At 71.0% G+C, this 54,852-nt stretch carries 58 protein-coding genes (1 of these 58 only partly in view); 27 read left to right on the top strand and 31 right to left on the bottom strand.

Translation table 11 applies throughout. The annotated features are described in order from the left end of the window. Both AB0F29_RS31040 and AB0F29_RS31035 read left to right on the top strand, forming a co-directional pair. On the top strand, positions 1-154 hold the 3' end of the coding sequence (locus tag AB0F29_RS31040) for an endonuclease/exonuclease/phosphatase family protein (protein WP_361878981.1). Its footprint begins 998 nt before the window's first position; the window shows 154 of its 1,152 coding nt (coding positions 999-1,152); its start codon lies beyond the left edge, outside the window; the stop codon is at positions 152-154. Then, on the top strand, positions 111-1,121 hold the full coding sequence (locus AB0F29_RS31035; RefSeq protein ID WP_361878978.1) for an aldo/keto reductase: 1,011 nt from the start codon (positions 111-113) through the stop codon (positions 1,119-1,121). Before AB0F29_RS31040 ends, AB0F29_RS31035 begins: the two co-directional genes overlap by 44 nt. Positions 1,122-1,212: 91 nt before the next feature. Here the strand turns inward: AB0F29_RS31035 and AB0F29_RS31030 are convergent, their stop codons facing one another. Then, positions 1,213-1,977, bottom strand: coding sequence for a GntR family transcriptional regulator (locus AB0F29_RS31030; protein ID WP_274346432.1), 765 nt, complete (start codon positions 1,975-1,977; stop codon positions 1,213-1,215). Between the two features lie 279 nt (positions 1,978-2,256). On the opposite strand from AB0F29_RS31030, the gene AB0F29_RS31025 reads away from it, so the two are divergent. From AB0F29_RS31025 to AB0F29_RS31010, 4 genes are all read left to right on the top strand, one after another. After that, positions 2,257-3,555 carry a sugar ABC transporter substrate-binding protein gene (locus tag AB0F29_RS31025; protein WP_361878975.1) on the top strand — a complete coding sequence of 433 codons (1,299 nt, stop codon included), beginning with the start codon at positions 2,257-2,259 and terminating at the stop codon, positions 3,553-3,555. 115 nt (positions 3,556-3,670) lie between these two features. Next, complete coding sequence (locus AB0F29_RS31020) at positions 3,671-4,678, top strand: sugar ABC transporter permease (RefSeq protein WP_361878972.1); 1,008 nt, start codon at positions 3,671-3,673, stop codon at positions 4,676-4,678. Further along, the gene (locus AB0F29_RS31015; protein WP_361878969.1) at positions 4,675-5,538 is read left to right on the top strand and encodes a carbohydrate ABC transporter permease; all 864 of its coding nucleotides are present in this window, start codon (positions 4,675-4,677) and stop codon (positions 5,536-5,538) included. Before AB0F29_RS31020 ends, AB0F29_RS31015 begins: the two co-directional genes overlap by 4 nt. A gap of 9 nt (positions 5,539-5,547) precedes the next feature. Then, positions 5,548-7,077, top strand: coding sequence for a glycoside hydrolase family 3 protein (locus AB0F29_RS31010; RefSeq protein ID WP_361878966.1), 1,530 nt, complete (start codon positions 5,548-5,550; stop codon positions 7,075-7,077). A gap of 262 nt (positions 7,078-7,339) precedes the next feature. Here the strand turns inward: AB0F29_RS31010 and nagB are convergent, their stop codons facing one another. Then, positions 7,340-8,125: a glucosamine-6-phosphate deaminase gene (nagB, locus tag AB0F29_RS31005; RefSeq protein ID WP_361878963.1), complete on the bottom strand. Its 786-nt coding sequence runs from the start codon at positions 8,123-8,125 to the stop codon at positions 7,340-7,342. A 284-nt stretch (positions 8,126-8,409) separates the two neighbouring features. On the opposite strand from nagB, the gene AB0F29_RS31000 reads away from it, so the two are divergent. Next, positions 8,410-9,492 (top strand): SIS domain-containing protein, encoded by a 1,083-nt coding sequence (locus AB0F29_RS31000; protein ID WP_018959120.1) that lies wholly within the window; start codon positions 8,410-8,412, stop codon positions 9,490-9,492. A 418-nt stretch (positions 9,493-9,910) separates the two neighbouring features. Then, on the top strand, positions 9,911-11,377 hold the full coding sequence (locus AB0F29_RS30995) for a PAS domain-containing sensor histidine kinase (protein WP_361879186.1): 1,467 nt from the start codon (positions 9,911-9,913) through the stop codon (positions 11,375-11,377). A gap of 192 nt (positions 11,378-11,569) precedes the next feature. Here the strand turns inward: AB0F29_RS30995 and AB0F29_RS30990 are convergent, their stop codons facing one another. Then, entirely contained in the window at positions 11,570-11,827 is a 258-nt protein-coding gene (locus AB0F29_RS30990) for a WhiB family transcriptional regulator (RefSeq protein ID WP_003953983.1), read from the bottom strand. 320 nt (positions 11,828-12,147) lie between these two features. Then, entirely contained in the window at positions 12,148-13,116 is a 969-nt protein-coding gene (locus AB0F29_RS30985; protein ID WP_215105188.1) for a diacylglycerol kinase family protein, read from the bottom strand. Positions 13,117-13,282: 166 nt separating this feature from the next. Here AB0F29_RS30985 and AB0F29_RS30980 point away from each other — a divergent pair, with 166 nt between their 5' ends. Then, a complete protein-coding gene (locus AB0F29_RS30980; protein WP_361878958.1) occupies positions 13,283-13,732 on the top strand; it encodes a hypothetical protein in 450 nt (149 codons plus the stop codon). Between the two features lie 45 nt (positions 13,733-13,777). Here AB0F29_RS30980 and AB0F29_RS30975 read toward each other — a convergent pair whose 3' ends face one another. The 3 genes from AB0F29_RS30975 to AB0F29_RS30965 all read right to left on the bottom strand — a co-directional run bounded on the left by AB0F29_RS30975 (position 13,778) and on the right by AB0F29_RS30965 (position 15,637). After that, a complete protein-coding gene (locus tag AB0F29_RS30975) occupies positions 13,778-14,707 on the bottom strand; it encodes an RNA polymerase sigma factor SigF (RefSeq protein ID WP_361878955.1) in 930 nt (309 codons plus the stop codon). Positions 14,708-14,730: 23 nt separating this feature from the next. Continuing rightward, positions 14,731-15,144 (bottom strand): anti-sigma regulatory factor, encoded by a 414-nt coding sequence (locus AB0F29_RS30970; protein ID WP_003966375.1) that lies wholly within the window; start codon positions 15,142-15,144, stop codon positions 14,731-14,733. A 232-nt stretch (positions 15,145-15,376) separates the two neighbouring features. After that, positions 15,377-15,637, bottom strand: coding sequence for a UBP-type zinc finger domain-containing protein (locus tag AB0F29_RS30965; protein WP_361878952.1), 261 nt, complete (start codon positions 15,635-15,637; stop codon positions 15,377-15,379). A 35-nt stretch (positions 15,638-15,672) separates the two neighbouring features. On the opposite strand from AB0F29_RS30965, the gene AB0F29_RS30960 reads away from it, so the two are divergent. Further along, positions 15,673-17,274, top strand: coding sequence for a Na+/H+ antiporter (locus tag AB0F29_RS30960; protein ID WP_361878949.1), 1,602 nt, complete (start codon positions 15,673-15,675; stop codon positions 17,272-17,274). On the opposite strand, the gene AB0F29_RS30955 is transcribed toward AB0F29_RS30960, so the two are convergent. The 3 genes from AB0F29_RS30955 to AB0F29_RS30945 form a co-directional block, all read right to left on the bottom strand. Continuing rightward, entirely contained in the window at positions 17,250-18,179 is a 930-nt protein-coding gene (locus AB0F29_RS30955; protein WP_361878946.1) for a pyridoxal-phosphate dependent enzyme, read from the bottom strand. The genes AB0F29_RS30960 and AB0F29_RS30955 overlap by 25 nt on opposite strands. A gap of 37 nt (positions 18,180-18,216) precedes the next feature. Beyond that, positions 18,217-19,413, bottom strand: a complete 1,197-nt coding sequence (locus AB0F29_RS30950; RefSeq protein WP_361878944.1) for a globin domain-containing protein — start codon at positions 19,411-19,413, stop codon at positions 18,217-18,219. A gap of 100 nt (positions 19,414-19,513) precedes the next feature. Further along, on the bottom strand, positions 19,514-19,960 hold the full coding sequence (locus AB0F29_RS30945; protein WP_361878941.1) for an Rrf2 family transcriptional regulator: 447 nt from the start codon (positions 19,958-19,960) through the stop codon (positions 19,514-19,516). A gap of 176 nt (positions 19,961-20,136) precedes the next feature. Here AB0F29_RS30945 and AB0F29_RS30940 point away from each other — a divergent pair, with 176 nt between their 5' ends. From AB0F29_RS30940 to AB0F29_RS30915, 6 genes are all read left to right on the top strand, one after another. Further along, entirely contained in the window at positions 20,137-21,543 is a 1,407-nt protein-coding gene (locus AB0F29_RS30940) for a family 2B encapsulin nanocompartment shell protein (protein WP_026290742.1), read from the top strand. A gap of 90 nt (positions 21,544-21,633) precedes the next feature. Then, positions 21,634-22,677, top strand: a complete 1,044-nt coding sequence (locus tag AB0F29_RS30935; protein WP_361878938.1) for a family 2 encapsulin nanocompartment cargo protein polyprenyl transferase — start codon at positions 21,634-21,636, stop codon at positions 22,675-22,677. 89 nt (positions 22,678-22,766) lie between these two features. Further along, positions 22,767-23,363, top strand: coding sequence for a GNAT family N-acetyltransferase (locus AB0F29_RS30930; protein ID WP_018959110.1), 597 nt, complete (start codon positions 22,767-22,769; stop codon positions 23,361-23,363). 52 nt (positions 23,364-23,415) lie between these two features. Further along, positions 23,416-24,084 (top strand): DUF6304 family protein, encoded by a 669-nt coding sequence (locus AB0F29_RS30925; protein WP_361878935.1) that lies wholly within the window; start codon positions 23,416-23,418, stop codon positions 24,082-24,084. 343 nt (positions 24,085-24,427) lie between these two features. Further along, positions 24,428-25,396, top strand: coding sequence for a DUF1648 domain-containing protein (locus tag AB0F29_RS30920; RefSeq protein WP_361878932.1), 969 nt, complete (start codon positions 24,428-24,430; stop codon positions 25,394-25,396). Between the two features lie 2 nt (positions 25,397-25,398). Further along, positions 25,399-25,755 (top strand): GntR family transcriptional regulator, encoded by a 357-nt coding sequence (locus tag AB0F29_RS30915; RefSeq protein WP_361878929.1) that lies wholly within the window; start codon positions 25,399-25,401, stop codon positions 25,753-25,755. A 172-nt stretch (positions 25,756-25,927) separates the two neighbouring features. On the opposite strand, the gene snpA is transcribed toward AB0F29_RS30915, so the two are convergent. Continuing rightward, positions 25,928-26,581, bottom strand: coding sequence for a snapalysin (gene snpA / locus AB0F29_RS30910; RefSeq protein ID WP_361878926.1), 654 nt, complete (start codon positions 26,579-26,581; stop codon positions 25,928-25,930). A gap of 315 nt (positions 26,582-26,896) precedes the next feature. On the opposite strand from snpA, the gene AB0F29_RS30905 reads away from it, so the two are divergent. The 5 genes from AB0F29_RS30905 (at position 26,897) to AB0F29_RS30885 (ending at position 32,075) form a co-directional block, all read left to right on the top strand. Further along, positions 26,897-27,850 carry a LysR family transcriptional regulator gene (locus AB0F29_RS30905; protein ID WP_361878923.1) on the top strand — a complete coding sequence of 318 codons (954 nt, stop codon included), beginning with the start codon at positions 26,897-26,899 and terminating at the stop codon, positions 27,848-27,850. Positions 27,851-27,980: 130 nt separating this feature from the next. Next, complete coding sequence (locus AB0F29_RS30900; RefSeq protein ID WP_361878920.1) at positions 27,981-28,979, top strand: NAD-dependent epimerase/dehydratase family protein; 999 nt, start codon at positions 27,981-27,983, stop codon at positions 28,977-28,979. 115 nt (positions 28,980-29,094) lie between these two features. Further along, positions 29,095-30,813, top strand: coding sequence for a choice-of-anchor A family protein (locus AB0F29_RS30895; RefSeq protein ID WP_361878917.1), 1,719 nt, complete (start codon positions 29,095-29,097; stop codon positions 30,811-30,813). Positions 30,814-30,846: 33 nt separating this feature from the next. Beyond that, positions 30,847-31,197: a DUF952 domain-containing protein gene (locus AB0F29_RS30890; RefSeq protein ID WP_361878914.1), complete on the top strand. Its 351-nt coding sequence runs from the start codon at positions 30,847-30,849 to the stop codon at positions 31,195-31,197. Further along, positions 31,194-32,075, top strand: a complete 882-nt coding sequence (locus tag AB0F29_RS30885; RefSeq protein WP_361878911.1) for an SDR family oxidoreductase — start codon at positions 31,194-31,196, stop codon at positions 32,073-32,075. The genes AB0F29_RS30890 and AB0F29_RS30885 overlap by 4 nt, the downstream gene beginning before the upstream one ends. Positions 32,076-32,090: 15 nt before the next feature. On the opposite strand, the gene AB0F29_RS30880 is transcribed toward AB0F29_RS30885, so the two are convergent. The 14 genes from AB0F29_RS30880 to AB0F29_RS30815 all read right to left on the bottom strand — a co-directional run bounded on the left by AB0F29_RS30880 (position 32,091) and on the right by AB0F29_RS30815 (position 43,742). Next, entirely contained in the window at positions 32,091-33,278 is a 1,188-nt protein-coding gene (locus AB0F29_RS30880; RefSeq protein WP_361878908.1) for a DUF1266 domain-containing protein, read from the bottom strand. After that, complete coding sequence (locus AB0F29_RS30875; protein WP_361878905.1) at positions 33,275-34,453, bottom strand: DUF1266 domain-containing protein; 1,179 nt, start codon at positions 34,451-34,453, stop codon at positions 33,275-33,277. The genes AB0F29_RS30880 and AB0F29_RS30875 overlap by 4 nt, the downstream gene beginning before the upstream one ends. Positions 34,454-34,496: 43 nt before the next feature. Then, the gene (locus AB0F29_RS30870) at positions 34,497-35,171 is read right to left on the bottom strand and encodes a response regulator transcription factor (protein ID WP_361878902.1); all 675 of its coding nucleotides are present in this window, start codon (positions 35,169-35,171) and stop codon (positions 34,497-34,499) included. Next, on the bottom strand, positions 35,168-36,502 hold the full coding sequence (locus AB0F29_RS30865) for a sensor histidine kinase (RefSeq protein ID WP_361879183.1): 1,335 nt from the start codon (positions 36,500-36,502) through the stop codon (positions 35,168-35,170). Before AB0F29_RS30865 ends, AB0F29_RS30870 begins: the two co-directional genes overlap by 4 nt. A gap of 28 nt (positions 36,503-36,530) precedes the next feature. Beyond that, positions 36,531-37,715, bottom strand: coding sequence for an acyltransferase (locus AB0F29_RS30860; protein WP_361878899.1), 1,185 nt, complete (start codon positions 37,713-37,715; stop codon positions 36,531-36,533). Continuing rightward, positions 37,712-38,677, bottom strand: coding sequence for an alpha/beta hydrolase (locus AB0F29_RS30855; RefSeq protein WP_361878896.1), 966 nt, complete (start codon positions 38,675-38,677; stop codon positions 37,712-37,714). The genes AB0F29_RS30860 and AB0F29_RS30855 overlap by 4 nt, the downstream gene beginning before the upstream one ends. Positions 38,678-38,931: 254 nt before the next feature. Then, on the bottom strand, positions 38,932-39,804 hold the full coding sequence (locus tag AB0F29_RS30850; RefSeq protein WP_361878893.1) for an alpha/beta hydrolase: 873 nt from the start codon (positions 39,802-39,804) through the stop codon (positions 38,932-38,934). A 132-nt stretch (positions 39,805-39,936) separates the two neighbouring features. After that, positions 39,937-40,134 carry a hypothetical protein gene (locus AB0F29_RS30845; protein ID WP_361878890.1) on the bottom strand — a complete coding sequence of 66 codons (198 nt, stop codon included), beginning with the start codon at positions 40,132-40,134 and terminating at the stop codon, positions 39,937-39,939. A 51-nt stretch (positions 40,135-40,185) separates the two neighbouring features. After that, positions 40,186-40,419 (bottom strand): hypothetical protein, encoded by a 234-nt coding sequence (locus AB0F29_RS30840; protein WP_361878887.1) that lies wholly within the window; start codon positions 40,417-40,419, stop codon positions 40,186-40,188. Positions 40,420-40,494: 75 nt separating this feature from the next. After that, positions 40,495-41,001, bottom strand: coding sequence for an NUDIX domain-containing protein (locus AB0F29_RS30835; protein ID WP_361878884.1), 507 nt, complete (start codon positions 40,999-41,001; stop codon positions 40,495-40,497). Positions 41,002-41,170: 169 nt separating this feature from the next. Beyond that, positions 41,171-41,980, bottom strand: coding sequence for an aminoglycoside phosphotransferase (locus AB0F29_RS30830; protein WP_361878881.1), 810 nt, complete (start codon positions 41,978-41,980; stop codon positions 41,171-41,173). Positions 41,981-42,057: 77 nt separating this feature from the next. After that, on the bottom strand, positions 42,058-42,195 hold the full coding sequence (locus AB0F29_RS30825; RefSeq protein ID WP_361878878.1) for a hypothetical protein: 138 nt from the start codon (positions 42,193-42,195) through the stop codon (positions 42,058-42,060). Between the two features lie 3 nt (positions 42,196-42,198). Continuing rightward, a complete protein-coding gene (locus AB0F29_RS30820) occupies positions 42,199-43,311 on the bottom strand; it encodes a radical SAM protein (protein WP_361878875.1) in 1,113 nt (370 codons plus the stop codon). Further along, a complete protein-coding gene (locus AB0F29_RS30815; RefSeq protein WP_361878872.1) occupies positions 43,299-43,742 on the bottom strand; it encodes an ATP-binding protein in 444 nt (147 codons plus the stop codon). Before AB0F29_RS30815 ends, AB0F29_RS30820 begins: the two co-directional genes overlap by 13 nt. Before the next feature lie 158 nt (positions 43,743-43,900). On the opposite strand from AB0F29_RS30815, the gene AB0F29_RS30810 reads away from it, so the two are divergent. Further along, complete coding sequence (locus AB0F29_RS30810) at positions 43,901-45,211, top strand: helix-turn-helix domain-containing protein (protein ID WP_361878869.1); 1,311 nt, start codon at positions 43,901-43,903, stop codon at positions 45,209-45,211. Positions 45,212-45,215: 4 nt separating this feature from the next. Here the strand turns inward: AB0F29_RS30810 and AB0F29_RS30805 are convergent, their stop codons facing one another. Then, positions 45,216-45,758: an NUDIX hydrolase gene (locus AB0F29_RS30805; RefSeq protein ID WP_361878866.1), complete on the bottom strand. Its 543-nt coding sequence runs from the start codon at positions 45,756-45,758 to the stop codon at positions 45,216-45,218. Between the two features lie 303 nt (positions 45,759-46,061). Further along, a complete protein-coding gene (gene sodN, locus AB0F29_RS30800) occupies positions 46,062-46,457 on the bottom strand; it encodes a superoxide dismutase, Ni (protein ID WP_018959076.1) in 396 nt (131 codons plus the stop codon). Between the two features lie 188 nt (positions 46,458-46,645). Here sodN and sodX point away from each other — a divergent pair, with 188 nt between their 5' ends. After that, a complete protein-coding gene (gene sodX / locus AB0F29_RS30795; protein WP_361878863.1) occupies positions 46,646-47,074 on the top strand; it encodes a nickel-type superoxide dismutase maturation protease in 429 nt (142 codons plus the stop codon). On the opposite strand, the gene AB0F29_RS30790 is transcribed toward sodX, so the two are convergent. Continuing rightward, a complete protein-coding gene (locus AB0F29_RS30790; protein ID WP_361878860.1) occupies positions 46,987-47,607 on the bottom strand; it encodes a CGNR zinc finger domain-containing protein in 621 nt (206 codons plus the stop codon). The genes sodX and AB0F29_RS30790 overlap by 88 nt on opposite strands. An 88-nt stretch (positions 47,608-47,695) precedes the next feature. Here AB0F29_RS30790 and AB0F29_RS30785 point away from each other — a divergent pair, with 88 nt between their 5' ends. The 3 genes from AB0F29_RS30785 (at position 47,696) to AB0F29_RS30775 (ending at position 49,956) form a co-directional block, all read left to right on the top strand. Then, positions 47,696-48,457: a class I SAM-dependent methyltransferase gene (locus AB0F29_RS30785; RefSeq protein ID WP_361878857.1), complete on the top strand. Its 762-nt coding sequence runs from the start codon at positions 47,696-47,698 to the stop codon at positions 48,455-48,457. Positions 48,458-48,670: 213 nt separating this feature from the next. After that, a complete protein-coding gene (locus AB0F29_RS30780) occupies positions 48,671-49,159 on the top strand; it encodes a SigE family RNA polymerase sigma factor (RefSeq protein ID WP_361878854.1) in 489 nt (162 codons plus the stop codon). Further along, positions 49,156-49,956 (top strand): hypothetical protein, encoded by an 801-nt coding sequence (locus AB0F29_RS30775; protein ID WP_361878851.1) that lies wholly within the window; start codon positions 49,156-49,158, stop codon positions 49,954-49,956. The genes AB0F29_RS30780 and AB0F29_RS30775 overlap by 4 nt, the downstream gene beginning before the upstream one ends. Positions 49,957-50,054: 98 nt before the next feature. Here the strand turns inward: AB0F29_RS30775 and AB0F29_RS30770 are convergent, their stop codons facing one another. The 3 genes from AB0F29_RS30770 to AB0F29_RS30760 are packed head-to-tail and all read right to left on the bottom strand — an operon-like array spanning position 50,055 to position 52,775. Then, on the bottom strand, positions 50,055-50,819 hold the full coding sequence (locus AB0F29_RS30770) for an amino acid ABC transporter ATP-binding protein (protein ID WP_361878848.1): 765 nt from the start codon (positions 50,817-50,819) through the stop codon (positions 50,055-50,057). Beyond that, complete coding sequence (locus AB0F29_RS30765) at positions 50,816-51,784, bottom strand: amino acid ABC transporter permease (RefSeq protein ID WP_361878845.1); 969 nt, start codon at positions 51,782-51,784, stop codon at positions 50,816-50,818. Before AB0F29_RS30765 ends, AB0F29_RS30770 begins: the two co-directional genes overlap by 4 nt. A gap of 28 nt (positions 51,785-51,812) precedes the next feature. Further along, complete coding sequence (locus tag AB0F29_RS30760; RefSeq protein WP_361878842.1) at positions 51,813-52,775, bottom strand: ABC transporter substrate-binding protein; 963 nt, start codon at positions 52,773-52,775, stop codon at positions 51,813-51,815. Positions 52,776-53,301: 526 nt separating this feature from the next. On the opposite strand from AB0F29_RS30760, the gene AB0F29_RS30755 reads away from it, so the two are divergent. After that, complete coding sequence (locus AB0F29_RS30755; protein WP_361878839.1) at positions 53,302-54,555, top strand: NADP-dependent malic enzyme; 1,254 nt, start codon at positions 53,302-53,304, stop codon at positions 54,553-54,555. Positions 54,556-54,852 lie beyond the last annotated feature (297 nt).

The raw sequence follows: 54,852 nt of genomic DNA, 5'->3' as shown, positions 1-54,852 counted from the left end.
GCGCGGACTGTCCGACCACAGCGTCCAGGAGGTGTCCGTCTCGCTCGCCGAACCGGACCACCGGACGCGCGCCGACCACCGATCCCGCCACCACGACGAAGGAACTCACCATGCGTTACCGCTACCTGGGCAAGACCGGCCTGCGGGTCAGTGAACTCTGCCTCGGCGCCATGACGTTCGGCCGCGAGGCCGACGAGACCACCAGCCACGCCCTGCTGGACCGCTTCACCGAGGCGGGCGGTACCTTCGTGGACACCGCCGACATCTACTCCGCCGGAGCCTCCGAGGAGATCCTCGGCCGCTGGCTGAAGAGACAGCGCCGCGACGGCGTGGTGGTCGCCACCAAGGTGCGCTACGGCACGGGGGAGGGCCCCAACGACCGCGGTCTGGGCCGCAATCACCTGATCGCCGGGGTCGAGTCGAGCCTGCGCCGGCTGGGCACCGATCACATCGACCTCTACCAGGTGCACGCCTGGGACCCGGGCACCCCGCTGGAGGAGACCCTGGCCACCCTGGACGCCCTGGTCACCTCCGGGAAGGTGCGCTACATCGGGGCCAGCAACTTCTCCGGCTGGCAGCTCCAGAAGGCGATCGACCTGAGCCGGGGACACGGCTGGGCGCCCTTCACGGCCCTCCAGCCGCTCTACAACCTGCTGGACCGGTCCGCCGAGTGGGAGCTGATGGAGGTCAGCCGCAACGAGGGCCTGGGCGTCATCCCGTGGAGCCCGCTGCGCGGCGGCTGGCTGAGCGGCGCGATCCGGCGCGGTGCGCAGCGGCCGCCCGCGGGCACCCGGGTGGAGACCGCCGAGCGGCTCGGCTGGGGCGAGTCGTGGAGCGCGTACGAGGGGGACGAGCGCACCTGGCGGGTGCTGGACGCCCTGCACGAGGTCGCCGGACGCACGGGCCTCCCGGTGCCGGTGCTGGCCCTCGCCTGGCTGCTCGGCCGGCCCGGGGTCACCGCCCCCATCGTGGGCGCCCGCACCCTTGAGCAGCTGGAGACCAACCTGGGCGCGGCGGACCTGGACCTCGACCCGGCCGACGCCGCCCTGCTGACCGCCGCGAGCGACCAGACGCTCCCGTACCCGTACAGCGTCATCGAGACCGACCCCGAACTGCGCTGACACACCCCGCGTGACCGAAAACGAGCGGTGGCCCGGGGAGCTCGTCCCCGGGCCACCGCCCTGTGCGTACCGCGCCGTGCCGAGGTGGTGCTCAGTCCGTCGGCCGCTTGAGGCGGGCCACGAACTTGTAGCGGTCGCCCCGGTACACCGAGCGCACCCATTCCACCGGTTCGCCCTGGCCGTCCACCGAATGGCGGGACAGCATGAGCATCGGCAGCCCCACGTCGGTGCCCAGCAGCCCGGCCTCCCGCGGGGTGGCCAGCGAGGTCTCGATGGTCTCCTCCGCCTCGGCGAGGCGCACGTCGTACACCTCGGCGAGCGCGGTGTAGAGCGAGGTGTACTTCACCAGCGAACGGCGCAGCGCCGGGAAGCGTTTGGCCGAAAGATGCGTGGTCTCGATCGCCATCGGCTCCCCGCTGGCGAGCCGCAGCCGCTCGATGCGCAGCACCCGGCCGCCCGTCGAGATGTCCAGCAGACCGGCGAGCGTGTCGTCCGCCGTCACATAGCCGATGTCCAGCAGTTGGGACGTCGGCTCCAGTCCCTGGGCGCGCATGTCCTCGGTGTACGAGGTGAGCTGGAGGGCCTGGGAGACCTTCGGCTTGGCTACGAAGGTCCCCTTACCCTGGATGCGTTCCAGTCGGCCCTCGACGACCAGTTCCTGGAGCGCCTGGCGCACGGTGGTGCGCGAGGTGTCGAACTCGGCGGCCAGGGTGCGTTCGGGCGGCACCGGGGTGCCGGGCGGCAGGGTGTCCGTCATGTCGAGGAGATGCCGCTTGAGCCGGTAGTACTTCGGTACGCGCGCTGTGCGCGTACCTGCACCGGTCTCGCTCCCCGTACTGCCCCCGTCGGAGCCCATGGCCCGCCTTCCCGACTGCTGCGTTGCTGCCGTCACCGGCTCCTCCGTCTGTCGCGGCTCACATGGTGGCACGGTCCGGTCACGGGTCGTCGCCCTCCCTTAGGTGTCGGTCCTATAACGGACGCGAGTGCACTTCTTATACACCCTTGACACCCCTAAAGGTCTAGGCCAAGCTCCCGGTACTGGTCTAAACCATTAAAGACCAGGTCCAGCCCCAGCAGAACTCGTCGAATGTCTTCGCGGTGGGTGGGGTTGCAGCATCCCTGAGGAGGGTTTGACGTGAAGCGCAAGCTCATCGCGGCTATCGGTGTCGCGGGCATGTTGGTTTCGGTCGCGGCATGTGGTTCCGACGACAAGAAGTCGTCCGCGGACCCGAAGGACCGCAAGGAAAACCTGACCGTCTGGCTCATGGGCGAGGCCCAGTCCACCTGGCCGGAGCTGGTCAAGGACGTCAACGCCGAGTTCAACAAGAAGTACCCGGGCGTCAAGGTCAAGGTTCAGTACCAGCAGTGGGCCGACAAGGTCAAGAAGCTGGACACCTCCCTCGGTGGCGATAAATTCCCGGATGTCGTGGAGCTCGGCAATACCGAGACCATGCAGTACATCCTCAATGGTGCGCTCGGAGAAATCGACCCCAAGAAGTACGAGAACTCGGACACCTGGATCAAGGGTCTGAAGGACACGTGCTCCTTCGAGGGCAAGACGTACTGCGTTCCTTACTACGCCAGCGCCCGTCTGGCCGTGTACAACAAGGACATGCTGAAGGCCGGCACCGGCAGCGACGCCCTCCCGCAGACCGAGACCGAGTTCCTCGCCGCGATGGACAAGGTCTCCGCCGAGCTGGGCAAGAAGGACAAGCGCGCCTCCTCCCTCTACTTCCCGGGCCGTTACTGGTACGCCGCGATGTCCTACGTCGCCGCCTACGGTGGCCAGATAGCCAAGTACGACGAGGGCAGCAAGGAGTGGAAGGCCGCGCTGTCCACCCCGGAGGCCCAGAAGGGCATCCAGCACTACGTCGACCTGGTCAAGAAGTACAACAAGGCCGACGTGACGAAGGACGAGCAGGACCACGCCAACGTCATGGCCAACGAGAAGGCCGCGGTCATCTACGGCCAGCCCTGGGAGGCCGGCAGCGTCACCACGGGCGAGAACGGCAACCCGAAGCTCGAAGGCAAGATCGCCACGGCCGGTATGCCCGGCCCCGAGGGCAAGGCCCTCCCGTCCTTCATCGGCGGCTCGGACCTCGCCACGATCTCCAAGTCCAAGGTCCAGGACCTCGGCGAGGAGTGGATCTCCCTCTTCACCAACGCGAAGTCCATGGAGGTCCTCGCGTCGAAGAACATCCTCCCCAACAACGAGAAGCAGCTTGAGCCGCTGAAGGCGAATCCGGAGACCGCCGCCGTCGCCAACGCGGTGCCGGACGCCTGGTTCACGCCGATCGCGCCGGGCTGGGCCTCCGTGGAGAAGGAGGAGATCCTCCAGAACATGCTCCTGGAGATCGTCAAGGGCGCCTCCGTCGGCGACGCCACCAAGAAGGCCGACGAGAAGATCGACGCGCTGATCAACAAGGAAGCCTGACCTTCCGATTGCCAGGCGGGGGCCCGGCGTGAGCGCCGGGCCCCCGCTCCTTTCCCGCAAGTGAACGCCGTGAATTCCGGGGCCCGCCCCGGACCCGCGATGGAAGGTCAGCCACGTGTCTGCCGCTGATACCAAGGCCGCCGGGCCGCCGGTCCCCGTACCACCCGACCCGCAGGCGACCGGGAAGTCGTCCTCCCACGACGATGCGCCCCGGGTGCAGAAGAGGAAGCGGAAGAAGGGTGAACTCCTCCCCTACTTCCTGATCCTCCCGGCGATCGTGGCGATCGCCGCCGTCTACCTCTACCCGCTCAGCAAGACGGTCATCATGTCCTTCCAGGACATGGGCCGCCGTGAGCTGTGGTCCGGAGAACCGGCCCCCTGGGTCGGCTTCGAGCAGTTCACCAACATCCTCGGCGACTCCGAGTTCTGGTGGGTCACCTTCCGCACCGTCGTCTTCATGGTCATCTGCGTGACGCTGACCATGGGACTCGGGCTGCTGGTCGCCCTCCTGATGCGCAAGCTCTCCACCTGGGTCCGGCTGGTGCTCACCGCCTGCCTCGTCGCCGCCTGGTCGATGCCGCTGATGGTGGCCGCCTCGATCTTCCGCTTCATGGCGGACTCCGACTACGGCCTGATCAACACCCTGATCGCCAAGGTCGTCGGCGAGGACTGGCTCGGACACAACTGGTACCTCGACCCGGTCCAGGGCTTCGGCATCATCACCCTGCTGGTCGTCTGGGGCGCCATCCCGTTCGTCGTCGTCACCCTGTACGCCGCCCTCACCCAGGTCCCCCAGGAGCTGGAGGAGGCCGCCGCCCTCGACGGCGCCAGCGCCTACGGCATCTACAAGTTCGTCACCTGGCCGGTCATCAAGCCGGTCTTCACCATGGTCGCCACTCTCTCGGTGATCTGGGACTTCAACGTCTTCGGCCAGATCTGGCTGCTGCGCGGCAACAAGCCCGAGCCGGAGTACGAGACCCTCGGCCTCTACTCCTACTCCAAGGCGTTCGAGTCCACCTCCTTCAGCCAGGGCACCGCGATCGCCCTGATCACGGTGCTGCTGCTGTCCGGCGTGGCCGTGTACTACCTGCGCCAGCTCATGAAGACGGGAGAGGTCGAATGAGCAGCTCGACCCAGACGACACAGGCGCTGCGGCCCGACCGCAAGAAGAGCCGGCTGCACTTCGACCTGATCGGCCTCGGCATCGCCCTGGTCATGGTCTTCCCGGTCTACTGGCTGGTCATCAGCGCCCTGCGGCCCAACCGGGAGATCCGCAGCTACGACCAGACCCTGTGGCCCACGTCGATCACCTTCGACAACTTCGTCCGGGCCACGGAGCAGCCGAACTTCGCCACCGCCATCCAGTCCAGCCTGATCGTCGCGGTCACCGCGGTGGTCGGCGGCATGATCATCGCGACCCTGGCGGCGCTGGCGATCGGCCGGTTCCGGTTCTTCGGCCGCAAGGCCCTGGTCCTGATCATGATCCTGGTCCAGATGCTGCCGCCGACGGCGATGCTCATCCCGATCTACGCCCAGCTCAACGCGATGGGCGGGATCGACGAGTACTGGGGCCTGATCGTCGTCTACCTCGTCTCCACGCTGCCCTTCGCCACCATCATGATCCGCGGCTTCGTCGTGAACATCCCGGTGGAGCTGGAGGAGTCCGCGATGGTGGACGGGTGCACCCGCTTCCAGGCCTTCCGCCGGGTGATCTTCCCGCTGCTCGCCCCCGGGCTGGCCGCCGCGTCGATCTTCGCCCTGGTGAACGCGTGGAACGAGTACCTCTTCGCTTACATCCTGATCAACGACAACTCCAAGTACACGCTGAACGTATGGCTGATGACGTTCACGACCGAACGCGGAACGGACTACGGCGCCCTCATGGCGGCGTCGACCATGATCGCCATCCCCGTCGTCGTGTTCTTCATGATCATCCAGAAGAAGATGGCCGCAGGCCTCACTTCCGGCGCTGTGAAGGGATAGTGCGGGCCCATGACCACCCTCGTTTCCACCACGGACACCGTGACGCGCGACGCGCTCGCCGTGCTCCAGCCCGGGTTCACCGGCACCACCGCACCGGACTGGCTGCTGCGCCGCGTCGGTGAAGGCCTGGCCTCCGTCGGGCTGTTCGGCCGCAACATCACCTCGGCCGAACAGGTCACCGCCCTCACTGAGCGGCTGCGCTCCGAGCGGGAGGACGTCCTCGTCGCCATCGACGAGGAGGGCGGCGACGTGACCCGCCTGGAGGTCACGCACGGCTCCTCCTTCCCCGGTAACTTCGCCCTCGGTTCGGTGGACGACGTCCACCTCACCCGGGCCGTCGCCCAGGAGCTCGGCCGGCGGCTCGCCGAGTGCGGCGTCAACCTCAACTGGGCGCCGTCCGCCGACGTCAACTCCAACCCGGGCAACCCGGTCATCGGCGTGCGCTCCTTCGGCGCCGACACCCGCCTGACCGCCCGGCACACCGCCGCGTACATCGAGGGGCTCCAGGCAGCCGGCGTCGCCGCCTGCACCAAGCACTTCCCCGGGCACGGCGACACCGCGGTCGACTCCCACCTGGCGCTGCCCCGCATCGACGTGGACCTCGACACCCTGCACGCCCGTGAACTGGTGCCCTTCCGGGCGGCCATCGCCGCGGGTTCCAAATCGGTGATGAGCGCGCATATCCTGCTTCCCGCACTCGACCCGGACCGCCCGGCGACCCTGAGCCCGCAGATCCTCACCGGTCTGCTGCGCCAGGAGCTGGGCTACGACGGCCTGATCGTCACCGACGCCGTGGAGATGGACGCCATCGCCGGTACGTACGGCATCGAGCGCGGGTCCGTCCTCGCCATCGCTGCGGGCGCCGACGCCATCTGTGTGGGCGGCGGCCTGTGCGACGAGGAGACGGTGCTGCGGCTGCGCGACGCCCTCGTCGCGGGCGTGCGCAGCGGGGACCTGACCGAGGAGCGGCTCGCCGACGCGGCCGCCCGTGTACGAGCCCTGGCGTCCTGGGCGCAGAGGGTTCGGGGGGACATCCGGGCGTCGGGCGCGGTAGTGCAGGAGGGGACCGCGCCCGGCACCGGAGTCAGCTCCGACATCGGTCTGACCGCCGCCCGCCGCGCGGTCCGGGTGACCGGCTCCGGCGACCGGCTGACCGGGGCGGCGTACGTCGCCTCGTTCGGCTCGGTGGCGAACATCGCGGTCGGCCGCGAGACCCCGTGGGGCATCGCCACCGAGCTGGACAGGATCCTGCCCGGCACCGGAACGGACACCTACACCGACCGGAGCGCCGCCCCGGCGGACGCGATCCTGGCGGCGGCGGGGGAGCGGCGCATCGTCGCCGTGGTCCGCGACGAGCACCGGCACGCCTGGATGGGCGCCGCGCTCGACGCACTGCTGGCGGCCCGCCCGGACACGATCGTGGTCGAGATGGGCCTGCCCCAGTCGGACCCGCGCGGCTCGCTGCACATAGCGACCCGCGGAGCGGCCCGAGTCTGCGGCCTGGCGGCGGTGGAAGCGCTCACCGGCACGAGGGCCTGACCCACTTCAAGGCCCGGACCGGCCACATCAAGCCCGTCCGGCGTTTGAGGACAAGGCCTCACGCCGGACGGGCCCGCAGGCCGGCCACACCTATCCCGTCCGGCCCCGCAGACAGGGCCTCGGACCGGCCACATCAAGCCCGTCCGGCGATTGAGGACACCACCTCACGCCGGACGAGCGGCCGCACCAGGCACGACACACCACGGCAGAGGGCCGGGACACCGACAGGCGTCCCGGCCCTCTGCCGTGCGAGCGGCGACCCCTACAGCCCCTGCCACCCCGGCTTCGCCGCATACGTGGCGCGGAAGTAGTCCGCCAGCTTGAGCTTCGACGCGGCCGCCTCGTCCACCACCACCGTCGCATGCGGATGCAGCTGGAGCGCCGAGGCCGGCACGATCGAGGCGACGGGCCCCTCCACCGTCTGGGCGACGGCCTCCGCCTTGCCCTCACCGGTGGCCAGCAGGATCGGGTGGCGGGAATCCAGGATCGTCCCGATGCCCTGCGTGATCACGTGGTGCGGCACCTGCTCGATGTCGTCGTCGAAGAAGCGCGCGTTGTCGACCCGGGTCTGCTGCGTCAGCGTCTTGATCCGGGTACGGGAGGCGAGCGAGGAGCACGGCTCGTTGAAGCCGATGTGCCCGTCCGTGCCGATGCCCAGGAGCTGGAGGTCGACGCCGCCGGCCTCGGCCAGCGCCCGGTCGTAGGCCTCGCAGGCCGCCTGGACGTCCTCGGCCGACCCGTCGGGGCCCATGAAGGAGGCCTCGGGGAGCCCGAGCGGCTCGATGACCTCGCGCAGCACCACGGAGCGGTACGACTCCGGGTGGCCCGCGGGCAGCCCGACGTACTCGTCGAGCTGGCAGATCCGGGCGCGCGACGCGTCGACCGCACCGGAGGCGACCTTCGCCGCGAGGGCGCGGTAGATGGGCAGCGGGGTCGAGCCGGTGGCAACGCCGAGCAGGGCGTCGGGCTTGCGGGCGATCAGCGCGGCGATGGCCTCCGCGATCAGTTCGCCGCCTGCCGCGGCGTCCGGGACGATGACAACTTCCACGCTGTGCCTGCCGATCTGACTAGGGGAGGAGGTGGTATAGACCAATCAAACTCCCAATTTAGCAGAATCGGGCAGCCGTACGGTGAACAGTCCGCCCACCGGCACGCACGCACACATGCACACGCACACACGCCGGCACACGCGCCGAGCACACACGCCCGCCCCGGCCCGCTGGCGGCGCACGGCATTGCCTGGTCGACTGGGGAGGCCCGACCGGAACGGCGCGGATCGCGCACCCCCGCGCACGCGCCGTCCCGTACGCCGACAGCGCAGGAGGCCCCCACATGTCCGCCACCCCTCCGGCCGACCCGGGCGGCCAGGGCGACGAGCCCGGCCGCATCATGTCCGGCGAGATGGCCGAGCAGCCCGCGATGCTCCGCCGCATCCTCGAACAGGGCGCGCCCCGCATCCGCGAGGTCGCCGCCGAGATCGCGGCCCGGAAGCCCCGGTTCGTGCTGCTCACCGCCCGGGGTACGTCGGACAACGCGGCGCTGTACGCCAAGTACCTGCTGGAGATCCGCCTCGGGCTGCCCTGCGGACTGGCCTCCATGTCCACCACGACGGCCTACGGCGCCCGGCCGGACCTGCGGGACGTCCTGGTGGTCACCGTCAGCCAGTCGGGCGGCTCGCCGGACCTGGTGGCCTCCACGAGGGCCGCCAGGGAGGCCGGGGCCGTCACCCTCGCCGTCACCAACAACCCGGACTCCGCGCTGGCGGCGGTCTCCGAGTACCACATCGACATCCTGGCGGGCCCGGAGAAGGCGCTCCCGGCCACCAAGACGTACACCGCCTCCCTGCTCTCCCTCTACCTCTTCGTGGAGGGCCTGGGCGGCCGCGACGGCACCGAGGCCGCCGCGGGGCTGCCCGACCTCGCGGGCTCGATCCTGGGCCGCCGGTCCGAGGTCAAGGCGCTGGCCTCCCGCTACCGTTTCGCCGAACGCATGGTGATCACCTCGCGCGGCTACGGCTATCCGACGGCCAAGGAAGCGGCCCTGAAGCTGATGGAGACCAGCTACATCCCCGCTCTCTCCTACTCCGGCGCGGATCTGCTGCACGGACCGCTGGCGATGGTGGACAACATCTCCCCGGTGATCGCCGTGGTCACCGACGGCCGGGGCGGCGAGGCGCTCCAGCCGGTGCTGGACCGGCTGCGCGGACGCGGCGCGGACCTCTTCGTGGTCGGCCCCAAGGCGCAGGTGGAGGCGGCCTCGGCCGGCTTCTCCCTGCCCACGGCGGGCGTCCCGGAGGAGTTGCAGCCGATCCTGGAGATCCTGCCGCTGCAATTGCTGGCGTACGAGGTGACCATCGCCCGGGGCCAGGACCCGGACGCGCCCCGCGCCCTGGCCAAAGTAACCGAGACCCGCTGAGGCCCCGAGGCGGAAGGGCCCCGGAAACGCCAACGGCCCTGTAAACACCCGCGGGCCGCGGCGCCAGAGCGGGACCCTCAGCCCACCCGGCACCGCAGCCCGGAGCTTCAAGCCGACGGTGTGCGGTGCCGTCGGCCACTGGAGGCACCGGCGCAGTCAGGGCAGAGAGTGCCGGAGCCTCGGTCCGCTCTCCTGTGCGGGGAGAGCGGAGGTCGTGATGTATTCATTGTGGACTAGACCAATTGCCTGTGTCCATCCATGTGCACGACATTCTCGATCGGCCCCGCACCCGTCCAACCGCACCTGCCCATCGTCGTACCCAGGGCACGGCTCCATCGTCGTACCCATGGCACGGCCCGGCGGGTCGATCGGTTCGAACGCCTCCGGTAACCCCAGGTACGCTCCACACGTGCCCTCCATGAACGACCTCGTCCGCCAGCACACCGCTCTGAGCGACACCGACCTCGAGTGGCTCCATCTGCTGGTCTCGGAGTGGCAACTGCTCTCCGACCTGTCCTTCGCCGACCTCGTGCTGTGGGTCCCCACCCGCGACGGCACGCGGTACGTCTCCGTCGCCCAGATGCGTCCCAACACCGGGCCCACCTCCTACCAGGACGACATGGTCGGCCACCTGGTGCCGCGGGGCCGCCGCCCGCTGCTGGACGCGGCCCTGGACGAGGGCCGGATCGTGCGCGAGGGCGACCCGGAGTGGCGCGAGGAGGTGCCCGTACGGGTCGAGTCCATCCCCGTACGCCGCGAGGGACGGGTGCTCGGCGTCATCGCCCGCAACACCAACCTGCTCACCGTGCGCACCCCCTCCCGGCTGGAGCTCACCTACCTCCAGTCCGCCTCCGACCTGGCCCAGATGATCGCCGCCGGATCGTTTCCCTTCCCCGGCCAGCAGGTCGACATGGACGCCTCCCCGCGCGTGGGCGACGGCCTGATCCGGCTCGACGCCGACGGAATCGTCCAGTACGCCAGCCCCAACGGCCTCTCCGCCTACCACCGCCTCGGCCTCGCCTCCGACCTGGTCGGCCACCACCTCGGCACCACCACCGCCGAACTGGCCCCGTCCCGGGGGCCGGTGGACGAGGCCCTGGTCAAGGTGGCCAGCGGCTACGCGCCCCGCGAGTTCGAGGTCGAGTGCGAGGGCGGGGTGATCCAGCTGCGGGCCATCCCGCTCAAGCCCAAGGGCGTCCGCATCGGTTCCCTGGTCCTGCTCCGCGATGTCACCGAACTACGCCGCCGTGAACGCGAGTTGATCACCAAGGACGCGACCATCCGGGAGATCCACCACCGGGTGAAGAACAACCTCCAGACGGTGGCGGCCCTGTTGCGCCTCCAGGCCCGCAGGATGGATTCCGAGCAGGGCCGCGAGGCGCTCAACGAGGCGGTCCGGCGCGTCGGTTCGATCGCCATCGTCCATGAGACGCTGTCCCAGAATCTGGACGAGCGGGTCGAGTTCGACGAGATCGCCGACCGGGTCATCGCGATGGTCTCGGAGATCTCCCCGGGCAAGGTGACCTGCCGGCGCACCGGACGCTTCGGCATCCTCGACGCCGAGGTCGCCACCCCGCTCTCCATGGTGCTGACGGAGGTTCTGCAGAACGCCCTGGAGCACGCCTTCGCCGTGGCCGACCAGGGGACGGTGGAGGTCTCCGCCGTGCGCGGCGGATCGCCCACCGACGGGCGGCTGCTGATCACCGTCACCGACGACGGGCGCGGCCTGCCCGAGGGCTTCGACCCGAAGCGGGCCGGCAACCTCGGGCTCCAGATCGTACGGACGCTGGTGGAGGGAGAGCTGGGCGGCACGTTCGGCATGGTCCCGGCGCCCGAACGCGGCACGCAGGTGGTGCTGGACCTCCCGGTCCGCTCCGACAAGTAGGAAACGCCGCGCCGACAGAAACGAAACGCGGAGCACACAGCAGAGCGGGCCCGGACCGTGGTGACGGTCCGGGCCCGCTCCGTGATGCTCACGTTGCGATGCGCTTCGGGGTACTGCGCGCTGCGACTCGAAGGCGGGGCTGTGCGTACGCTCTGTACGCGCCGCCGGGCTGAGGCTTGGTGCGGTTCTCGCTCAGGCGCTTGCGTTGCGCGCCCGGTTGCGAGCGGCGCGGCGCTTCATCGCGCGGCGCTCGTCCTCGCTGAGGCCACCCCAGACGCCGGAGTCCTGGCCGGACTCGAGCGCCCACTGCAGGCACTGCTCCATGACGGGGCAGCGGCGGCAGACAGCCTTGGCTTCCTCGATCTGCAGCAGTGCAGGACCGGTGTTGCCGATGGGGAAGAAAAGCTCAGGGTCTTCCTCACGACAAACGGCGTTGTGACGCCAGTCCATGGCTGCTACCTCTCCTTGGTATTACACGTCTGTTGCTTGTGAATGTGAACGCTTTCACGAATCCCCCCGCAGATGACGGGCCGACCCCCAGAAGGACTGGGTGTGGTCTGTGATGGTGAGGAGGGGTTCTGGCTCTCAGTGGAGGCCGGTGTTGCGGGCCGTCTCGATCGCCATGTAGAGATTCGCAAACCTCGGCGGCGGATACAACCCCTTCTGGAAAGTTTTTTTTGATTCCTCGGTGTCGACTAGGTCACAGGCGCACTTCTTAGGGGTGGGACCCAGTCCAAACGTTCGAGTTAAAGGACTTTAGGCCCTTCCACTCACACAATCACACGCAGTGCACGGCGTACGCCTGTGAACGTCACGCTCGTACGCAGTCCCAGGTGGTCGCCGTCCATCTGGAAGGGCAGTGGGACCTTTGAATGCAAGGTGAAGTCCGTGAGGTCATGCCGTGAAACGGCATGCTTGCCGCGCGGCCCCTTTTCGGGGCTCGAAGTGAGCAGCTGGGTGCCGTAACGGGCCACCGCCGGGGTGGACAGACGCTTCAGTCCGAGGACGTCCAGCGCGGTGTCGAAGGAGGCCTTCGGCGAGGCGTACATCGGGCGATTGCCCAGGTAGGTCCAGGGGGCGGTGTTGCAGATTATGGAGAGCGCGAGGTCGGTCACCGGGTCCTGGCCGGGCACGTCGAGCGTGATCTGCCCGTGTCTGCGGTGGGCCTCGTTCAGGAACTGCCGCACCACCTGGCGCACATACAGGGCGTGGGTCGAACGCTTCCCGTGTTCGCGTTTCTGTTCGACCCGGCCGATGACTCCCGCGTCGAATCCGAGACCGGCGCAGAAAGTGAACCAGCGTTCGGGGACGGACTCGTCCTCGGTTCCCGGGGTGCCGGCCGCCAGTCCGAGCCCGACCGTGCGTTCGGTCCGGTTCTCCAGGGCGTCCAGGATCGCGCCGGTCGCCTCCACCGCGTCGTTCGGCAGCCCCAGGGCGCGCGCGAAGACATTGGTGGACCCGCCGGGGACCACGGCGAGCTTCGGGAGGCTGTCCACGTCCGGGCCCCGGTGCAGCAGCCCGTTCACGACCTCGTTCACCGTGCCGTCGCCGCCGAGGGCGACCACCAGATCGATGTCGTCGCTGTCCGCGGCCCGCCGTCCCAGGTCCCGTGCGTGCCCCCGGTACTCGGTGGTCACCGCCTCCAGCTTCATCTCGCTGGCCAGCGCGTGGATGAGCACGTCACGGGTGCGGGCACTGGTGGTGGTAGCAGCTGGGTTGACCACGAGGAGTGCGCGCATGACGGCCAGCCTACCTACCGGGCGGTTCGGTGCTGTAGTCCCGGTTCGCTCCGCTCCGCTCTGATCACGGAACGTGACCGACCGCCCCGCCCGTGCGCCCGAACGGGGGAGGCTCCTCCCTACCCCGGCTTCACTTCCGGGTCCCCGGGATGCCAACCTGAAAGGCGTGAGTACTCAAGCGACCCCCTCCACGCCATCACCCTCCGCGGCGGAGCGCCCGACCAGGATCACCGTCCTCGCCGGGGTCAACGCCCTCGAAGGCCTGGCGCTCGCCCTCGGCGGGGTCTACATGCTGGTCATGGGGCTGCTCGGGAAGCTGGAGAGCACGCAGCAGGCGGAGACGGTCGGGATCACGCTGGTCGCGCTCGGCGCGATCCCGCTGATCGCCGCCCGCGGACTGCTGCTGCTGCGCAGCTGGAGCCGGGGACCCGCGCTGATCACGCAGATCATGGCACTGCCGGTGGCCTGGACGCTGCTGCGCTCGCAGGGCGCGCTGATCCCCACCGGGATCGTCCTGGCGGCGGTCGCCGTCACCGGCCTCGTGCTCGCCCTCAACCCGGCGACCACCCAGGACCTGGGCATCCGCCGGGGGCCGAGGGCGACCCCCGAAGCCTGAGAGGCTGTCGGGCGACCTCGGCCCGGGCGGCCACGCCCTCCTCGCCTACTCCTCGACGAGGAGCCGCTCACGCAACTGCGCCAGGGTGCGGGCCAGCAGCCGGGAGACGTGCATCTGCGAGATGCCGACCTCCTGTGCGATCTGCGACTGGGTCATGTTCCCGAAGAAGCGCAGCAGCAGGATGCGCTTCTCGCGCGGCGGCAGGTCCTCCAGGAGTGGCTTGAGCGACTCCCGGTACTCCACGCCCTCCAGCGCCTCGTCCTCCGAGCCCAGCGTGTCCGCGACCGCCGGCGACTCGTCGTCCGTGTCCGGCACGTCCAGCGACAGCGTGCTGTACGCGTTGGCCGACTCCAGGCCCTCCAGCACCTCCTCCTCGGAGATGCCCAGCCGCTCGGCCAGCTCGTGCACCGTCGGCGAGCGGCCGTGCTGCTGGGAGAGCTCCGCGGTGGCCGTGGTCAGTGACAGCCGCAGCTCCTGGAGACGGCGCGGCACCCGCACCGCCCAGCCCTTGTCCCGGAAGTGGCGCTTGATCTCGCCGACCACCGTGGGGGTGGCGTACGTCGAGAACTCCACGCCCCGGTCCGGGTCGAACCGGTCCACGGACTTGATCAGCCCGATCGTGGCCACCTGGGTCAGGTCGTCCAGCGGCTCCCCGCGGTTGCGGAAGCGGCGGGCCAGGTGCTCCACCAGCGGCAGGTGCATCCGCACCAGCCTGTTGCGCAGCTCGGCCTTCTCGGCCGAACCGTCGGGCAGCTCCCGCAGCTCGAAGAAGAGGGCCCGGGCCCCGCTGCGGTCGTGTGGATCGTGGTGCCCGTGCTCGCTCATCTGGCCCGCCCGCCCTGCCTGCGACTGCTGCTCCACCGCGACGTCGATGCTCTCGGGCCCGCCCGCTCCGTCCACCGGATGCGGCCGGGCCTGTTGCTCCGGGATGCCTGCTGGGCGCACCACCCCGGATCGGATCGTCTCGTCCCGCACAGGACCGTCCCCGTTCCCGTCGCTCACGCCGGCCCGGGGCCCGCGCCGCGCTGTTTGTAGAGGCTGATGCTGACCGTACGGTCGTCGGCGACCGTGGAGTCGACCTTGCCGGCCAGTGCGGAGAGCACCGTCCAGGCGAAGGTGTCGCGCTCGGGCGCCCTGCCGTCCGTGGTGGGCGCCGACACCGTCACTTCGAGGGAGTCGTCGACGAGTCGGAAGACGCAGCTGAGGACGGAGCCCGGCACGGCCTGCTGGAGCAGGATCGCGCAGGCCTCGTCGACCGCGATACGAAGATCCTCGATCTCGTCGAGAGTGAAGTCCAAACGCGCTGCGAGACCGGCCGTGGCCGTTCGCAGCACCGACAGGTAGGCACCCGCAGCGGGCAGTCGGACTTCTACGAAGTCCTGATTCCCGGGCTCGCCTGCGATCTGGGACACCCTCACCTCCAAGGTGGCACAAACTCTTTCGAGGTTCCGGGAAGGGTGGCCCGGAGCCATGCGGTCCGTCGACGGTTCTTCGGCTCGGCGACGTTATCGGATCCATGATGCCGTGTCGTACGGACCCCATGCCCCGACCGTCACTCATGGTAAGCCCATGCGTACGGACAGTGGCTAGGGGGCTGCGGCGTCCAATTGCGAAGAACCGGCGCCGCATTGACGTACCCAGGCGTCAGACGATCGAACCGTCCTGGAAGCACCAGCGCCAGTTCTCGCCCGCCTCGAAGCTCCGCATCACCGGGTGACCGGTCGCCCGGAAGTGTCCGGTGGCGTGCCGCAGAGGCGACGAATCGCAGCAGCCGACGTGCCCACAGGTCAGACAGAGCCGCAGCTGCACGGGGTGACTGCCCGCCTCCAGGCACTCGGGGCACGTCTCGCCGAGCGGCACGGGCTCGGGGCGTGGCAGATCCGCTACATGCGCACACTGGCTCATGCTGGGCAGGTTACGACGGATCCGAGGACGGTGGGATGGACGCGCTGCCGCTGGTGGCCCTGGTCGCGGTCAGTGCGGCGGTCGCCGGCGCGGCCCGCCGCACCCCGGTGCCCGCCCCGCTCGTCCTGGTCGCCGCAGGGCTCGTGGCCGGCTGTCTGCCGGGTGTTCCGACGTACCACCTGGACGCGCACGTGGTGCTCCCGCTGCTGCTTCCGCCGTTGCTCCACACGGCGGCCGTGGACAGCTCCTACCTGGATCTGCGGGCCAACGTCCGGCCGGTCGCCCTGCTCTCCGTGGGGTACACCCTCTTCGCGACCGTCGCCGTGGGCTGGCTGGCCCACCTGATCATCCCGGACCTGCCGCTGACCGCCGCGCTGGTCCTGGGGGCGGTCATCGCCCCGCCGGACGCCGTGACGGCCGCCGCCATCGCCCGCCGGGTCGGACTGCCCTCCCGGGTGACCACGATCCTCCAGGGCGAGTCCCTGGTGAACGACGCCACGGCGATCACCGCGTTCAAGGTGGCGCTGGCCGCCGCGGTGGGGGAGGGGATGAGCTGGGGCGCCGGGATCGGCGAGTTCCTGCTGGCCGCGGTCGGCGGGGTCGGCGTCGGGCTCCTGCTGATGGTGCCGCTTCACTGGCTGCGCACCCACCTGAAGGAAGCCCTCCTCCAGAACACGCTCTCCCTCCTGATCCCCTTCGTGGCGTACGCGGCGGCCGAGCGGGTGCACGCCTCCGGTGTGCTCGCCGTGGTCGTCGTCGCTCTCTATCTGGGCCACCGTTCCTGGCAGGTCGACTTCGCGACCCGTCTTCAGGAGGCGGCCGTCTGGAAGATGGTGGCGTTCATTCTGGAGTCCGCGGTGTTCGCCCTGATCGGGCTCCAGTTGCCGTTCGTCCTGAAGGGGCTCGGTGCGTTCGGCGTGGGCGAGGCGCTCGGTTACGCGGCGATCGTGTTCCTGGCCGTCGTCGTGGTCCGCTTCGTCTGGGTCTACCCGGCCACCTATCTGCCCCGGTGGCTCTCGCGCCGTGTCCGGGAACGCGAGCCCGGCACCGACTGGACCGCCCCGCTGATCGTGGGCTGGGCCGGGATGCGCGGGGTCGTCTCGCTCGCCGTCGCGTTCTCCGTCCCTCTGGTCACGCACGACGGCGAACCCTTCCCGGCCCGCAGCCTGGTGCTGTTCCTGACCTTCACCACCGTCATCGGGACCCTGGTGATCCAGGGGCTGACGCTGCCCGTCCTCGTCCGCGTACTGAAGCTGCCGGGACCCGACCCGCAGAGCGTCACACTCATCGAGGCGCAGGCCCAGAGCGAGGCGTCCGAAGCCGCCGAGGCCCGCCTGGACCGGCTGCTCGCCGACCCGCACAGCAGCCTGCCGCCACCGTTGGCGGACCGGCTGCGCAGTGTGCTGGAACGCCGCCGCAACGCGGTGTGGGAGCGGCTCGGCGCCGCCGACCCGGTCACCGGGGAGTCGGTGGACGACACCTACCGGCGACTGTCGAGGGAGATGATCGAGGCCGAGCGCGAGGTCTTCGTCCGGCTCCGGGACGAGCGGCGGATCGACGACGAGATGATGCGTACGCTGCTCCGCCGGCTGGACCTGGAGGAGGCGGCGGCCTACCGGGAGACGGACGACTCCTGAACGGGCCGTGCGTCGGGGGTGCCGGTGATCACGGCGCCCACCCGCGCGCCCGGCGCGAACGCCCCCTCCTCGGCCAGCGTGGTGAGCGCGAACAGCAGCTTGGCGACGTACACCCGTTCCACGGGCAGCCCGTGCCGGTCCTCGAAGTCCGCGGCGAAGGCCTCCAGCTCCGGGGTGGAGCGGGCGTAGCCGCCGAAGGCGAAGCGCTCGTCCAGCGACCAGTTCCCGGACGGGCCGCCGAACGCCTCGCGCTGGAGCCGCTCCGCCTCCCGCCCGAGGAAGCCGCCGCGCAGCACGGGGACGCCCAGGGCCCGCTGCCCGGGGCCCAGGCCGGCGGCGAGCCCGGCCAGGGTGCCGCCGGTCCCGCACGCCACGGCCGCCACCTCGCACTCCCCGGCCAGCTCGCGCCCCAGCTCCGTACAGCCCTGTGCGGCCAGCGCGTTGCTGCCGCCCTCCGGGATGACCTCAACGTCCCCGAACAGGCTCAGCAGCCCCTCCAGGACCTCGGAGGAGGCCTTCGCCCGGTACGTCGTACGGTCCACGAAGTGCAGGCGCATGCCGTCGGCGGCGCACCGGGCGAGCGACGGGTTGAGCGGCAGGCGCGCCAGCTCGTCGCCGCGGACGACGCCGACGGTGGGAAAGCCCAGCAGCCGCCCGGCCGCCGCGGTGGCCCGGAGGTGGTTGGAGTACGCGCCGCCGAAGGTCAGCACGGTGCGCCCGGCGGCGGCCTCCAGGTTGAGGACGAGTTTGCGCCACTTGTTGCCCGGCAGGTCGGGGTGGATCAGATCGTCCCGCTTCAGGAGCAGTCGAACGCCTCGGCGCGCGAAGCGTTCGTCGCGGACCTCCCGCAGCGGGGAGGGCACCCGGGGCCGCAGGAGGGCGTCGAGGCGGGGCGGGTTGTTCACCCGCCCATTGTCGCCTCCCCGCCGCTTCTCCGTCGCTTCAGGAGGAGGCCAGCCAGAGGTCCGGGCCGAACACCTCGTAGTGGACGTCGGCGGGACGGACGCCCGCCTCCAGCAGCTGGGCCCTGACGGCCCGCATGAAGGGGAGCGGGCCGCACAGATAGGCGCGCGTCCCCGGTCGTACGGTGATGCCGGCCAGGTCGACGAGGCCGGTGCGGTTCGCGGGCCGCCCGGCCTCCGGGGCCTCGTACCAGAAGTGCGCCTCGGCGTCCGGGAGCTTCTCCGTCAGCCGGACGTGGTCGGTGCGCAGGGCGTGGTCGGCCGGTGAGCGGTCACCGTGCACGACGGTGACCGGGCCGCTGTGGCCCTCCTGGGCGAGATGTTCCAGCATCGACAGCATGGGGGTGCAGCCGATGCCCGCCGATGCCAGCAGCAGGGGCGCGTCCAGGTGGTCGAGCACCAGGTCGCCGTAGGGGGCGGAGACGCGCAGCAGGTCACCCGCGCGGGTGTGCTCGTGCAGGTGCCGGGAGACCTCGCCGTCAGGTGAGCCCTGGCCGCGCACGCGCTTCACGGTGATCGACCGCAGTCGGGAGCCGGGGGCGCTGGAGAGGCTGTACTGGCGTATCTGGTGTGCGCCGTCCGGGAGTTCGACCTGTACGGAGACGTACTGGCCGGGCCGGAAGGCGGGCGGGGGCGTGTCCTCGGCCGGGCGCAGCAGGAAGGTGGCGACGTCCTGCGTCTCCTCGACCCGGGCGGTCACCTCCCAGGTGTGCCACACGTCGCCCGCCAGGACGCCCTGCTGCGCGTAGAGGCGCTCCTCGACGGCGATCAGGGAGCCCGCCATCAGCCAGTAGACCTCGTCCCAGGCGGCGGCGACCTCCGGGGTGACCGCGTCGCCCAGGACGTCCACGATGGCCGCGAACAGGTGGGTGTGCACCACCTCGTACTGCTCCGGGGTCACCCCGAGCGAGGCGTGCTTGTGGGCGATCCGGTCCAGCATCACGTCGGGCCGGGTGCCGGGGTGCTCGACCAGCGCGGTCGCGAACGCGGCGATGGACCCGGCCAGGGCCTTGCGCTGGTCGCCGGAGGCCTGGTTGCCCCGGTTGAACAGGTCCCGCAACAGCTCGGGGTGGGCGGCGAAGAGCTTCTCGTAGAAGAGGTCCGCGATGTCCCCGATGGCCGCGCCGACGGCGGGAAGGGTGGCGCGGACAGTGGCTGTGGACCGGTCGGAGAGCATGACGGAACTCCTTGAATTGGGATGTGAGATGCGTATTCAGGGGCAGGTGGAGGGTGGCGTCCCGCCGGCGCGGGGGTCCGTCCGCGCGGCCGGGCGGGGTTCAGTCGGGCGGTGGGCCGCTGCCGATGCCCAGGAGTAGGGGGCCGGTAGGGGAGGCGACGAGATCGGTGACGGTGATCGGGTCCAGTGCGGCGTAGAAGGCCTCCTGGGCCCCGCGCAGGGCTCCACGCAGCCGGCATGCGGAGCGGAGCGGGCAGGGGGTGTCGCCCTCGCACTCGACCACTTCCTCCGGCCCCTCCAGCTCCCGTACCAGCGAGCCGATCGACGCGGAGCGGCCGGCCGAGGTCAGGGTGAGTCCGCCGCCCCGGCCGCGACGGGCGTCGAGGAGGCCGAGGTGCTGGAGCCTGGCGACGACCTTCGCGGTGTGCGTGTAGGGGACCCGCATGGTGGCCGCCACCTCGCGGGTGGTCGGCGGCTCCCGGCCCTCGGCGACCGCCAGTCGCATGAGGACGCGGAGCGCCACGTCGGTGAATCTCGTCAACCGCATAGCCCTACCGTAGATAAGTTGCATGAGGGATGCAAATTAAACGGTCCGCCGGGCGACAGGGACCAACGTGCCCCGACTGAAGGCGGATTAGTCGCACTCTTTTGTGTAATGGCGACCCGGTCCTCCTGCTGAAAGGCTTTTGCACGCAGGTCAGCCCAAGATCGAAAGGACGTCAGATGTCCGTTGGTGAAGAGGTTCGCGACACGCAGGCGCCGCCGCAGCAGAGTCTGGGGACGGCGGCTGCGCGGAACCTCGCGACGACCACCAAATCCGCGCCGCAGATGCAGGAGATCACCTCGCGGTGGCTGCTGAAGATGCTGCCGTGGGTGCAGGTACAGGGCGGTACGTACCGGGTGAACCGTCGGCTCAGCTATTCGGTCGGCGACGGCCGGGTGACCTTCGTCCAGACCGGGGACCGGGTGTCCGTGATCCCCGCGGAGCTGGGGGAGCTGCCCGCCCTGCGGGAGTTCGGCGACGAGGAGGTGCTCGCCGAACTCGCCCGCAGGTGCGAGCAGCGGGACGTGGCCGCGGGGGAGGTGCTCGCCGCCTCGGGGGACGCGGCGGACCGGGTCTTCCTGCTGGCGCACGGCAAGGTGGCGAAGGTCGGATCGGGCCCCTACGGGGACGAGACGGAGCTCGGCGTCCTCGCCGACGGCGCGTACTTCGGCGACCAGAGCCTGATCGACGGCGACGCCGTCTGGGAGTACACCGCCCGGGCGGTCACCCCGTGCACGCTCCTCACCCTGAGCCGTGCCGACGTGTACAACCTCGCGGAGCGCGCGGCACCCCTGCAGGACCATCTCGCGCGTCTGCTCTCCATTCCGCAGCAGCGGACCAACCACTACGGCGAGGCGGCGATCGACCTCTCCGCCGGCCATGTGGGGGAGGCGGTCGTCCCGCACACCTTCGTCGACTACGACGCGGCGCCGCGCGAGTACGAACTGAGCGTCGCCCAGACGGTGCTGAAGGTGCACAGCAGGGTCGCCGATCTCTACAACCAGCCGATGAACCAGACCGAGCAGCAGTTGCGGCTCACGGTCGAGGCGCTGCGTGAGCGCCAGGAGCACGAGCTGATCAACAACAGGGAGTTCGGGCTGCTCAACAACTGCGACTACGGGCAGCGGCTCCAGCCGCACGACGGGGCGCCCAGCCCGGACGACATGGACGAGCTGCTCTCGCGCCGCCGCGGATCCAAGCTCTTCCTCGCCCACCCGAAGGCCATCGCCGCCTTCGGCCGCGAGTGCAACCGGCGTGGACTCGTCCCGGAGAGCGTCGACATCGGCGGCCACCACGTGCCCGCCTGGCGGGGGGTGCCGATCTTCCCGTCCAACAAGATCCCCGTCTCCGACGCCCGCACCACCTCCATCATCTGCATGAGGACCGGCGAGGCCGAGCAGGGCGTCATCGGCCTCCAGCAGACCGGCATCCCCGACGAGATCGAGCCGAGTCTCTCGGTCCGCTTCATGGGGATCGACGAGCAGGCGATCATCTCCTACCTCGTTACGGCGTACTACTCCGCCGCCATCCTGGTCCCGGACGCCCTCGGAGTGCTGGAGAACGTCGAGGTCAGCCGCTGGCACTGACCCCGTTCACCCCGGGGGCCCGGGCGGCAGCCGCCGCCCGGGCCCCCGGGCCCGCACCCCATCGTCTTGCCCCAGGGAGTGACCGTGACCATGACCAGTACGGACGCAGCGACGGAAGGGCACGAGGCCGCGGTGCTCCTGGAGCGCACCCGTGCCGTCGTCGACCCGCATCTGCGATCGGCCGTGGAGTCGCTGCCCGGCGGCATACGCCGCATCGCGATGTACCACTTCGGCTGGGAGAACGCCGACGGAACCCCGGCCGCCGGCCAGGCGGGCAAGGCCATCAGGCCGGCCCTGGTGCTGGCCGCCGCCCGCGCGCTCGGCGGCGATCCGGAACGCGCCGTCCGGGCCGCCGTCGCCGTGGAGCTCGCCCACAACTTCACCCTGCTCCACGACGACGTCATCGACGAGGACACCACCCGCAGGCACCGGCCCACCGCCTGGGCGGTCTTCGGCATCCCGGACGCCATCATCACCGGCGACGCCATGCTCGCCCTGGCCCAGCGGCTGCTGGCCGAGGATCCGCACCCGGCCGCCGCCCGCGCCGCCGCCCGCCTCTCCTCCTGCGTCATCGAGCTGTGCGCGGGCCAGCAGGCGGACTGCGCCTTCGAGGAGCGCGGCCCCGACGAGGTCACGCTCGACGAATGCCTCGCCATGGCCACCGCCAAGACCGGCGCGCTGCTCGGTTGCGCCTGCGCGCTCGGAGCCCTCTACGCCGGGGCGGAGGACCGGGCAGTCCGCGCGATGGACGGGTTCGGGCGGGAGGCGGGCCTCTCGTTCCAGCTCATCGACGACCTGATCGGCATCTGGGGCGACCCGGACCGCACCGGCAAGCCCGTCGGGGCCGACCTGTCCGCCCACAAGAAGTCGCTGCCCGTGGTCGCCGCCCTCGCCTCGGGCACCCCGGCCGCCGCCGAGCTCGCCACGCTCTACCGGGGGCCCATGACCACCTCCGCCGAGGTGAGCCGGGCGGCCGACGCGGTGGACCGGGCCGGCGGCCGGGACTGGGCCCAGGTCTGCGCCGCCGACCGGATGGCCCGCGCGGTCCACCACCTCTCCCGGGCGGTCCCCGACCCGAGCGCCGCCGGCGACCTGCTGGCCCTGGCCGAATTCGTCACCCGCAGGACCAGCTGACCCACCTCGTGTGACCGGCACCGGCCCATCAACTCTAGTATTCCGGAGGTGGGTTGAGCGAAAGCGGTACGGAGGGACGGCAGCCGGTCATGGGCATACGGATTCAGCGGGCCAAGCGACGCGACCGGGAGCTGGTCGTCTCGGTCATGGAGGAGGCGTTCCACCACGACCCGGTCAGCAGCTGGGTGTTCCCCGACGAGGCGCACCGGCGCGCGGTCCACGGCAGATTCCTCGGCGTCTTCGTCGACGTCGCCCTCGCCGAGGGCCGTATCGACATCGCCGAGGACGGGGCCGCGGTGGCGCTCTGGCTGCCGGTGCCCGCCGGCGCCCCCGAGGAGGAGGACCCCACGCCCGCCCTGATGCGGCGGACCGCCGACCCCGACAACGAGCGGTGCGAACTGGTGGGCAGACTCACCGGAGCCGTTCACCCGCACGACCGCGCACACGCCTATCTGCTGATGATCGGCGTCTCCCCCGACCGCCAGGGAGAGGGCATCGGCGCGGAGCTGATCGGAGTGGAGCTGGAGCGCTGCGACCGGGAAGGGCTGCCGGCCTATCTGGAGGCGAGCAGCGCCCGGAGCAGGGCGCTGTACGAGCGGCTCGGATTCCGCTTCCTCGGCCGCGCCGTCGACCTGCCGGACGGGCCGCCGATGTACCCCATGTGGCGTGAGCCCCAGGCGGGTTGAACCCGGAGGGCGGTACGGAAGCCGCCCGGGGCAGGGGCTACAGTCCCTGCTCATGACAGATGAGTCGTGGGCCGGCTGGTACCGGGACAACAAGGGTTCCGACGCCGTCGTTCTCACCACGGACGGGCGGCAGCTCCGCATCCGGATCAGAGGGGTCGACTTCGAGGGCGAGAGCTTCGACGACCTGGGGCCGGTCGCCGGCATGCCGCCGGAGAGCGGGATGTTCGCCCTCGCGGACGGCGCGCTCACCGACTGCGTACTGGAGTGGGATCTGCCGCTGCCCATCCTCGTCGCGGGCACGCTCCGTCACGCCACGCTCAGCTGCCTGCTCTCCCTGCGCCGGGTCGACCCGGACCTCCACCTCGCCCTCCACCTGGACGGCGCGGTGTACGAATCGGCCCGCGCCGAGCGCGACTTCAACGCCGCCCTGACCGCCGTCCAGCGCGTCCTCCCGGACGGCGTCCGGATCCAGACCTGTATCGCCTGCGCCTTCTCCGACTATTTCCCGGCCCCCGGCCGCGGCCTCTCCGGCGGGCTCGCCTGTTTCCGGGGGGCCAAGGACGCCTATCGGGGCTCGGCGGGCGAGGACGACGTGCTGGATCTGTGGGACCAGAGGTCCGGGTTCGTCCAGGAGGTCTGGAGCTGCCGCGAGTTCGAGGTGCGCCCGGCCGACGGCGCGGGCACCGGCCACCGGGGAGCCTTCCCGCTGGAACTCGCCTGACGGACCGGCCTGCCTCGGCCTGACGGGCAGGCATGGCCGGCCGGGCCGCCCCGGCTTGACGGACCCGGCCTGCGCGCGACCTGGCCGACCGGCCTGCCCCGGTCTGCATGCGGCCTGGCTGATGTGACATGGCCGGCCAGGCCCGCCCCGGCCTGACGGGCCTGGCCGGCGCGGCCTGCCCTGTGACGGCCCGCCGCCGCTGGAATCGCCCGCGTCCGCTCCCGTACCGCGTCCGCTCCCGTACCGCCTCCGCCCCGTACCCATCCCGGTACGGGGCGGACGCGCGTCACGCCGTTGCTCTGGCCTCATTGTTCTACTAGCATGCGAACAACGGAGGTTTTCCATGACAAGCAAGAACCTTGGTCGCGCAACGATCGCGGCCCTGCCCTTTGTGCTCGCTCTCCTCGTCGACCTCGTCGTCCACCTCACCGTCAAGGACCGGCTGCCCGCCCGGCTGGCCGTCCACTTCGACGCCGGCGGCTCCGCCGACGGCTACATGGGTGTCACCGCCCATCTCCTCTACACCGCCACATCGCTGCTCGTGCTCGGCGCCCTGTGGGCCTTCATCGCGGTCAACGGCAAGCTCTACGGCCGTGCCCAACGGTGGTTCACCGGCGGGGGCTTCGCCGTCGCCGGGTTCCTCGGATACCTGTTGACCGCCGTCCTGCTCGTCAACGTGGACGCCTCCGAGGGCGGACCGGCGGGCGGCTTCCCGCTCCGGCATATCGCCGTGGCCCTCGGGGTGGCCGTCCTTGCCGGGGCCCTCGGTCTGTCGGCGTCCCGGCTCGTCCCCGCACCCGAAGACCCCCGCGACCGGGATCCGGTGAGCCGGGAGCGGATCGCGCTCGCCGACGGCGAGGTGGCCGGCTGGGCGCGCGGGATCGGCGCGTGGTGGGTGCCGGTTGCCGTGCTGGTGTTCCTGGCGGCCGGTGTCACCGTCGGCCTGGAGCAGAGCTGGTTCATCGGGGGCCCGCTCCTTCTCCTCGCCCTGGCGGCGGCCACCTTCTGCCGCCCCCACGTCACCGTGGACCGGCGGGGCCTCACCGTCTCCGGCCTGCTGCCCCGGCCCCGGGTGCGGGTGCCGCTGGAGCGGATGGCGGGAGCGGACAGTCGCCGCGTCAACGCGCTGGCGGAGTACGGAGGTTGGGGCTATCGAATCCGCCCCGAGCGCAGCGGTGTCATCACCCGCTCGGGCGAGGCCATTGTCGTCAGCCTGGCGAGCGGCCGCGAGTTCGCCGTGACCGTCGACGACTCGGCCACCGGCGCGGCCCTGCTCAACACACTGCTCGACCGGCAGCGGACGGGGCGCTGACCATGCTCTTCCGGGTCGATCCGACCTCCACCGTCCCGCTCGGCGACCAGATCGCCGCCTCGGTCCGGCGTGCGGTCGCCGAGAGCGCGGTGGCCCCGGGTGAGCGGCTGCCCGCCGCCCGGGTGCTCGCCGAATCCCTCGGCGTGAACGTCCACACCGTGCTGCGCGGCTACCAACGGCTGCGCGAGGAAGGGCTCATCGAGCTCCGCCGCGGCCGGGGCGCGGCGATCACCGCGGGTGCCTCGCCGCAGCGGGCCCGGCTGCTGGAACGCGTCCGCGAAGCCGTCGCGGACGCCCGGGACCTCGGCATGACCGAGGACGAGCTGCTGACCCTCGTTCGCGGTGAGTTCGTCGCCTGACCGGCACCCGGGCGCGCACGGCCCGTGCCGGCCCGACCGGCACGGGCGCGGACCGCGCAGAGGACCGTTCCGCGCCCGGAACGGTCCTCTGTCGTGTTCGTGTGGGGGGTGCCGGCCGGTCCCGGGACACGGGACCGGCCGTCCTCCGCCGGACTGCCGGTGCGAGCCGGTGTCAGGAGGCGGAGCGGGCGAGCGCGGCCAGGCCGTTCTGCCAGAGCTGGTTCACCCGGGCCCGCTCGTTGGCGTCCGGCTGGGCGTTGGTGCAGGACGGGCCGGGGCCGCCGCCGGACATCAACTGGCTGCACGGCCCGGAGTAGTTGTCCGGCAGGCCGAGCACGTGCCCGGTCTCGTGCGTGGTGACCCGGGTCGAGTCGTACTGCTGGTTCTGGGCGTAGTCCAGGAAGATGTACCCGCGACCGTGCCCGTCGGTGCTCGCGTAGGAGCCCCGGGGGTCGTTGCCCTCGCGGTAGGTGAAGTCGGCGCTGGAGCCTTCCTGGAGCTGGACGTTGGCGACCGAGCTGTTCCAGATCCGCGTGCTGTTGGCTATCTCGCCGCGGAAGGACGGCGCGCTCGACGCGTTGTAGGTGACCGTGACGGCCTTGATGCCCGGGCTGGCGGCGCGCTTCTCGGCGACGGACTTCATGACCGCGTCGAGGAAGGCGCGGTTCGCGGCGGCGTTCTCGCCCGAGCCGTTGTACGCGGCGATGGTGGAGGAGGAGGGGGCGGCAGGGGCCGGAGCGGCGGCGACCACGGGTGCGGTGCCCAGTGCGGCGACGAGGCCGAGCCCGGAGGCGGCGGTGGCGACAGCGGTCCTGAGGTGTCTCATGGGGGGATTTCTCCTACCTGTCTGATCCGAACCCGCGCCGTGGGGGTGTCCGCTGGGCGGACAAGGCGTGGGGCGGTACGGGGAAGAGTGTGGTGCAGCGCACAGTCGGGGGGATGATGCCGAACGCCGATAGTTCCGCCCTATCGCCGCCCGGGCCCTCTCCCGCCGCACGTCAGCCGGCCATGAGCATGCCATGCTCACGTCACGTGCACGGCATCGTCACATGTCTCAGGGCCCAACACTCCCTGAATTGCACCTGTTTGGTGGGGTTGCGACGTCTGGTGCACGGCGCGCGGCGGTCATAGTCTCCGCTGCATGGAGCTGGAGGTGAGGCACCTCAGGGCGCTCTGCGCCATCGCCGACGCGGGCAGCCTGCACCAGGCGGCCCGACGCCTCGGTGTGAGCCAGCCCTCCCTGACCACCCAGCTCCGGCGCATCGAGAACGTGCTCGGCGCCGAACTGTTCCGCCGCGAACGGACCGGCTGCCGGCCGACCTCCCTGGGGCGGGCCGTCCTGAGCCGGGCCCGGCCCGTCGTGGACGGCATGAACGACCTGGTCACCGAGGCGCTGGCGGAGGCCGAGGCCGCCCGGCCGCGCGGATCCCGGCTGCGTGTCGGCTGCACGGCGAGCCGGGTCATCGGCGGCTGGCTGCGCCGGCTGCGGGTCGCCCTGCCCGGCACCGACATCTCGCTGCGGGTCGACGTCTCCGCCCACGCACTCCTGCGCTCGGTCGAGGCGGGCCGCCTGGACGTCGCCTTCGTGCACGAGGTGGAGGGCTCCCCGCTCGCCGTGCCGGAGGGCCTGGAGCAGCGCGTACTCGTGGAGCGGGAGCCGCAGTTCATCTCGCTCTCCCGGGACCACCCCGCCGCCCGCCGCCGCGTGGTGGAGCTCGCTGACCTGGCGGGCGACCCGTGGATGGTCGATCCGACGGTGGACGGCGAGTGGGACGGGGTGCGCCGGGTGCTGGGCGCCGCCGGGCTCAACCCGCCGGTTCTGCACGGCGACTACCTCACCGCCGCCTCCCTCGTCGTGCTCGGCGAGGCCGTCGCGCCCTGCCAGCCGACGTCGGGCCCGCGCGACGACATGGTGATCCGCCCGCTGCTGGGGGACCCGCTCGCGGTGCGGCTGCTCCTGGTCTCCCGGCCCGGGGCGGACATCGCGGTGGTGTACGCGCAGTTGGAGGACGCCTACCGCGACGCGGCGCGCCGGGCCGGCGGCTACCACGAGTGGCTGCTGCGCCACCGCTCCCCGCTGGCCCGCACGCCCTGATCCGCCGACGTCGCGCTCGCGCCGGCGGCGTCCCGCCGGCCCGCGCCCCGGCCCCGCGACGGTGAGTTCCCCGTTCTGCTGACAGCGTGCTCGTGTTCCCCCGCCGCCTTCCGGCGGGCAGAGTCGTCCCATGAGGCTTCTGATGCTGGGCGGTACGGAGTTCGTCGGACGGGCCGTCACCGACGCCGCGCTGGAGCGGGGCTGGGGCGTCACGGTGTTCCACCGGGGCCGCCACGCGCCCCCGCCCGGCGTACGCGCGCTGACCGGGGACCGGACCGCGGGTGAGCACGGACTCGCGGCGCTGGCGGAGGGCGGGCAGGACTGGGACCTGGTCGTCGACACCTGGAGCGGCGCGCCCGCCGCCGTCCGCGACGCCGCCCGTCTGCTGTCCGGCCGGTCCGGGCACTTCAGTTACGTCTCCAGCCGCTCGGTGTACGCCCATCCGGCCGCCCCGGGGCTCGACGAGGACGGCCAGCTGGTGGCCGGCGCCTCGCCCGACGACGGCGCGGACGTGCCGTACGACCGGGCCAAGCGCGGCGGTGAGCTGGCCGCCCTCGACGCCTTCGGGGACCGGGCCCTGCTGGCGAGGGCCGGGCTGATCATCGGCCCCGGGGAGAACATCGGCCGACTGCCCTGGTGGCTGGCGCGGATCGCCCGGGGCGGGCCGGTGATCGCCCCCGGCCCGCCCGGGACCGAGCTCCAGTACATCGACGCGCGGGACCTGGCGGAGTGGATCCTGGACGCGGCGGCGGGCGGGCTGCACGGCGCGTACAACACCGTCAGCCGCCCCGGCCACACGACCACGGGTGAGCTGCTGGAAGCCTGCGTACGCGTCATCGGGTCCGATGCCGAGCTGCGCTGGACCGATCCGGAGGTCCTGCTGGCCGCCGGTGTCGAGCCCTGGAGCGACCTGCCGATCTGGCTCCCGCCGGGCGAGCTGTACGACACCCTCCACCGGGGCGACCCCACCAGGGCGTACGCCGCGGGACTGCGCTGCCGCCCGGCCGGAGAGACCGTCGCGGACACCTGGGCCTGGCTGCGCGCCCTCGGCGGCGTGGCGCCCCAGCGCCCCGACCGCCCGGCCGTCGGCCTCGACCCCGCGCTGGAGGCGAAGCTGCTGGCTCTCTGACGTGCCGCTTCCGCCTGCGTGTCGCGGCGAAGAAACCTCCTATAGGCCTACATAAAGGGGGAAAGGCGGCGTGTCATACAAAATGACTAAGCGTTAACCATGCATATTGCGCGGCATGGAACAGAAGGCGCGCAGGCGCGGCAACGCAATCCGGGCAGCAGTGACAGTGGCCACGGCCGCGGCGATGGTGGGCGTGCTGGCCCCGGCCGCGGGTGCCGATCCGCTGCCGGGCGGACTGGGACCCTGCCTCGGCAGCTCCTGCCCGCCCAGCTGGAACGACCCCAACAACGGCCCGGTCACCAACTTCGACAGCAACATCAACGTCTACGTCGGCGGGGACTTCCTCGTCCGGGAGGCGGCGGCCGAGGCGGAGGGGAAGGTCGTCACCCTCGGCAGCTTCGACATGGACAAGCGGGACGGGGTCTCGCAGATCTACAACGTCGGCATCGCGGGCGTCGGTTCGCGGGTGCCGCCGCCGGACGGCTCCGACTACCTGACGGCGGGCGGCGACGTGACCATCGCCGCCGGCGAGCGCCTGCTCGCCGAGGAGGGCACGCACTCCGGCCGCGTCGCGTACGCGGGCGAGCTCACCGGCACGGTGAACCCCACCACCGCCCCGCGCTTCGACGAGGACGCGGCCGCCCCGTACACCGGGCTGCGCCCGCAGCTCACCGAGGCCAGCCAGTGCTACGCGTACGACGGCGACGAGCACCGGGAGGCGACGGGCACCTGGGTGAAGACCGGTGACGTCATGACGTTCACGGGTGACGGCTCGTCCGCGATCCAGATCTTCGATGTGGACGCGGACCTGGAGTCGGAGGCGGGCGGCAACACGGGGTTCGTCTTCAACGGCATCCCCGAGGGCGCGACCGTCCTCGTCAACGTCTACGGCGACACGCGCAGCGTCGCCACGTTCATGGGCTCGTTCCCCAACGAGGGCCTCCGCGAGAACCTGCTGTGGAACTTCCCGGACGCCACCGACCTGTCCTTGACCGGTCCGGCCCAGTTCGAGGGCAGCGTGCTGGTGGGCCAGCCGACGAGCACCACCGTGCTCAGCATGAGCGGCACCAACGGCCGTTTCTACACGGCGGGTTCACTCACCCACACCTCGGCGGGCGCGTCGGGCGGCCAGGAGATCCACGCGTACCCCTTCGACGGCGACCTGCCGACCTGCTCGCCCGACCCGACGCCGACGCCGACGGATCCGACGCCGACTCCCACGGATCCGACGCCGACGCCGACGGATCCGACGCCGACCCCGACGGATCCGACGCCGACGCCGACCGACCCGACGCCGACCCCGACGGATCCGACGCCGACGCCGACCGACCCGACGCCGACGCCGACGGACCCGACGCCGACTCCCACGGATCCCACGCCGACGCCGACCGACCCGACGCCGACCCCGACGGACCCGACGCCGACTCCCACGGACCCGACGCCGACCCCGACGGATCCGACGCCGACCCCGACGGACCCGACGCCGACTCCCACGGACCCGACGCCGACCCCGACGGATCCGACGCCGACTCCCACGGATCCCACGCCGACGCCGACCGACCCGACGCCCACCCCGACGGACCCGACGCCGACTCCCACGGACCCGACGCCCACCCCGACCGACCCCACGCCGACGCCGACCGACCCCACGCCCACCCCCACCCGCACCGGCCACCCGCCGCACCCCACGCACTCGCCGAGCCACCCGGGTGAGCTGCCCGACACCGGCTCCCGGGGCGGCGAATGGATCATCGGGTCCATCGCGGCCGCGCTGGTCGCCGCCGGCGGCACGGTTCTCGTGGCCACGCGCAGGGCTCGTCGCCGCACCTTCTAGCAGGCGCCGAGCACCGCCCGCTAGCGTGGTTCGATGACCGAACCGCTGCTCCACCTCGCCGAAGCACCTCTCTGGGAGGCGGCCCGCGGGACAGGGACGTACGAGATGTCCACCCGCGGCCGCACTCTCCAGCAGGAGGGCTTCATCCATCTCTCGCTGCCCCACCAACTCCCCGGGGTGGCCCGGACGCTGTACGGGGAAGACGACCAGGAACTCGTGGTCCTGGTCGTCGACCCCGCCCGCCTCGCCGACCCCGTCCGGTACGAGGCGATGAAGCCCGGCGGCGAGGAGTTCCCGCACCTGTACGGACCGCTCCCGGTGGGCGCGGTCGTGGAGGTGCGGCCCTGGGACGGAGGACGACGAGAGGAAAACGAACCCCAGTGATCGGCCCCCTCATCGCGGTGACCGGAGCGACCGGAGCGGTCGGCGGCCGGGTCGCCCGACGGCTGGCCCGGACCGGTGCACCCGTGCGGCTCCTCGGCCGCGACCCCGCCCGGCTGCCCGATCTGCCCGGCGCCGACCACGCGCCCGCCGCCCGCTACGGCGACGCGGAGGCCATGCGCCGGGCTCTCGACGGGGCCCACACGCTGTTCCTGGTCTCCGCCCACGAAAGCCCCCACCGGGTGCGCGAGCACACCACGGCGATCGACGCCGCCGTGGCGGTGGGCGTGGAGCGGATCGTGTACGTGTCCTTCCAGGGGGCCGCTCCCGACGCCACGTTCACGTTCGCCCGCGACCACTGGGACACCGAGGCCCACATCCGTACGGCCGAGATCCGCCACACCTTCCTGCGGGACAACTGGTATCTGGCGGGGCTGCCCGCGATGACCGGGACCGACGGTGTGCTGCGCGGGCCCGGCAGCGACGGACGGGTGGCGGCCGTCGCCCACGAGGACATCGCCGACGCGGCGGCGGCCGTGCTGCTGGACGAGAGCACGGACCACGACGACCGGGTCTACGACCTCACCGGACCCGAGGCCTTCACCCTCGCCGAGGCGGCCGACGAACTGAGCCGGGTCACCGGACGACCCGTCGTCTACGTCCCCGAGACCCGCGAGCAGGCCTACGCCTCCCGAGCCGGCCACGGGGCCGAGGACTGGGAGGTGGCCGGCTGGGTCACCTCGTACGAGGCCATCGCCGACGGAGAGCTGGCCGCCGTCTCCGACGCGGTGCCCACGCTCACCGGGCACCCGGCCAAGAACTTCGCGCAGTTCCTCGTCGAGAACCCGGACAGCTACCGGCACCTGCTGGCGGGCGGCTGACCTGGAGACCCCGCCTCACCGCCACGGGATATGACGCCACGGACTGCCCTCGCTCTCCGCCAGCAGACGGTGGGCGAGGACGTTCTGTTCGTAGAACGGCCCGTACTCCTCCTCGTCGAACCGCAGGACCCGCCCCAGCGCGTACCCCGCCGAGAACTCCTCCCAGGAACGGTGGGCCGACTTGCTCAGCGCCCCCGCGTAGACGATCGCCTGCTCCGCGTCGGCGGGGGCGCAGTAGCGCGCCGACAGCCCCCAGCGCGCCAGGTTCACCGCCCGCCCGTAGTCGTACGCGACCGTCGTGCGCACCCGGCCGTCCGGCGGCAGCAGCCCGTCCGCCCGGAACCGGGCCTCGTAGCGCATGATCCGGCGTACGAGGTCCTCGATGCCCTTCACCGTGCCCGCGTCGGCCCCGAGGTCCTGGGCGTGACCGGCGGCGGTCTCGCGCCACAGATCGGCCGAGGGCAGCTCGCCGAGCCCGGCCGCCAACTGCTCCCGGGCCCGCAGCACGAAGTCCGGCTCCGGCGGGCTGTTGCGGGCCTCCAGCAGCACGTCGAGCTGCTTGCGCCACTCCGCGTGGCCGGTGATGCCCCAGGAGTCGCGCAGCTGATCGCGCTCGGTGGTGTAGTCGCGGCAGACCGTGCCGACCTCGTTCCACGGCACCGCGTTCCCGATCGCCAGATGCGCCCCGCAGGCCAGCCCGTACGCCAGCGGCCCGCGCAGCGCGCCATGGCGCAGCGCGAGCAGCCGGTTCTCCGGGAGACGGTCGTTCTCCGCGTACGCGCGCTGCCACAGCGCCAGGTCCGTCGGGCCCGTCGGCAGCAGCAGTTGGCCGGGCGTCCCCACGTTCACCCCGAGGAACACGTGCGGGTCGGACCAGCCGAACTCGGCGGCCCAGCGCAGCGAGACCCCGTGGAAGACCCAGTCCGGATGCCAGGCCGGCAGCATGCCCCGGGTGAGCACCGGCCGGCAGACGAAGCCGGCCGGGTCGTGGTGCGCGCGCCAGGTGATGGTGTCCGGCTTCGCGTCCACCTCGGCACGCGGGGCCGGGATGTACAGCTCGGCCCCGGCGAGCGCCGCCAGTTGGGCCCGGGCGTCGCCGCGCAGCGCCGCCTCGTGGAGAAGCTGCTCGGTCTCGGACGGCGGGACCCAGGGGGCCGGGGGAGCCGGGGGAGCCGGGAGGTGGTTCGGGTGGATCGGGTTCATGACCACGCGATGTTCCGGTAGGGGCTGGTGGGGTCCTGGACGAGGATGCGGTGTTCGGTGAGCGACTGCCGGTACGTGAGTTCCGCTGCCTCCGGTCCGTCGTCCTCGGCCCGGTGGACCACCCGGGCCATGAGGTAGCCGAGGGAGAAGTCCGCCCACGTGGAGTAGGCCGCCCGGGCGAGTCCGCCGATGCGCAGCACGTCCTGCTCGGCCTCGTGTGGTTCGCCGTACCGGGCGCCGAGCGCGAGCCGTACGACGTTGACCGCCCGGCCGAGGTCGAAGGCGGCCAGGGTGTCGACGCGGCCTTCCGGGGCGAGTGCGCCGTCAGCCCGGAACTTCTCCTCGTACAGGGCGATGTGGCGCAGCGTCCGGTTTGCGGCCGCCCGGTCGTCCGCGTCGCGCGCGGCGAAGGCGCGGGCCACCGCTTCGGCCCACTCCTCGGGCGTGGGCGTCCGCCCCAGCCGGTGCGCCAGGGTGTGCCGGGTCCGCAGGACGGCTTCCTGTACGCGCCCGACCAGCTGGTTCTTCATCAGGGAGGCGAGGCGGTCGCGGTACTCGGCGCGGTGCGGGATGCGCCACGGGCTGCGCAGCCGGGCCCGGTCGGTCGCGTAGTCCTCGTAGGCGGCGCCGAGCCGGTTCCAGATCAGGCCGTTGGTGACGGCCAGATGGGCGCCGAGCGCCAGCCCGTGGGCGAGCGGTCCGTGCAGCGGCCCGCCGTCGTCGGTGAGCAGGATGCCCCGCTGGGCCCCGCCGGAGCGCTCGTCCGCCCTCGACCAGGCTTTCAGCCGCCGGGGCCGGGCGTCGACCATCGCCGCGTACGGGGTGCCGTGGTTCACCGCGAGCCGGCGCACGTCGTACGGCCAGATCCGGGCGAGCTCGCCGAGGCTCACCTCGCGGAAGACCCACTCCGGGTGCCAGGGCGGCAGCATGCCCTGGGTCAGGACCGGGACGCAGGTCCGCCCGGAGGCCTCGTCGCGGATCGCGGGCAGGGGGGCCGTCCAGCCGGGGATGTCCGCGTGCAGCCGGGCGACGAGCACGTACAGCCGGGTCCGCGCGAGCAGCTCCACGACCGCGTCGGCGCTGCCGCCCGCGACGGCCGCGGACAGTGCGCGCTCGATCCCGGTGGGCGCCACCGCTGCGCCGCCCGCTGTTCCCGCCCCGTTCCCCGTTGTCACGGAGCCGATCCTACGAAACGGGCCCCGCGCCGGGCGCGGGAGGTCAGAGCCCGGCCGGGCGCACCAGCCCCGACTCGTACGCGAACACCGCAGCCTGGGTCCGGTCGCGGACGCCCAACTTGACCAGGATCCGGCCCACATGGGTCTTCACCGTCTGCTCCGCCACGATGAGCTGCCGGGAGATCTCCGCGTTCGACAGTCCGCCCGCGATCAGCGTCAGCACCTCCGTCTCGCGCTCCGTCAGCTCCCCGACGCGCGCCTTGAGCGGTGGGCGCGGGGTCCCGGCCGTCCGGGAGAACTCCACGATGAGCCGCTTGGTGATGTTCGGGGAGAGCAGCGCGTCGCCCGCCGCCACCACCCGTACCGCGTGCGCCAGTTCTTCGGCGGAGGCGTCCTTCAGCAGGAAGCCCGAAGCGCCCGCGCGCAGCGCCTCGTAGACGTACTCGTCCAGATCGAAGGTGGTCAGCACGAGCACCTTCACCGTGGAGCCCTCGGGGGAGGTGATCCGCCGGGTCGCCTCGATACCGCCCAGCTCCGGCATCCGGATGTCCATCAGGACGACGTCCGGCGCGAGTTCGGCGACCTTGTCGACCGCGTCGAGCCCGTTGACGGCCTGCCCGACGACCTCGATGTCCGGCTCCGCGTTCAGCAGGACCGTGAAGCCCTGGCGGACCATCATCTGGTCGTCGGCGATCACGGCGCGGATGGGTGGTGTCATGGGGCGTCCTCGGTCGTCTCGGTTGTTCCGGTGGGCAGCAGCGCGGTGACTTCCCAGCCGCCGTCGGGTGTGGGACCGGTGGCCAGCTCGCCGCCGAGCATCGCCGTGCGTTCGCGCATCCCGAGCAGGCCGTGGCGTACGCCCGGGGAGGGCGCGGCCGGTCCGTCCGGCGGCGAGTTGACGACCCGGACGGTCAGCCCGGCGGGCCGGTGGCCGATCACCACCTCGGCGCTCGCGCTGGGCGCGTGACGCATCACGTTGCTCAGCGCCTCCTGCACGATGCGGTACGCGGACAGCTCGACGCCCGGCGGGAGGGGGCGGGGATCGCCGGTCGTGGAGCGGGTGACGGCGAGACCGGCCGACCGCACCGTGGCGAGCAGGCCGTCGAGGCCGTCGAGGCCCGGCTGCGGGGCGTGCCGCGCACTCTGCGACGGGGCGTCCTCCGAGCGCAGGACGCCCAGCACCCGGCGCAGCTCGGTGAGGGCTTCCAGGGCGTTCTCACGGATGCCGGTCAGATTCTCCCGCAGCTCCTCGGTGGGGTGCTCCACCAGATGCGGGGCGACCTGCGCCTGGATGGAGATCACCGACATGTGGTGGGCGACCACGTCGTGCAGCTCGCGGGCGATCCGGTTGCGTTCCTCCAGCAGGGTGCGCCGGGCCTGTTCCTCGGCGGTCAGCTCGACCTGGACGACGAGGTCCTTGCGGGCCAGGCGCAGGCTGCGCAGCGCGGCGCCGAGGGCCAGCGCGGTGACGAGCACGAGTACGGCCACGGCCGGGGGCACATGCGGCAGGGGCGGTGTACGCAGGGCGACGAACAGCGCCGGAGCCAGCGAGATCGCCAGCGCGACCGACGCGCGGCGGGGCCGGACCCGCAGCGCCAGCAGGAACAACGCACCGCCCTGCAGTGCCACCCCCGCGAAGGGGGTGGGATAAGCGGACACGGGGCCCGGGTACGTGGGGTGGACCGAGGGGACGGAGGCCACGGTGACGAGCGCAGCCATGAACGCCAGCGCGGTCGCCGCCCACCAGGCGCCCACCGGACGGATCATTCCGGCCACCAGCGCCACGGACTGCGCGACGGCCACCAGCAGCGCCAGGCCGCTGATCGAGGCGCCGAACGGCGTGAGCTCGAAGGTGCGGACTACCAGGGCGCCGACCGCGGTGATCACCAGCAGCACCAGGAACACCGGGCGCCACACCGGGGCGTTCGGCTCTTCCATGCGCGGCACCCGGTCGGCGGGCGCGGCCCACAACTCCTCGTACAGCGCACGCGGCGCACGGCGCACCGCCGCCCGCAGACGTACCGCCCTCGATGACGTCACCGCCCCCACCGCCCCCTCGGCTCCACTCCTGCTCAGACTAGGCACGACGCGCGTGTCCCTTCCGCCCGGGGGAGGACTCCCCGATGGACTCCCGTACGACGAGGGAGCCCCCGCCGTGGGGCCGCCCGCCCTGCTCGTAACCCCGGAACGCGGCCCAGCACACCAGCAGGGCCGCCGCGAACACCGGCAGCCAGAGCAACCGGGCGAGCACCCAGCCGGCGCCGTCGGGCACGGTGTGCAGCCCCGGCAGCGGCCCGTCCGCGATCAGCGCCGCACTTGTCGTGACGATGATCATCGCGGTCTGGTGCCACAGGAAGACGGTCATCGCCGACAGGTTCACCATCGCCACCACCGCCCAGACCGCGGGCCTCCGCAGCGCCCGGCGCAGCGGCCCGAGCAGCAGGAGCGCCGCTCCGCACTGGGCCAGACCGAACGCCACGGCGGCCAGGCTCGGCGGATCCAGATTGGACATCCGGCCGCCCGGAACGCCGACCATGGCGGCCGGATACCCGGCCCACAGAACGAGCGCGACGGCCGCCGCGGCACCGCCGAGCAGCAGCGCCCAGCGGCCCGTCCGGCCCCGCAGCCCGCCCCGGGCCACCAGCGCCCCCAGGCAGTAGGGCACCAGCCACCCCGCGACCACGTTGATCCACCCCAGCTCGCGAGGACCGCCGAGGCCCAGGCGTACGAGGTCGACGTGGAGCACCACCACGAGCGGCCACAGCGGGTGCAGCCGCGCCACCAGCGGAGTCAGCGCCGTCAGCGCGGCGAAGACCAGCAGGAACCACAGCGGGGACCAGACCAGCTTGACCAGCGCCCGGACCGTCGACTCGCCCACCCCGGCCACCAGCATCGCGGCCGCCGCGAGCGCCCACACCACGAGCACCGCCGCCACCGGCCGGAACAGGCGCCCCAACCGGGCGCGCACCCACCGCCCGTACGGCACGCGGCGCTGCCGGGCCGATGCCCAACTCCCCGCCGCCACCTGCCCGCCCACCAGGAAGAACACCGCGAGGGTCTGGAACACCCAGGAGACCGGGGTGAGTTCCGGCACGTGCGTCAGCGGGCTCGCCCCGCGCACCGTGCCGCTGTCGGTGACCAGCGCGGTCACCAGCCAGTGTCCGCCCACCACGCCGAGGATCGCCAGGGCCCGCAGAGCGTCGACGGCCCGGTCCCGGCCCGGCGGGGTGGCGGCCTCGATCCGTGCGACGAGACCAGTCATCGGGAAGCCCCCAGCGGTTCGGCGCCCACGGTGATCCGGGCCAGGTTCGTCAAGGAGCGCGAACCGGGGAGCAGATAGTCGCTGTGGCCACCGTCGCCCGCGTCGAACACCTCGGCCCCGAACCGGTCCGCCACCGGATCGGTCCCGAAGCCGACCGTCGCGACGAACGGCACCCGCACCCGGACATGGGGCACCCCGGCGATCCAGTCCCCGCCGCTCCGGCCCGCCCACACCCGGGCCCCGGTGCGCAGCGAGGCGGCGTCCCGGGCTCCGACGCCGGGGCTGCCGTAGAGGACGAGGGCGTCGGCCGCCGTCCCCGGCGCGGACCGGGCGCAGATCACCGAGCCGTACGAGTGGCAGAGCAGGCTGATCCGGGCGCCGGGGAGCATCACGCGCAGCCCGTCCACCAACGCGCGCAGCCCCGGCGCTGCCTCGTCGGCGCGACCGGTGGTCAGCGCGGCCGGGCTTACGGTGGCGGGCGTGTGGTAGCCGAGCCAGGCGACGACGGCCGCACCCTTCCCCAACTCCCGGTGCAGCGCCCGGGCATCACGCCGCAGCCGCCAGTACGTGTCAAGACCGACGCCCGCCCCGGGCACCAGCACCGCGATCCGCCGGGCCGCGGGCAGGTCCCCGACGACCTCGGTGCTCCGGCCGCCGTCCCGCCCGTCGAAGGCGAGGAACTGCCGCCCGGGCGCGGCCATCGCGCGCAGCGAGGCCGCCCGCCGGAGGTCCCCGTGCTCCGCCGCCGTCCGCCCGGCCGCCCGGATGTCGTGCCGGCTCACCGCGTACCGCCGGGCGAGCGCCGTCGGCCCCGCGTCCCGCAGCGTCCCGTGAGCGGTCGGCGCGGGGGCGGGAACGGCGGCGGGCCGGGCCGCTCCGGACACCGGCACGGCCACCGCGAAGGTGACGAGCGCGGCGAGCAGGGCGCGGAGCCGGCGGGGGCTGCGCGGGCGGTCGGGCATGGAGTGAGGTCCTTCCGTACCAGGGGCATCGTGTGCTTCCGGTACAGAAGTTATGGACGGGGGCGGGTAGCCGGCGTCCCGCTGGAGAGGGCACCTGCGGAGTGGCTCTCAGGTATGACGCGGGGGACGCGGGCGGGGGCGGGCCGGCCGGCTCCCGCCGGTGGGGCGCGGTGCGAGCGGTGCGTGCCGTGCGGTGTCGGCCGCCTTGGTCGGGAGGGCGGCATGGCGTCAGCCCCGGCCCGTGGGGCGCGGCGTCAGCCCCGGCCGGTGTGCTCCAGGATCGCGGCGGCGAGCGGGGCGTGCACCTCGCGGGGGAGCGCGTGGCCCATGCCCGGGATCTCGACGAGCCGCGCGCCGCGGATCGCCTGGGCGAGGTGTTCGGAGTGCGGGGGCGGGAAGACGGGTTCGGCGAGGGCCGAGACGACCAGGGTGGGCACGCGGGTCCTGGCGAGCCGCTCGGTGCGGTCCATCCCGGAGTAGTCGGCGCGGGCGTGCGCGGAACCGGCGTGGTGATGCCCGGTGTGCTCGATGATCCGGCGCTCCAGGGCCCGGGTGCGGTCGGCGTCGAAGGGGATCACGCCCCCGCCGAGCGCCCGCCAGTGCTCCACGCGCCGCTCCAACTCCGCCTCGGGCCCACGGTCCTCCACGGGCCGGGCCCACAGCTCCAGCAGGGCGGGCGCGACGCCGGGAAGCTGTTCGGGCGGGACGCGGACGCCGTCCGGGGCGGTGTAGGGGGCGGAGCTGAGCGCTCGCGTCCCGAACACCGTGGCGCTCAGCAGCCGCTCGGGATGGTCGGCGATCAGCAACTGGGCGAGCATGCCGCCCAGCGACATCCCCACGACGTGCGCGCGCTCCACACCGAACGCGTCGAGCACGGCCAGGGCGTCCTCGGCCAGCGCGGTGAGCGGGTAGGGCCGCTCGTCGAAGGCCCGGGTGGACCGGCCGGTGTCCCGGTGGTCGTAACGGATCACGCGATGCCGGGCGCCGAGCAACTCCACCAACTCGTCGGGCCAGCCGAGCCCGGACGCCTGCGCGCCCATGACCAGCAGCAGGGCGGGGGCGTCGGGAGCGCCGTGCTCCTGGGCCCACAGGCGTACGCCGGGGGCGACTTCGACGAAGCGTTCCATGGGGGACCTCGCTGTCCTGGTGAGCCGACAAATAAGACGAGACGGTCCGTCTCGCTTCAAGATTAACGCATCGCCGGACGCGGAACCACCCACTCAGTCGTCGGCCGCGACGAGGAGAGTGATCCGTCCGGCTTAGCGGTCGATGAGCACGAACTCGTGGAAGTGGTCGTGCACACGACCCCAGTCATGAGTGGCCTCGTCCCCCAGCCCGCTCAGGTAGCAGATGTGGTCGGCCACCGCCAGGCGGTCGAACACCCCGTCCTGTAGATCCGCCTCCAGCTCGGCGGGCACGTCCCCGAACTGGTTCACCCACCCCCACAGGACGTACACGCTCCTCTCCCGGCTGACGGCTTCGTAGGCGTCGGGGGAGAGCAGTCTCAGTCAGTACGGGCCGTGCCTGGGCCCGTCCGACAGGACTCCGCCGCCCGCGTAGTCGTCCCGGAACTGTTCATGCCCTATGAGCGCCGAGAGCAGTTCCTGAGCTTCGCCGGACTCGGCTGGGAACCGCAAATGTTTGAGATCGACCCACCTGTAGCTGTGTGACCTCGGGTCCCGGAATTTGTAGTTCCGGAAATTGATGAAGGCACTGGCCTCATGGGTGAGCGGGTTGTCCATAGCGCCACAGCTTAGGATTCGAACAAGGTCACTCGGCGGCCGGCCGCCGATCAGCCGCGTGAACAACCCTGCGAGTCAGTACATCTCGCGCCAGCCGTTGAGCGAGACTTGCGGGCCTCCCGTGAGGTAGCGATGGAGCGCGCTGTCGGTGGTCTCCACGAATTCCTCGGGGATGGCGTTGACGTCGACCCAGCGGACCTGGGAGTGCTTGTGGGGTTCGCGGTTCTCGGGTTCGCCGGTCCACTCGTGGGCGGTGAAGACGACGGTGAGGAAGCCGTTGGGGGCTTCGACGCCCCAGGCGCCGTGGATGATGTGGGCGACCTTGAGAGACTCGGGCTTCACGGTGAGGCCGGTCTCCTCATGGAGTTCGCGGACCGCGGTCTCGGTGATGGGCTCGCCGGGTTCGCTCTTGCCGACCGGCAGGTCCCACATGCCTTGGGCGAACTTGGCGTTCTCGCTGCGTTTGAGTAGGACGACGCGGTTGGTGGCCCTGTCATGGACGATGACCGCAGCGACCAGCAGGGTCATCGATTCGAGCGCCGGCTTGAGGGCCTTCGGCTGGTCGCCGGTCTGCTGGGGCATGGGGGTCCCTTCATAGGACTGATTGTCGAGCGAGGGCTCCGAGGGGCCGCCGTAGCACTTCCGCGGAAGAGATCAGTTCGGAAGGTTCGCCGACCTGTCTGTGCTCAGGAGCACGAGATCAACGTGCGGGGGGCTGCGCCACGGTTGATCCATCCGCAGGCTGCGTCCGTCAGGAGCGATTGCTTCGATGCTGTTGCCAGAGCCGTGCGGCGTTGAGCAAGTTCATTGTCCAGTCGTCTGGAGCGGAGCCCGCGATCTCCTCCCAGAGGTTCGCGCTGGCGTCGGCGAAGGCGTCCACTGCTCGGGGTGGTGCCAATGCCCAGGCGGGAAGCAACGAGACCGTCTCCTCTGCGGCTGATGGCGTGTGGCCCGCCGCGACGAGCCAGATGATCCAGTGAGCTGGATCGATCCAGGCGGCCCCGCGGGTGGCCCAGCCCCAGTCGACGAGGTGAGCACGGTCGTGGGTGATGAGAACGTTGTGGTTGTTCCAGTCGGTGTGGAGCAGCGCGTTCCCTGCGAAAGCTTCCGCGTCGGCGGGATCGGCGACGTAGCCAGCCAAGCGTTGTTCGGCGTGCCGGAGTTCGATGTCAGGGCAAGGGAGAGAGACGAGCTCCCTGAGGGCCCCGGTCACTTTGGGCAAGTCGAGGGAGCCTGGAGAGTAGTCGGCATGGTGGCCGTCGATGGCCTCAAAGCCCAGGAGATCCCAGCCGTCGGCGATAACGTGGAAGAGCAGGCGCGGGGCGATCGGGGTCACGTACGGGTTGATGTCTGCCTCGCGTTGCTGCGTCCAGACCCAGCGTTGGTCGGAGCGCAGGCCCTTGAGGAAGACGACTCCGTCGGCGGTGTGTGCAAGCGCGGAGAGGGAGCTGTTGAGACCGGTACTGACGTCTTCGACCTTGAGAATCGAGCCGATCTCGGCCTCGATGGCGGTACGAGCGCCAGAGGGGAGACCGGCGAAGGTGATGGAGGGTGCGGGCATGGCCGTCAGGTTTCCAGATCTACGCGCCAACAGGGGCCTCCGGCGCGACGTTCCGCCGAAAGCCCCTGAAGGGATGGTCAGTTGTACGGGTTGTCGTCCCCGCAGCCGGGCGTGGCGGCCGCAGCGAAGGAGTCCACGTCGTCGATGAGGATGATCTCCGCATCAGGCTCGGACGGCGGGCGGATGGGGGCGATCTCGACTGATACGGCGGTCATGGTTCAGCTCCTTGTAGTCGCGTGTTGGCAGTACCTGTCCAGTGGTGCCTTCGCCTCCTGGTAGACCTTGGCCAGCGGTCGGCAGACCCGGCAGATGCCGGAGAGCTGGCAGCCGGTGCAGCCACCGGTGCGAAGCATCAGAGAGTCGGCGATGCCGCCAAGGCGGCTCAGGCCCTCGACTCCCGTGGTCATGAGGGGGATCGCTTCGTCACGGCCGACCTTGCAGATGGTCGCCATGCCGTGCGGGTCGACGTGGAAGAAGGTGTGGCCGGCGTTGCAGCCGTGGAAGGGTTCGCGATCTGCGAGGTGGTCCGGGGCCTGGGTGGCGAGGGTTTCCGCGCCGCCGTAGATGGTCGGCGACATGTGGGTGTACTCGCGGTACGGTAGGTCGTAGCGGCCGGCGAAGGCGCGCATCTGGTCGGCCTCATGGGCGTTGTGCCGCGTGATGATCAAGGCGAGATCGAGGGGTAGCCCAGCTTCGTGGGCTGCATCCAGTCCTTTGACGAACATGCGGTACGCGCCCCGGCGCCGGGTCAGTCCGTCGTAGGACTCTGCTGTGGCCCCGTACAGGCTGAGTGTGATCCGGTTCGGCCTCAAGCGAGTCAGCAGGGCGAGGTTCTTCGGTGCGGCAAGACGCGAGCCATTGGTGAGGATCTCGACCATCATGCCCAGCTCGTACGCCAGCCGGTACGTCTCGGGGAACAGTTTGTCGATCATCGGCTCACCGCCTGTGAGCTGGAGCCAAAGCACCCCCGAGTCCCTGATGGCGTGCAGCAGGCGTTCGCGCTCGGGCCACTCCAGGCCGGCGAATCGCTTCAGGCCGAGGTAGCAGTGTTCGCAGTCGTAGTTGCAGCCGAGGTTCAGCTCGTACGAGGCGCGCCCGTATGCATATGGAGAGCGGGAACGAACCAGCACAGTTTCATCGAGGTGTCGGTCGCTGAGATCGATCTTCCAAGCTTGACGGGCTACGTCGGCCAGCCACGCGGGCACTGCTGAGGTACCCGATGCGGTGTGCAGTTCGTCGTACCGGTGAGTGGGAAGGCGCGCTGCCTTCGGGTTGCCCGGCCGTACGAGGAGGTGGTGGTCGAGGTATGGGGCAGCGATCAGCTCGTGCATACGGACTCCTCGCTCGGGCTGCTGAGGATCAGGCGGGCCCAGACGGTCTTGCCGATCGGGTGGCGGTCGTGGTGGCCGGTTTCTTCAGAGAGCGCTGCGACGAGAAGCAGGCCCCTGCCGCCTTCGTCGTCCTCCCCGGCCTGGGTGGGGCGGGGAGGGGTGCGGCCAGCATCGGAGACTTCGACCAGGCAGTGTGGACCGTCAACAGTCAGCCGAACTTCGAAGAGGTGCCCTCGTCTGCCGCCGTGCTGGACGGCATTGGCAGAGAGCTCTCCGCAGACGAGGACCACCAGGTCGATGTCCTCCTGGCCGTATCCCCAGCTCGCGAGCGTCTTGGAGACGAGGGCGCGGGCCAGGGGCACGCACTTGCGTACCGGGCTGAACTGCATCTGCCACCGCAACGGGGTGGTCTGTCGGTCGTGCGTCGTCATCGCGTGCATCGCGTCCCCTCGTCGCGGGCGGGCTGTGGGACACAAGTTCACCGCTGCGGCGATCACAGAATCAGGTCACGGTGATTACCCAACGTGGGTAATCTCATCAGCAGTCGGTCCCATGTCAGTCCGTCCGAACGGGCGAGTGAGGGGGATGAGTGGCACGCTCGCAGGCCCACCGGGCCCTGCCGGCCGACCTGCTGGCCAGCGCGGCATGGCAGGAAGCCTGTCGCGCTCGGGACTTTGCCCGCATCTTTCGGCTGGTCAAAGTCAAGGCCGGGATCTACCCGTCGCGGATCGCCGCGCTGTGCGGCATGACGCCGAGCAGAGTCGGCGAGATCATGGCGGGGCGGCGCGGCTTGGCGCACATCGACGTGATCGAGCGCGTCGCCGACGGCCTGCGCATCCCCGGTGCGATGCTCGGCCTGGCCCACCGACCCTGGGAGATCCCTGCCCCAGCTCGCACCGAGGAGAGGCCGCCCGAGCCCTCTCCTGCTGTACCGGGCGAACCTCAGCGCACCGAACCGGCAGAGGAATTGGACGACCTTCTCGCTCTGGTCGACGGCCGTGCCACCCGTTCCACCCTCACAGCCCTGCGCTCCTCGGTCCAGGACTACTGGCGGCGAGACAACGCACACGGCGGTGCGACCCTGCGGCCGGCCGTCGTGGGACACCTGCGCTATGTCGGCCGCCTCCTCGACTCTGCCGAGGGTGGCTTACGGCACGACCTCCAAGGGGTTGCGGCCGAGCTGGCACGGCTTTCCGGCTGGGCCTACTTCGACGCCCGTCAGTACAGCACCGCTCGCACCTACTTCACCCAGGCGCTCAAGCTCTCCCACACGCAAGGCGACAGCCTCTTCATGGCCAATGTGCTGTCCTGCATGAGCCTGCTGGCCACCTATGACGGCAACCCGAACGATGCCGTGGCCCTTGCATGCCGTGCCCAGGACGCGGCCCGCGCCGCCGGCGAACAGCCGCTCGTCATGTCGATGCTGCACTTGCGAGAAGCGTTCGCCCATGCTGCCCTTCGAGACGCCCAGGCTTGCCACCAGGCCGTGGATCGCTCCCGTGACCAGTACGAACGCTCACGCGGACACGAAGTCGAGGCGCCTGACTGGGTCCAGTACTTCGACGAGACGAAACTCCTCGTCGACACCGGCATCGCCTACGCGCGCCTCGGCGAACCAGCCCGCGCCGAACCCCTCATCACTGAGGGCTTACGTCGAGAAAATGCCGACCAACAGCGAGGCCGGGCCTTCCACGCTTACTGGCTGGCCAGCGCCCAGCTCCAGCTGGGCAAACTCGACGAGGCATGCACCAGCGCCAGCCTCGCCCTCGACCTCGCCGCAGCCATTGACTCGCCACGAGTGAGCAGCCACGTCCAGGAACTTCACCGCCGAATGCTGCCCTACGCACGCGAAGCCCCCGTCCTCGTCTTCGAGCAACGCCTGCGTGAAGTCCTCGGCTGACCTCTTACGAGGAACTGCCGGTCGCCTCGTCCAACAGCAGGTACAGCAGACCGACCAGGCTGCCGCTGCTCACGACCTCACGGCGGTCGATCATGCCTCGGATCTCGGAGATCGGGTTCCACTCGATCCGGTCGGACTCGTTCAGTTCGGTCGGAGGGCCGGCATACGAGGCGGCCTCGGCGCGGAAGACGAAGTGCTCGGAATCCGTGATGCCGTTCGCGGGCTGCGCGTAAACCAGCGGCTTGACGCTCTCCACCCGCCACCCGGTCTCCTCCTCCACCTCGCGAGCGGCAGCCTGCTCGGGGGTCTCGTCGGCCTCGATGAGGCCCATCGGAAGTTCCCAGCCCCAGGTGTCGGTGATGAACCGGTGCCGCCACATCATCAGCACGCGCTTCTGGTCGTCGACCACGGCCGCCACGGCCAGGTGCCGCATCCGGACCACATGGTGCTCCCACCGCCGGCCGTCAGGCTGCTGGACGTCCACGAGCCAGAGATTCACCCATGGGTTGTCGTAGATCTGCCGCTCACCATGGACGGTCCACTGCATGAGTTCAGCTCCCTCGCTTCAGTGAAGCTCCCATCATGTCACTTTGACGAGAATTCGTCCGCCGAGTTGGGGCATCATCGCCAACTCCGGCGAGCAAGGAACCTTTGTGTTCAGCAGGGCGCGGGCACAGTTGGTCCTCGGCCGACGTGACTGCCGGGATCACACTGCGGATGCGGGCGCTCCCGTCGGAAAACACCGCACCCGGCCCGCCGAGCCGCCGAAATCGGCGACCGGCGGACCGGGTGCGGTCCGATGGGCGGCTTCACCGGCCACTACGCGCCGGGACAACCGGTTCCACCAGGATCAGGCCTTCTTGGTCTCCCAGAAGATCCGGTCGATCTCGGCGATCAGGTCCAGAGCCTTCTGGCCCGTCTTCGGGTCGTTCGAGCCCTTGGCCGCGGAGAGCGCCTTCAGGGTGTCGTTGACCAGCTGGTGCAGCTCCGGGTACTTCTCGAAGTGCGGGGGCTTGAAGTAGTCGCTCCAGAGCACCGAGACGTGGTGCTTCGCGAGCTCGGCGCGCTGTTCCTTGATCAGGACGGCGCGGGTGCGGAAGTCCGCGTCCTCGTTGGCCTGGTACTTCTCCTGGACGGCCTTGACCGACTCGGCCTCGATGCGGGCCTGGGCCGGGTCGTACACGCCGCAGGGCAGGTCGCAGTGGGCGCTGACCTTCACCTTGGGGGCAAACAGGCGGGAAAGCATGGAGCTGTCCTCCTCGTGATCGTCTTCTCAGGTGGGACATTACTCCGTGGAGCGCCGCTTTCCGTGGCTGCCCCAGGGGCTTAGGTCAAAAGTCCGGTGTGAGAATCGGGCCGTCGGCCGAACGTACGGAGTGACGCTCGGGCGATGTGCTGACGATGTGGTGGAGGAGGAACCGGGAGGTGCCGGAGATGCCGGAGCGGCGACAGGTGTCCGGAGGCGGGCGGGTGACGCGGCGTCCGTTGCGGGTGGTGGAGGTGACGGGGCCCTCGATGGTGCCCACGCTCTACCACGGCGACCTGCTGCTCGTGCAGTACGGGGTGCCCGTGAGCCCCGGTGACGTGGTGATCCTGCGGCACCCCTTCCAGCAGGACCTGCTGGTGGTCAAGCGGGCCACCGAGCGGCGGCCCGGCGGCTGGTGGGTGCGGGGTGACAACACCTTCGCGGGCGGGGACAGCACCGACTACGGGACCGTGCCGGAGGAGCTGGTGCTGGCCCGGGTGCGGGCCCGCTACCGGCCCCTGGCGAAGGGTCAGCGGTCGGTGACGGCGGTGCTCGGCTGGGCGGTCTCCGCGCTGCGGCCGGTGCGCTCGGCCTCCTCGCGCTTGCGGGCCCGGTAGGCGGCCACGTTCGCGCGGGTCGCGCAGCGGTCCGAGCAGTAGCGCCTGGAGCGGTTGGTGGAGGTGTCCAGGTAGGCGTTGCGGCACGGCGCCGCCTCGCACAGGCCGAGGCGGTCCACGCCGTGCTCGGTGAGGTGGAAGGCCAGGCCCATCGCCGCGATGGCCGCGTAGCCGGCGGTCGCGTTCGACGGGTGGTCGGCCAGATGCATGTGCCAGTCCGGCCTGCCGTCCTGGTCGCGTACGTCGTGCCCCGAGATCTGCGGGCTCACCGGGAACTCCAGCAGCAGCGAGTTCAGCAGGTCGACCGCGAGCGTCTCGTCGTCCCCGTCCGCCGCGTCGAAGACCGAGCGCAGCCTTGCCCGTACGGAACGGAACCGGGTCACGTCCGCGTCCGTCGTCCGCCGCGCCGCCTGCTGATTGGCTCCGAACAGCTCCCGGACCGCCTCGACGGAGGTGAGGGCGTCCTTGTTGCGGGCCGGCTCCTCGGTGTTGACCAGACGCACGGCGTAGTCCGAGTAATAGGCCAGTTCCACTTGTAGTCCTTACGGTGTCGGTCTAGAGTCTGGGTGTCGGCCAGTGTAATGGTCGATTGACGTAAACGGGCATTACGTGGAGGTTGGCGTGACAGAGACGGCTACGGGCACCGACTGGCAGTCCTGGCAGGAGAGCTGGGACCGGCAGCAGGAGTGGTACATGCCCGACCGCGAGGAGCGGTTCCGGGTGATGCTGGACATGGTCGAGGCGGTCGTCGGAACGGAACCGCGGGTGCTCGACCTCGCGTGCGGTACGGGAAGTATTACGGACCGGCTCCTCAAGCGGTTCCCGAACGCCACGAGCACCGGAGTCGATCTCGACCCCGCGCTCCTGGCCATCGCCCGCGGTACCTTCGAGGGCGACGACCGGGTCGCCTTCGTCACCGCCGATCTCAAGGACCCCGACTGGACGGCCCGGCTGCCCCACACCTCGTACGACGCCGTCCTCACCGCCACCGCCCTGCACTGGCTGCACAGGGACCCGCTCACCACGCTCTACGGGCAGATCGGCGGCCTCGTCCGGGACGGTGGGGTGTTCATGAACGCCGACCGCACGATCGACCCGGCCACCCCCCGCATCAACGCCGCCGAAGGCGCCCACCGGCACGCCGCGATGGACCGCGCCAAGGCCGCCGGGGCGCTGGACTGGGCCGAGTGGTGGGCCGTCGCCGCGAAGGACCCCGTCCTGGCCGCGCCCACCGCCGAGCGGTTCGCGATCTACGGCGAGCACGCGGACGGCGACATGCCCTCCGCCGACTGGCACGCCCGCACCCTGCTGGCCTCCGGCTTCGGTGAGGCCCGCGCGGTCTGGGCGTCCCCCTCGGACACCCTGGTCCTCGCCGTGAAGTAGCCGCCCGGAGTTACCGCCCGCGAACGGCGGCAGCCGCATGGCGGTGAGAGGGACGGTACGGGCTTCGGGCCCGTACCGCCCCCTTTTCTTTGCCGCTGCCCGCAACCTCTGCCGGGCCCCGGCGCACTGGAAGGGTGAGACGGTCCGCCGCCGCGGGCCGGGGAACGCGGAGTGAAGGGGGCAGGGAATTGTCAGTTCCGGGGAGGGTCCCGTATGCGGGCCGATGACGACGCGGCGCTGCACGACTTCGTGGAGGGCCGGCGCACCGCGCTGTTCCGCAGCGCCTATCTGCTCTGCGGAGACCGGCACGAGGCCGAGGACCTCGTCCAGAGCGCCCTGGTCAAGGTCGTCCTCGGCGGCCGGCGCCACGGACGGCTCGACAACATCGAGGCGTACGCCCGTAAGACGCTGGTCAACACGTTCATCGCGAGCCGTCGGAGGTTCTGGCGGCGGGAGCGGGCGTACGGCGAACTGCCCGACCGCCCGGGGAACCCGGCCGACACGGACACCGGTCTGGTCGTCAGGGAGGCGCTCGCCCGGCTCACGGCCAGACAGCGGGCGGTGCTGGTGCTCCGCTACTGGGAGGACCTGAGCGTGGAGGCCACGGCAGAGGCGCTCGGGATGCGGACGAACACGGTCAAGAGCCACACGGCTCGGGGCCTGGCGGCGCTGCGCGCCGGGATGGCGGAGGAATTGGTATGAACGACGTCCGTGAACTGCTCGACCGCGCCGCCGAGGGAGCGGGGAAGCCCGCGTTCGCCGCCGAGGCCGTGTACGCGAAGGCCGCCCGGATCCGCAGGCGCCGCCGGGCCGCCGCCTCGGCCGCCGTCCTCGCGGTGGTCGCCGCCGGGGCGTTCGCCCTGCCCCGGGCGGGCGGCACCGAGGACCCCGCGCACACCTCGGTGGCCTCGGCCGGGCCGTCCGCCTCCCCGACGACGTCGGCTTCGGCTCCCGCGTCGGCCAAGGCCGAACGGCTGGCCGCGCTGCTGCCGCCGGACGTGGGGGAGATCGAGGAGGTGTCGCTCCTCGCCCTCATCAAGGGGGTGACACCCGAACAGGCGCAGACCGTCCATCTCGGTCCGCTGGACGGGCAGTACGCGTTCCGCAAGGACGGTGCCGTCGGCTATCTGGTGCTTTCCCTGGAGGACCGGGAGGCGGTGGAGAAGAAGACGGGTCGCCCGGCCGATCCGGACGAGGACCTCTGCGTCCGGGTGGGCCACGAGCCGTCCCGTACCGACTGCGAGCGGGAGGTGCTCCCCGACGGCCGGACCCTGACGACGTGGCACGACACGATGGACGTCGAGGGGGAGGACAGCGTCGACTGGGGGCCCGAGCTGGTCGGCCGGCTCGTCCAGCGAGACGGCTCGCAGTTCCTCGTACGCTCCAGCACCGGTTTCGAGGGCACCGGCAACCAGGGGCCGCTGCTGTCGGAGCCCCCGCTCTCCCGGCAGCAGCTGAAGGAGCTGCTCACCGGCCCGGAGGTGCTGCCGACGGGCTGAGGGCGCGGTCGCGGACTCGGGGGTGCGCACCGGGCGCGGCCGGACGCGCGGGAGGGCGGTACGGGCCGTGGTCCGTACCGCCCTCCCGTACGCGCGCCTTACAGCACCTTGGACAGGAACGACTTCGTCCGGTCGTGCTGCGGGTTGGTCAGCACGTCACGCGGGTGGCCCGACTCGACCACCACGCCGTCGTCCATGAAGACCAGCGCGTCTCCCACCTCGCGGGCGAAGCCCATCTCGTGGGTGACGACGATCATCGTCATACCGTCCTCGGCCAGGCCGCGCATGACGTCCAGGACGTCGCCGACCAGCTCCGGGTCGAGTGCGGACGTCGGCTCGTCGAAGAGCATCAGCTTCGGCTCCATCGCCAGCGCGCGGGCGATGGCCACGCGCTGCTGCTGCCCGCCGGACAGCTGGGTGGGGTAGTTCCCCGCCTTGTCGGAGAGGCCCACCCGGTCGAGCAGCTTCTCGGCGCGGTCCCGGGCCACGGCCCTGGACTCGCCCTTGACCTGGACCGGGGCCTCCATGACGTTCTCGATGGCCGTCATGTGCGGGAACAGGTTGAAGCGCTGGAAGACCATGCCGATGTCGCGGCGCTGGAGGGCGACCTCGCTGTCCTTCAGCTCGTAGAGCCTGTCGCCCTTCTGCCGGTAGCCGACCAGCTCGCCGTCGACCGAGAGCCGGCCGGCGTTGATCTTCTCCAGGTGGTTGATGCACCGCAGGAAGGTCGACTTGCCGGAGCCGGACGGGCCGATCAGGCAGAACACCTCACGCGGAGCGACCTCAAGGTCGATGCCCTTGAGGATGTGGGCGGCGCCGAAGGACTTGTGGACGCCCTCGGCCTTCACCATGGGGGTGGTCATGCGGAGACACCTCCGGAGGGCCGGTTGCCGAACGCGGCGAGGTTGACCTTGACGCGCTGCAGCGGCGTGAGCGGCAGCGAGCGCAGCGAGCCGCGGGCGAAGCGGCGCTCCAGGTAGTACTGGCCGACGCTGAACACGCTGGTCATCACGATGTACCAGATGGACGCGACGAACAGCATCTCCATCACCGCGTACGACGTGGAGCCGATCTGCGAGGTGGAGCGGAGCAGTTCGTTGTACGTGACGGCGTAGACGAGCGAGGAGGTCTTCAGCATGTTGATGAACTCGTTGCCGGTCGGCGGGATGATCACGCGCAGCGCCTGCGGGAGGACCACGCGGCGCATGGTCTTGCCCTGGGTCATGCCCAGCGCGTGCGAGGCCTCGGTCTGGCCCTCGTCGACCGACTGGATGCCGGCCCGGCAGATCTCCGCCATGTAGGCGGCCTCGTTCAGTGCGAGCCCCAGCAGGGCGCACATGAACGGGGTCATGACGTCCGTCATCTCGTCCTTGTAGATGAACGGGATGTTCAGGACCGGGAAGATCAGCGCCAGGTTGAACCAGAGCAGCAGCTGTACGTAGACCGGGGTGCCCCGGAAGAACCAGATGTACAGCCAGGCCACCCAACTGGTGACCGGGTTCTTCGACAGCCGCATCACGGCCAGCACGACGCCGAGGATCACGCCGAGCACCATCGCGAGGACGCTGATCAGCAGGGTGCGGCCCGCACCGGCGACGACCGTGCTGTCGAACAGCTTGTCGCCCACGGCGTGCCACTGGATGTTGCCCTGCGAGAAGGCGTACCCGAGGGCGACGAGGAGGCCGATGACCACGACGCCGCTGATCCAGCGGCCGACATGGCGGACCGGAATGGCCTTGATGTTCTCCGGGGCCGGGGTGGCGCCCTTGGAGACGGACACCGGGCCGGCCGGTGAACCGGCGGGTGTCTTGTCGAACTTGTCAGTCATGGTGACTGCCCTTCAGCGAAGCGTCCGGTCACTTGCCGCCGTTGATGGCGGCCTTGTCGATCGCTCCCGTACCGGCGCCCCACTTGTCGAGCACCTTCTGGTACGAACCGTCGGCGATGATCGCGTCGACGGCCTCCTTCAGGGCGTCGCGCAGCCCGGTGTTGCCCTTCTTGACGGCGATGCCGAACGGGCCGGCGTCGACCTGCTCGCCCACGACCTCGAACGCCTTGCCGCCGTCGGCCTTGCGGGCCAGGTCGACCGCGACCGGATAGTCGTTGACGCCGACGACCGCACCGCCGGACTTGACACGGGTCTGCGCCTCGGTGTCGTTCTCGAACGCCTCGATCTTGACGGCCTTCTCGCCACCGTCCGTACAGGCCTTCGACTGCGTCTTGAGGGCCTTCTCGTACGTGGTGCCGCGCTGGACGGCCGCGGCCTTCCCGCAGAGGTCCTCGATGGACTTGATGTTCTGCGGGTTGCCCTTCTTCGTGTACACGGCGGTGCCGGCGAGGAAGTAGTCGACGAAGTCGACGCCCTCGCCCAGCTTCTTGCCCGACTCGTCCAGGCCTTCCTGGCGCTGCTTGTTGTCCGTGATCGACGACATCGCGATGTCGTGACGCCCACTGTTCAGGGCCGTGATCAGACCGTCGAAGGAACCGGAGGTGAACTCGAACTTCACCCCGAGCTGCTTGCCGAGGGCCTCGGCCAGATCGGGGTCGACGCCCACGATCTTCCCGTTCTCGACGGACTCCATCGGGGCGTATTCGGCATTCGTGCCGACCTTGATCACACCGGACTTCTGGTACTTCTCCGGCAGCTTCGAGAAGAGCGGCGCGCCGCTCTTGGTCTCCTTGCCGCTGCCTCCCTCCTGGGAGGAGCTGTCTGTCTGATCGCCACAGGCGGTGAGCAGCAGGGAGCCGGCGACCGCGATGGCGCCGATCGCCGCAATCCGGGACTTCGCGGTCGTACGACGCGTGGTGCTTGCGGTCATGTCGGGGTCCTCCGGCAGGTGAGGGTGAGGTGCTGGTGGGCGGCTTGGCACGCACCTTCGAGTGTCGCCACCTTGTGTGATGACGGCATCCTGCCATTTGGACTGGCTCATTCAGGGGTCCGGCCATGTCAAAATCGGATAACGGGCGACCCCCGAACATCAACGGCCGGTGCGCGAGGACCGGACCATCTGTGGGGATTCATTCCTCCTGCCGGAGAATCTTCGGCCTGTCTCGACTAGTGGGCGGCATTTATGCCGGTTTGCCGACTTGTCCAGATATTCGACTATGAGTCACGTCACCGCGTCGATATGGACTCGTCCGTAACACCGTCCGTCCGGTAAGAAAGACGTTTACACCCCTCATCCGGGGCTCAGGGCGCGTGTGCGGCGCGCCCGCGCGTATGTACCTCATTCCCTGCCGGGGCGGGCCAACCGCCCGGTGCGGGGCACGTACGCGGTGCCCGCCCACCCCTCCTCAACCAGGAGTGGCCACCCTCAAACGATGAAGACTTAAGGGGTCAACACCATGGCAGCGGAGATCGTCAATCCTCGCAGCGACAGCACCATCGACAGCACCGCCGGCAGCGCCATCCAGCGCACGAGCGCAGTGGACACCGGGGCCGACGAGCCCTTCGATCCGGCCTTCGCCCTCCACCGGGGCGGGAAGATGGCCGTGCAGGCCACCGTCCCGATCCGGGACAAGGACGACCTTTCCCTGGCGTACACGCCCGGTGTGGCGAAAGTGTGCAGCGCCATCGCCGACAACCCCGAGCTTGTCCACGACTACACCTGGAAGTCCCAGGTCGTGGCCGTCGTGACGGACGGCACCGCCGTGCTCGGCCTCGGCGACATCGGGCCCGAGGCGTCCCTCCCCGTCATGGAGGGCAAGGCCATCCTCTTCAAGCAGTTCGGCGGCGTCGACGCGGTGCCGATCGCGCTCGCGACCACCGACGCCGACGAGATCGTCGAGACCGTCGTCCGGCTCGCCCCCTCGTTCGGCGGGGTGAACCTGGAGGACATCTCGGCGCCCCGGTGCTTCGAGATCGAGCGCAAGCTCCAGGAGCGGCTGGACATCCCGGTCTTCCACGACGACCAGCACGGCACGGCCGTCGTCACTCTCGCCGCCCTGCGCAACGCCGCGAAGCTCTCCGGGCGGACGCTCGGCGATCTGCGCGGTGTCATCTCCGGCGCGGGCGCGGCGGGCGTCGCCATCGCCAAGTTCCTGCTGGAGGCGGGGATCGGCGACATCGCGGTGGCCGACCGCAAGGGCATCGTCAGCCGCGACCGCGACGACCTCACCGAGGTCAAGCGCGAGCTGGCCGAGCTGACCAACCGGGCCGGCCTCTCCGGTTCGCTGGAGCAGGCGCTCGCCGGTGCGGACGTCTTCATCGGCGTCTCCGGCGGTACGGTCCCGGAGGCGGCGGTGGCCTCGATGGCCCCCGGCGCGTACGTCTTCGCGATGGCCAACCCGAACCCGGAGGTCCACCCGGACGTCGCGCACAAGTACGCGGCGGTGGTGGCGACCGGGCGGTCGGACTTCCCGAACCAGATCAACAACGTGCTGGCGTTCCCGGGCATCTTCGCGGGCGCGCTCCAGGTCCGGGCCTCCCGGATCACCGAGGGCATGAAGATCGCCGCGGCGAACGCGTTGGCCGACGTGGTCGGCGACGAGCTGGCGGCGGAGTACGTGATCCCGTCGCCGTTCGACGAGCGGGTCGCCCCGGCGGTCACCGCGGCGGTGGCCGCGGCGGCCCGTGCGGAGGGTGTGGCTCGGCGCTGATGCCGCGTTGAGCGGTTGTGGGTGGCGGGGCCTGTACGGGTACGGGCCCCGCCCACTTCTTGCCCCGGGGCCCGCGCCACCAGCCTCGCCCGCACGAATAGGCCTCTCCGGCGTTCGAGGAATCGTGCCCGCACATCGAGCCTCTCCGGCGATTGAGGATCCGCGCCCGCACATCAAGCCTCTCCGGCGATTGAGGAGCGGGGTCCGGGCTCGTCCGGCACCCCGTCCGGCACCAGGCCCTCCGCCTCGCGTTCCACGAGCCCGGTGTCCAGGTCGCCGGAGACCACGTCCGGGTGG

Source organism: Streptomyces sp. NPDC026589 (assembly GCF_040638385.1).
GTDB lineage: Bacteria > Actinomycetota > Actinomycetes > Streptomycetales > Streptomycetaceae > Streptomyces.
The sequence above is the reverse complement of the archived record's forward strand: the minus strand, read 5'-3'. Positions and strand labels throughout refer to the sequence as shown.

Bases quoted from the DNA above. Each gene is read 5' to 3' on its own strand.
- AB0F29_RS31035 (WP_361878978.1), top strand. From the start codon at position 111: ATGCGTTACCGCTACCTGGGCAAGACCGGCCTGCGGGTCAGTGAACTC.
- AB0F29_RS31030 (WP_274346432.1), bottom strand. From the start codon at position 1,977: ATGGGCTCCGACGGGGGCAGTACGGGGAGCGAGACCGGTGCAGGTACG.
- AB0F29_RS31015 (WP_361878969.1), top strand. From the start codon at position 4,675: ATGAGCAGCTCGACCCAGACGACACAGGCGCTGCGGCCCGACCGCAAG.
- AB0F29_RS31010 (WP_361878966.1), top strand. From the start codon at position 5,548: ATGACCACCCTCGTTTCCACCACGGACACCGTGACGCGCGACGCGCTC.
- AB0F29_RS31000 (WP_018959120.1), top strand. From the start codon at position 8,410: ATGTCCGCCACCCCTCCGGCCGACCCGGGCGGCCAGGGCGACGAGCCC.
- AB0F29_RS30995 (WP_361879186.1), top strand. From the start codon at position 9,911: ATGAACGACCTCGTCCGCCAGCACACCGCTCTGAGCGACACCGACCTC.
- AB0F29_RS30990 (WP_003953983.1), bottom strand. From the start codon at position 11,827: ATGGACTGGCGTCACAACGCCGTTTGTCGTGAGGAAGACCCTGAGCTT.
- AB0F29_RS30985 (WP_215105188.1), bottom strand. From the start codon at position 13,116: ATGCGCGCACTCCTCGTGGTCAACCCAGCTGCTACCACCACCAGTGCC.
- AB0F29_RS30965 (WP_361878952.1), bottom strand. From the start codon at position 15,637: ATGAGCCAGTGTGCGCATGTAGCGGATCTGCCACGCCCCGAGCCCGTG.
- AB0F29_RS30960 (WP_361878949.1), top strand. From the start codon at position 15,673: ATGGACGCGCTGCCGCTGGTGGCCCTGGTCGCGGTCAGTGCGGCGGTC.
- AB0F29_RS30950 (WP_361878944.1), bottom strand. From the start codon at position 19,413: ATGCTCTCCGACCGGTCCACAGCCACTGTCCGCGCCACCCTTCCCGCC.
- AB0F29_RS30945 (WP_361878941.1), bottom strand. From the start codon at position 19,960: ATGCGGTTGACGAGATTCACCGACGTGGCGCTCCGCGTCCTCATGCGA.
- AB0F29_RS30940 (WP_026290742.1), top strand. From the start codon at position 20,137: ATGTCCGTTGGTGAAGAGGTTCGCGACACGCAGGCGCCGCCGCAGCAG.
- AB0F29_RS30935 (WP_361878938.1), top strand. From the start codon at position 21,634: ATGACCAGTACGGACGCAGCGACGGAAGGGCACGAGGCCGCGGTGCTC.
- AB0F29_RS30930 (WP_018959110.1), top strand. From the start codon at position 22,767: ATGGGCATACGGATTCAGCGGGCCAAGCGACGCGACCGGGAGCTGGTC.
- AB0F29_RS30925 (WP_361878935.1), top strand. From the start codon at position 23,416: ATGACAGATGAGTCGTGGGCCGGCTGGTACCGGGACAACAAGGGTTCC.
- AB0F29_RS30920 (WP_361878932.1), top strand. From the start codon at position 24,428: ATGACAAGCAAGAACCTTGGTCGCGCAACGATCGCGGCCCTGCCCTTT.
- AB0F29_RS30915 (WP_361878929.1), top strand. From the start codon at position 25,399: ATGCTCTTCCGGGTCGATCCGACCTCCACCGTCCCGCTCGGCGACCAG.
- snpA (WP_361878926.1), bottom strand. From the start codon at position 26,581: ATGAGACACCTCAGGACCGCTGTCGCCACCGCCGCCTCCGGGCTCGGC.
- AB0F29_RS30905 (WP_361878923.1), top strand. From the start codon at position 26,897: ATGGAGCTGGAGGTGAGGCACCTCAGGGCGCTCTGCGCCATCGCCGAC.
- AB0F29_RS30900 (WP_361878920.1), top strand. From the start codon at position 27,981: ATGAGGCTTCTGATGCTGGGCGGTACGGAGTTCGTCGGACGGGCCGTC.
- AB0F29_RS30895 (WP_361878917.1), top strand. From the start codon at position 29,095: ATGGAACAGAAGGCGCGCAGGCGCGGCAACGCAATCCGGGCAGCAGTG.
- AB0F29_RS30890 (WP_361878914.1), top strand. From the start codon at position 30,847: ATGACCGAACCGCTGCTCCACCTCGCCGAAGCACCTCTCTGGGAGGCG.
- AB0F29_RS30880 (WP_361878908.1), bottom strand. From the start codon at position 33,278: ATGAACCCGATCCACCCGAACCACCTCCCGGCTCCCCCGGCTCCCCCG.
- AB0F29_RS30870 (WP_361878902.1), bottom strand. From the start codon at position 35,171: ATGACACCACCCATCCGCGCCGTGATCGCCGACGACCAGATGATGGTC.
- AB0F29_RS30860 (WP_361878899.1), bottom strand. From the start codon at position 37,715: ATGACTGGTCTCGTCGCACGGATCGAGGCCGCCACCCCGCCGGGCCGG.
- AB0F29_RS30855 (WP_361878896.1), bottom strand. From the start codon at position 38,677: ATGCCCGACCGCCCGCGCAGCCCCCGCCGGCTCCGCGCCCTGCTCGCC.
- AB0F29_RS30850 (WP_361878893.1), bottom strand. From the start codon at position 39,804: ATGGAACGCTTCGTCGAAGTCGCCCCCGGCGTACGCCTGTGGGCCCAG.
- AB0F29_RS30840 (WP_361878887.1), bottom strand. From the start codon at position 40,419: ATGGACAACCCGCTCACCCATGAGGCCAGTGCCTTCATCAATTTCCGG.
- AB0F29_RS30835 (WP_361878884.1), bottom strand. From the start codon at position 41,001: ATGCCCCAGCAGACCGGCGACCAGCCGAAGGCCCTCAAGCCGGCGCTC.
- AB0F29_RS30830 (WP_361878881.1), bottom strand. From the start codon at position 41,980: ATGCCCGCACCCTCCATCACCTTCGCCGGTCTCCCCTCTGGCGCTCGT.
- AB0F29_RS30825 (WP_361878878.1), bottom strand. From the start codon at position 42,195: ATGACCGCCGTATCAGTCGAGATCGCCCCCATCCGCCCGCCGTCCGAG.
- AB0F29_RS30820 (WP_361878875.1), bottom strand. From the start codon at position 43,311: ATGCACGAGCTGATCGCTGCCCCATACCTCGACCACCACCTCCTCGTA.
- AB0F29_RS30815 (WP_361878872.1), bottom strand. From the start codon at position 43,742: ATGACGACGCACGACCGACAGACCACCCCGTTGCGGTGGCAGATGCAG.
- AB0F29_RS30805 (WP_361878866.1), bottom strand. From the start codon at position 45,758: ATGCAGTGGACCGTCCATGGTGAGCGGCAGATCTACGACAACCCATGG.
- sodN (WP_018959076.1), bottom strand. From the start codon at position 46,457: ATGCTTTCCCGCCTGTTTGCCCCCAAGGTGAAGGTCAGCGCCCACTGC.
- sodX (WP_361878863.1), top strand. From the start codon at position 46,646: ATGCCGGAGCGGCGACAGGTGTCCGGAGGCGGGCGGGTGACGCGGCGT.
- AB0F29_RS30780 (WP_361878854.1), top strand. From the start codon at position 48,671: ATGCGGGCCGATGACGACGCGGCGCTGCACGACTTCGTGGAGGGCCGG.
- AB0F29_RS30775 (WP_361878851.1), top strand. From the start codon at position 49,156: ATGAACGACGTCCGTGAACTGCTCGACCGCGCCGCCGAGGGAGCGGGG.
- AB0F29_RS30770 (WP_361878848.1), bottom strand. From the start codon at position 50,819: ATGACCACCCCCATGGTGAAGGCCGAGGGCGTCCACAAGTCCTTCGGC.
- AB0F29_RS30765 (WP_361878845.1), bottom strand. From the start codon at position 51,784: ATGACTGACAAGTTCGACAAGACACCCGCCGGTTCACCGGCCGGCCCG.
- AB0F29_RS30760 (WP_361878842.1), bottom strand. From the start codon at position 52,775: ATGACCGCAAGCACCACGCGTCGTACGACCGCGAAGTCCCGGATTGCG.
- AB0F29_RS30755 (WP_361878839.1), top strand. From the start codon at position 53,302: ATGGCAGCGGAGATCGTCAATCCTCGCAGCGACAGCACCATCGACAGC.